The sequence below is a fragment of the Achromobacter sp. UBA2119 genome (assembly GCF_002331005.1).
Classification (GTDB): Bacteria; Pseudomonadota; Gammaproteobacteria; order Burkholderiales; family Burkholderiaceae_B; genus Achromobacter; species Achromobacter animicus.
Genome location: NZ_DCYD01000023.1, coordinates 167,925 through 217,865, shown reverse-complemented (window position 1 = coordinate 217,865; position 49,941 = coordinate 167,925). Strand labels below are relative to the sequence as shown.

Here is a 49,941-nt window from a genome sequence, read left to right as displayed (position 1 = left end):
GGCAGGGAAGCTGCTTGCGCGGCTCGATGAGCGATACGACGAAGTGGCGCGCGCCAGTTGGGAGAAAGCGTTCGAAGCGCACAAGGCGCGGTTGCAGACGCAAGTGGACAGGCTGGCCGAACTCTACGCAGACCAGATCCTCAACAACCCGACGTTCCGCTCGGCGGAGCAGTATGACTACGATGCGCAAAATGCGTACTCAGTATTGGGTTACATCCGCACGATGGAGCTGTGCCTGAGCGGCGGCATCACCGAAGCAACGCCTAAACCAGATTCCGAGGGCAACATTCAACCCGTCACCGGACTGTCGGCGCGCGCGTGGGAAGCCTGGGTCAAGGATGGTCAGAGCATCGTCTTCAAGACCCTGCTGGCGCTCGACAAAAGCCTGATGCAAAGTCTGGTGCCCACGTTCGGCAATCAGGGCGAACTGGATTGGAACGACTTCGGGAAGCTCTACGCCCCGGTCACCAAGATCATTAACAGTAGCGACCTGGGCGACAAACTCATCTGGCCTAACTTCCAGGACGCGATCGCCAGTGTGCTGGCCGCTTACAACGGTGCGGTGAGCCGACTGGAACTGAAGGTTGATGCCGGCGTGCGCAACGTCGCCACGCGTGTGAACAGCGCATCGCTCTTGCTGTACTCGCGCACATACATGACCCAGGTCGCCGTTCAGATGAAGGTGGGTGAGTTTTACACATTGATGTGCAAGCAGATTGGGGAAGACCAAAACAGGCTTGCGACGGCCATTGAGAAAGCGACCGGAAAGGCGCACAAGCAGGTGCGGTCGGTGCTGACTGCTGGTGTCCTCAGCCTGGCCCTGAGCGATCCGAAACTCGCGGAACAGATGGTTGACGTGGTGTTGTGGGTCGAAGGAAACGCGAATGACTTGCGAAAGCGCTTTGGCGACGTCGTCAAGGATGCCACCCAGCAAACAGGGGAGGTTATCGGAGACGCTACGAGCCGGGCTGGCGAAGCGCTAAGCGAACTCAAGGTGCTCGCCGGCAGGCTGGAGCCGGGGGCGCGCAAGGCCTTGGCCGGTCTTCAGCTAAACGTGGCGCGGGCCGCCGACCTCGCGCAGACCGGATTGAGGGGCGCGCGCAGTGCTGCCGCGATTGCCCGCGGCACGGTCGGAAGCGCTGAACTGCTCCTTGCTGTTGGCTCCACGTACCTGTTATCGCAGGGCTTGCGTAAATCGGTTGAAGCCGTGGATGCCACCTTTGGAGCTAAACACGTGGAAGCCGTGCTGGCGGTGTATTCGGCGTCGATCGGAGTTTTGGGGGGAAGTTTTGAGGTAGTGGGACTGGCGTTGAAGGGCAGTGCCGAACAGGCGCGGAAGGTCCTGCGCGCGCCTGCGACCGGGAGCGGTGCAATCAGCCGGATCGCGAATGCTGGTAAAGCTCTGGCGCGATTTGGAGCTTTACTGAGTGCGGTATCTGGTTTCGTCGATGCAATCGCGTCATTCAAATCTGCAATAAATGCTCGCGATTTGGGAGGCCGACCGGAGGTTGGATATTACACAGCGGCCGCGTTTTATGGAGCGAGCGCAGCTGCGTCGGGGTACGCAATTTACGCAAGCTCCACAGCCATTCTAAGCTCGACATGGGTGCTTGGACCCGTCGGTTGGGCAATTCTTTTCGGCTTGGTCGCATATATAGCCGAGAGAATTGGAGAGGAAGCAGAATCTTCGCCATTGGAGCGGTGGGCCTTCTGCAGCTATTTTGGTAAATCCGATGCTGGAAAATTTACCGACGCCAGTACTGCGGTTGCTGCATTGAATGCAGCTGTTCTGGGAATCGATGCACATGTGATTTTTGATTCTGAGATCCGCTTAGTGCATTACGAAGGATTGGCTGCGGCCATGGGAGGCATGGAGGCTGGCCCCGCAGTTATCCCGCGCTTGAAATATCAAATAGTTCTTCCGCGATACGACTCGGCCAGGGCCGCGTACTCATGGAAACTTCAAGTCAACCGCTATCGGGGGGACGAAGTGCTCGCGTCGGGCAATTACCCTCACGATGGTGCAAAAAAGGAAGAAGTGATCCTTCCATGCAATCGGTGGGATTACCGCCCGGATAGCACCATTCCGACAGTAAGAGAGAAACTGCTGACCCTCGCTGATGAGAGTAAGTCGAGTTTCCTTGTCATCGAGGGAAATATCGAACTTTCGGTAGGGCACGATATTGATGTGGCAGCCATCAGCGTCGAGTACCTCCCCAATGTTATCGATCCCGAGATGATTGCCAAAGTGAAGTGTATAGAAGCAAAGTAATGATGAAAAAAAATGCACGTTTGGATAATCCAACAAAGGGGTGGCGAGCCGACCTGCCTCTGCCGAATACATTGCCTGGTGCGCCACTACCTCTATCAGGCCGCTGCCCAAACTTCGCGGACGATATCTATCTGGAACTTAGCGGTTCCCGGAATTTGAATCGCACAGTCATATTCATTTTTGCTTTTTTGATGTTCCTAATAACAGTATTTATCGTAAAGATATTTTTCTTCGATCTTGGCGGCGCCGCATTTTCGAGCCACCCGTTTCTGTTCATGCTAACGACGGCCTTGTCAATTGGGACAATGTTTGCCGGTATAGGAATGTTCCGCTCTGGTGCTGCCCCCCCTCGCGATGAGCCGATCCGCTTTAATCGCAAGCGTCGCAAGGTCTACGTTTATCGATTTCACAAGGGCAACCTAGTAAGCGGCAAAGGTACGGGCGTATGCCCCGTCATTTTTAACTGGGAAGATCTGCGCGCCGAAGCCTGGAGCCGAATGAGCCCAAGCCCGAGCGGCGTCCCGATTTTTGCTTGGGGCGTCGACATTGCAGTGGTTGCGCAAGGCTCCAATCACGTTATTGACCGCTTCCAATTGGCCGGGAGCAATGCAGATGGCGAACATATGTGGGCCATGGCGCGCGCGTTCATGAACCAGGGACCCGGGTCGTTGCCAAAGTATCCGAACCTACCGCGTGATTGGAACAATCACATCCCGGCATTTGATCCTGGGCTGCGACTGGCACCGAAAGTGCATTGGCCGGATGATATGGACGTCGAATCGCGTACGGGACCGTAACTCGCTTTTGGTCGGCGCCGAAGTCAAAGTGCCGACGATGTGCCGCTGGAGCTACACGTCTACTATCGCAGGGGTTTGGACGGGCAATACGGCGTCGACGTGTCGCCCGAGTTAGCCAACTCGGTGACCGATGAGGACACGGGTGAAGGCCTGGTGCAGCACAAGGCCGTCTATCTGGGGGTCTGACACCAACGCCAAACCAACAACCAATGCCTTAATTAGCCGCCCCAGCCGACCAGCCCTTAGACAACTCCACAGCCTGCCGCCACCGCTTCATCCGCGCATCTCGCACGGATTGGGGCCAGGAGGGCGTGAACGTGCGTTCAGCTTGCCACTTCGATGCGAATTCATCCTGGCTCGACCAGAAACCAACGGCCAAACCAGCCAAGCCTGCCGCGCCCAACGCTGTGGACTCCGGAACGCGCGGACGCACGACCGGAACGCCCAGAATGTCAGCCTGCATCTGCATCAGCAAATCGTTGCGTGCAGCGCCGCCGTCAACGCGCAATTCCGTCAACGCGATGCCGCTGTCCGCATTCATGCACGTCAGCAGTTCAGCGCTCTGCAGGGCAATGGATTCCAGCGTGGCGCGGGCGATGTGGGCGCGGGTGGTGCCGCGGGTCAGGCCGACCAGGGTGCCACGGGCATAAGGGTCCCAATGGGGCGCGCCAAGACCAGCAAACGCCGGGACCATGAAAACGTCGTCGGTGTCCGAGACGCTGGCGGCCAGGGATTCGATTTCTTCGGAGCGCTGGATGATGCCCAACCCGTCGCGCAGCCATTGAACCGCAGCGCCGGCCACGAAGACGCCGCCTTCCAGCATGTACGCCGGCTTCCATTTGTCCTGCCCCGCTTGAGGCAGTCCCCAGCCGACCGTGGACAGCAGGTTGTTGCGCGATTCCACGGGCTTGTCGCCCACGTTCATCAGCATGAAGCAGCCGGTGCCGTAGGTGTTCTTGGCCATGCCCGGCGTGAAGCAGGCCTGACCGAAGGTCGCGGCCTGCTGGTCACCCGCCACGCCCGCGATGGGCACGGAGCCGCCCAGCCATTCCGGCAGGGACTCGCCGACGATGGCGCTGCTGGGCGCGATCTGCGGCAAGACGCTGCGCGGGATGTTGAGCAGCGCCAGGATGTCGTCGTTCCAGTCCTGCGTGTGCAGGTCGAACAGCATCGTGCGCGAGGCATTGCTGGGGTCGGTGCTGTGTACCGCGCCGCCCGTCAGTTGCCAGATCAGCCAGGTGTCGATGGTGCCGAAGGCCAGTTCGCCGCGTTCGGCCAGGCGGCGGGCGCCGGGCACGTGGTCCAGCAGCCAGGCCAGTTTGGTGCCGGAAAAGTAGGCGTCGACGACCAGGCCCGTGCGCGCCTGCAGGAAGTCGCCGTGGCCGTCCTGGCGGAGCTGGTCGCACATCGGGGCTGTGCGGCGGTCCTGCCAGACGATGGCGCGGGCCAGCGGGCGGCCGGTCGAGCGTTCCCAGATGAGCGTGGTCTCGCGCTGGTTCGTGATGCCGATGGCGGCGATGTCAGCGGCAGCCGCGCCCGCGTTGCGCAAGGCTTCGCGGGCGACGTCGAGCTGGCTGTGCCAGATCTCGTTGGCGTCGTGCTCGACCCAGCCCGGACGGGGATAGTGCTGGCGGAATTCACGTTGGCCCACGCCGCGGACCACGCCGTCGCGGTCGAACACGATGGCCCGGGAGCTGGTCGTGCCCTGGTCCAGGGCTAGGACAAATTCATTCGTCGTCACTGTTTTTCGCGCCGTTCAGGTGTGCCCCGGCCAGCGGGTCGAGGCGTCTAAAGGAGAAAGTCGATGCCATGCACAGCAGGCCGATGACGATGAAGCCGGCAACCACGTCGCTGATGGCCAGCGTTTCGGCGCCGCGCAGCGATATGCTGATGTTCAACGTGACCGCGGCCACCCCGACGCCCAGCGTGATGCCCAGTTGCTGGGCCATGGCCGAAAAGCTGCTGGCGCGGCTCATCTTGGCGGGCGGGATGTCGGCATAGGTTAGCGTATTTACCCCCGTGAACTGCAACGACCGGAAGAAGCCGCCCACCAGCAGGATGGCGATCATCAGCCATACGGGCGTGGCCGGGTTGAAGGCGCCGCAGACGATGATGAAACCGCCCGTCAGTAGCGCGTTCAGGGTCAGCACGCGGCGAAAGCCGAAGCGTTGCACGATGGGCGTGGCCACGAACTTCATCAGCAGCGCGCCGGCGGCGCTGGCGAAAGTGATGAGGCCGGCCGAGAACGGCGAAAGGCCAAAGCCCACCTGCAGCAGCATGGCCAGCAGGAACGGCGTGGCGCCGACCGCGAAGCGGCACAGGTTGCCGCCCAGCGTGGAGATGGCGAAAGTGGGAATCCGCATCAGGGACAGATCGATGATGGGATGTTCGGTGCGCCGGGCGTGCACCCAGTACAGCAGTCCGCACACGATGCCCACGGCGATGAGGCCGAGCAGCATGGGCAGCGGCATCACGTCGCGGCCGATGGCCTCGAAGCCGGTGACCAGCGTGGCCAGGCAGCCGGCGCTCAGCAGAAAGCCGATCCAGTCGAGCCGCGGCGTGCCGGTTTCGCGGATTTCGGTGACGTACCGCAGCACCAGGAAGATGCCCAGGAACCCGATCGGGATGTTGATCAGGAAGATCCAGTGCCACGACATGTACGTGACCATGAAACCGCCCAGCGGCGGTCCGATCACCGGTCCCAGCAGTGCCGGGATCGACAGGAAGGACATGGCCTTGAGCAGATCCTGCTTGGGGACGGTGCGCAGGAGGATGATGCGGCCCACCGGCACCATCATCGCGCCGGCCATGCCCTGGACGATCCGGGCCAATACGAGTTGGGGGAGGTCCTGCGAGATGGCGCAGGCGACGGAACTGAGGGTGAACAGGCCGATCGCGGTAATGAATACGCGCCGGGCGCCGTAGCGGTCCGCCGCCCAGCCGCTGATGGGCACGAAGACGGCGACGGCCAACAGGTACGAGGTGATGGCCACATTGAGCCGCACCGGGGTGGATCCCAGGGCCCGTGCCATGGCGGGCAGGGCGGTCGCCACGACCGTCGCGTCCAACATTTGCATGAACAGCGCGCAGCCGACGATGAAGGGGATCATGCGCGCCGCGCGCACCGCATCCGGGGTTGACGGTGGAGCGGGATTGGCTGCGGCGGCGGATTCTGCGGACATGTCGGGCGGGCTGCGGTGGAAGCCTGACGATTGTAACGCCGGGGATATGGCCGCCGTGAAGTAAACTCGAGACATCTGCAACCTAATGAAATTGGCGTCATGGCGACCAACTACGAATCCGAGATCACCCAGTTCCTCAAGGACTTCAAGAAATCCCACCCTGGCACCGAAGAGCGCCAGCGCGAGGGACGCGCCCGCCTCTGGGACAAACCGCAGGATCAAGAGCTGCTCGAAGGCTTCCGCGCGGCACGCGTGGCGCAAAGGCCGTACGTGTATCAGGCCGACTGATACCGTTCTCGGCAAACATGGTTCAGAACCCCTCGGTGCCAGGCGATGCCCTGGCCAAGCTAGTGGAACCGTCCGTCGACAGCACGCCCGACACCATCGATAGCGTGGCGTTTGCGCGTCTGTACGGCGAGCCGCTGTTCCAGATGCCGACGGATCTGTACATCCCGCCCGATGCGCTGGAGGTTTTTCTCGAAGCCTTCGAAGGGCCGCTGGACCTGTTGCTTTACCTGATCCGCAAGCAGAACTTCAACGTTCTGGACATCCCCATGGCGGATGTCACGCGGCAGTATCTGTCGTATGTGGACCAGATCCGCATCACCAATCTCGAACTGGCCGCCGAATACCTCCTGATGGCGGCCATGCTCATCGAGATCAAGTCGCGCATGCTGCTGCCGGTCAAGAAGACCGACACCGGCGAAGAGCCCGAAGATCCCCGCGCCGAACTGGTCCGCCGCCTGCTCGAGTACGAGCAGATGAAGCTGGCCGCCCAGAAGCTCGACAAGATGCCGCAACTGGGGCGCGATTTCGTCAGCAGCCAGGCCGTGGCCGACCTCAGCGTCGAGCGCGCGCTGCCCGACGTCAGCGTGGACGACCTGCGCGCGGCCTGGGCCGACATCATGAAGCGGGCCAAGCTCAACCAGCATCACCACATCACGCGCGAGCAGCTGTCCGTGCGCGATCACATGACGCACATCCTGCGCCGCCTGAACGACGTGCGTTTCATGGAATTCGGCGACCTCTTCATGGAGCGCGTCCGCGAGGGCGCACCCGCCGCGGTCGTGGTCGTGCATTTCATCGCCATGCTCGAACTGGCGCGCGAATCGCTGCTGGAAATCACGCAGGCCGAGCCCTATGCGCCCATCTACGTCCGCCTGGCGTACACCAGCGTGGCAGCCGTCGCGGCCTGATCCTGACCGGGCTCCTGCCCACCCCGGAGATTCCCTTGAAAGTCGTACACACCATCCAGGAATTGCGCGATCACCTGCGCGGACAGAACCGCGTGTCGTTCGTGCCCACCATGGGCAACCTGCATGAAGGCCACCTGTCGCTGATGAAGCTGGCGCGCCAGCACGGCGATCCCGTCGTGGCCAGCATCTTCGTGAACCGCCTGCAGTTCGGTCCGAACGAGGACTTCGACCAGTATCCGCGCACCCTGGCCGCCGACATCGAAAAGCTTGAAGCGGCACGCGACGTCTACGTGCTGTTCGCGCCGAACGAGCGCGAGATGTATCCCGAGCCGCAGAATTTCCGCATCCAGCCGCCCGATGACCTGGGCGACATCCTGGAAGGCGAGTTCCGTCCCGGGTTTTTTGCCGGTGTCAGCACCGTCGTGCTGAAACTGTTTTCCTGCGTGCAGCCGCGCGTGGCGGTGTTCGGGAAGAAGGACTACCAACAGCTCATGGTGGTGCGCAACATGTGCCGCCAGTTCCAGTTGCCCGTCGAGGTGCTGGCGCACGAAACCGTGCGCGCGGACGACGGCCTGGCGCTGTCGTCGCGCAACCGCTACCTGACTGACGGCGAGCGCGCCGAGGCGCCGGCGTTGTACGCCGAGCTTCAGGAGATCGGCCGCCGCCTGGCCCAGGGCGAGCGCGATGCTGCTGCGTTGGAGAACGACGCGGCCCAGCGGCTGACGCAGCGCGGCTGGAAGGTCGACTACGTGGCCCTGCGCCGCCAGCGCGATTTGAAGCGCCCCGAGGCCGCCGACTTGCAGGCGGGCGAACCCGTCGTCGTGCTGGCCGCGGCCAAGCTGGGCGCCACGCGACTGATCGACAATCTGGAATTGGTCTACACGGCCTGAAGCGGCGGGGCGGTGACACATCCGGGCGCGCGATGCTGGGCGCTCGGTGCAAGGCGCCTGGTACAGGCGCTTGATTGGGGCGATTGAGGCGAGGCGTTTTCATCAGCCCCTAGCAGAATTGCCAGCTTACGGCGGCCCGGCCGGCGGGGCAGACTGTTTGCAATCCTACATTGCAAACGAGCTTCCATGCCCTTTCCTCACCCCGAACTCGACGCCGCCCTTTCAGCCCTGACCGCCCGCGAACGCCAGATTGTTGGCTACGTGGCGGCTGGGCGCGCCAATAAGGTCATCGCCATCGACCTGGGCATTTCCCTGCGCACGGTCGAAGCCCACCGCGCCCGCATCTTCGCCAAACTCGGCGCCCGCAACGCCATGCAACTTGCCTGCCGGCTGTGTGCTCACGGGCAGTCCGGCGCATCGCCCGTTCCGGGCGCGCACTGGCCGTCCCGCACTATGCCGCCTTTCGTCCGCCCTGGCGCGCCAGCCCAGGCATTGCACGAGCCCGCCAGCGAATACGGCGACTGCCCGGCAAAACCCGATGTTCCTCCCTGATGGCGATTTGGTGCCGGCGGTCTTGTGCGCACACTTAAGGCAAGCCGTGCTTCGCATCCAAAACCCTCCGCCATAGCGTGCAGCCGTGGGGGCCGCCGTATTCCGCCGCGCGTGCCCTTTCACCGGGCCCAATGGCTGCCGGCCAAAGAATTCGGGCCTGACGAACAAGGTGTTCGTCAGGCCCGGGTGGGGTGCGGCGGTGTTCGCCCTGCGGCGCTCACGCGCCGTGGGCGGACATCCCTTCGATCAAGGGCACTTGGGCGCTGCGGCGCTGGCCAGTTCGTCGATCGGGTCCAGATCCGGCTGGCGGGTCAGGTTGTAGTTCAGGTTGGGCGTCTGGCCGCCAATGGAGCGCACGCGCAGCACGTTGTTGGCCGCGACCACGAATTCCACGCGGACATTGCCTTGGCCGTCCATCAGGATGACGCGCGGCGGGCGTTCTTCGGTGGCGTCCCAGCAGCCTTGCTCGGAAACGGGCGGGCCCTTCTTGGGATCGTTGTCGAGGTAGGCGGTGCGGCCGCGCCAGCGGCCATTGGGTGCCAGCGTCAGCGTCACGCGCTGGGCCGTGCACTGCATGGCGGGCGAAAAACACGGCAGCGTGCCCATGTAGGTTTGCGGCTGCGGAACGAGGCTATGGGTGATGCCGTTGGCCGCAGGGGCGGGGGCCACGGGGGCGGGCGCCGAGCCGCCGGCGCCGCCGGAGCCACCGGCACCGCTTTCTGCGCCTTCGGGCACGGACTGGCCGTCTTCGGTGGTCTGGCCGGCAGCAACCGCCTGCTGATTCTGGTTCTGTTGACGGCGCGCGTCGGGCTTGAGCTCGATCTGCACTTGCGACGGGGCGCGGATGACGGTGCGGTAGCCGGCGCCGGAACCTTGGTACTGGGCGTCGGTCACGGTGCTTTCGGCCGGCAGGTCGTAATAGCCTTCAGCTTTCTGCTTGGCGCAGCCGGTTGCGGCGATCACGGTGCCCGCTAGCAGCAGCCCCATGACGCTGAGTTTGCGGGAGCGGGAAACGATTTCTACGCGCGCGGCCATGGCAGCTTATCCGTGAATTGAGTCTGTCTCCGATTTTACGCACTTATGCGAAGATTCGATACGTTCCCCTTAGCCGTTCCCGGGCATCCCGGCACTTTATGCACAAATTACGACACGGCCGCGCGCGGCTCCTCATTCCTTGCGCCATCGCCGGTTTGTCGGATGGGCAGGCGCGTCCGGACCGCAAGGGGCGATGACGCCGATGTGGCACGTCTTTGATCTACCCTTTGGCGTCTTCATCGGCGTGGCGGCGCTGGCGGGCCTGTTCGTGGGCAACTGGCTGACGGTGCTGACCCATCGGCTGCCGCGCATGATGGAGCGCGAATGGCAGGCGCAGTGCCTGGACGCCGCCGGCAAGCCGCGGCCCGCCGGACACTATGGCCTGCTGTCGCCCGCCTCGCAATGCCCGGCCTGCGAGGCGCCCATCGAAAGAATGGCCCGGATTCCCGTGCTCGGCTGGCTGCTGCTGCGCGGCCGGTGCGCGGCGTGCCACGCGCCCATCGGCTGGCGCTATCCCGTCATTGAACTCCTGACCTGCGCGCTGTTCGCCGCCTGCGCGCTGCGCTTTGGCGCAACGCCGATCGCGTTGGCGGCCATGGGCTTGTCGGCCATGCTGGTGGCGCTGGCATGGATCGACTTCGAAACGACGTTGCTGCCCGACGTTCTGACGCAGCCGCTGGTGTGGGCGGGCCTGCTGGTGAACCTGTTTGATGCGTTCACCAGTGTGCAGACGGCGGTGGTCGGCGCGGCAGCCGGGTATCTTTTCCTGTGGGTTATCTTTCATGTGTTCCGCCTGTTGACCGGGCGCGAAGGCATGGGGCAAGGCGACTTCAAGCTGCTGGCCGCGCTGGGCGCGTGGTTTGGTGTCGAGGCCTTGCCGATGTTGCTGCTCAGTGCGTCGCTGGTGGGCGTGCTGATCGGCGGAACGCTGACGCTCACCGGCCGCGCCAGCCGCGGCCAGCCCTTGCCCTTCGGGCCGTATCTGGCGCTGGCCGGCCTGGTCATGCTGCTGCTGGGCGGCGAACAAGGCATGTGGCAGTTCATGAATTAGGGACGGCCGGTCAGGACGATCGGCTAGCCGAGGGCCGCCGGCATCGACGGCCATGCAACGGCACTAAGCAAGAGACAAAGGAAAGGCAGTATGTTCAACATTGGTCTGACGGGCGGCATCGGCTCGGGCAAGTCCCGCGTGGCGGACATGCTGGCGGAATGGGGCGCGGCGTTGGTCGACACCGACGAGATCGCGCGATCGCTCACCGCCGCCGGCGGCGCTGCCATGCCCGCGATCGAACACGAATTCGGACCGCAGGCGCTGACGCCCGACGGCGCGCTGGACCGCTCGTGGATGCGCACGCAGGCGTTCGCCAATCCGCAGGTGCGGCGGCGGCTGGAGGCCGTGCTGCACCCGGCCATCGGCCGCGAAACGCAGCGGCAGGCGGCGGCCGCGCGCGGATCGTATCTGGTCTTTGTGGTGCCGCTATTGGTTGAGTCCCTGGACCGTTGGCGTGACCGCGTGGATCGTATCTGCGTGGTCGATTGCGATCCCGAAACGCAGGTCGCTCGCGTGCAGCAGCGCAGCGGGCTGACGGAGCAGGACATCAGGCGTATCATGGCGGCACAGGCTGCGCGGGCACGCCGGTTGGAGGTCGCGGACGACGTCATACTCAACGACGCAACGACAACACCGGAACAGTTGCGCGCGCGGGCGTTGACCCTGCATGACCGCTGGCTGGCGCTGGCGACCACCACGGGCCGGTAAGCCAGCGGCTGCCGGCACCCCTGAAAATTCTTGGCCCGCCGGCCAACCACTTGATAGGGCCTGTTAAAAAGCGTGATCGTTTACGAATATCCCTTCAACGAGCGCATCCGTGCTTATCTGCGGCTGGAATACCTGTTCGACAGGCTCTTCTTCTTTGCTCGCGAGGGTGACTCACGCCAGCATCAGGTTGCCGTCACCTCCCTTTTCGATCTGCTCGACGCGTGCGAACGCACCGACGTGAAAGGCGCGGTCCTGCAAGACCTCGAACGCCAGCGCTTGGCGCTGGTCGGGCTGCGCGATCATCCCGGCGTGGCGCAGGACGCGCTGGAAGGCATGCTGCGCGAAATGGAAAAGGTGGCCAGTGCCCTGGCTGCCCCTGGCAAGACCGGCCAGTCGCTGCGCGAGAACGAATGGCTGACCAGCCTGCGCGGACGCCTGTCGGTGCCCGGCAGCGCCACGCAGGTCGACATGCCTTCGTACTATGCCTGGCAGAACAAGCCCGAAGCCGCGCGCTGCGCGGACCTGCAGGCGTGGGTGTCCCCCTTCGTTCCCCTTTACGATGGCCTGACCCTGGCGCTGCGCCTGTTGCGCGAGTCCGGACGCAAAACCGACATCGTGGCCGAGCAGGGCGCCTATCAGCAGATGCTGGGCGGCAAGCAGTTCCAACTGCTGCGCGTCTGGGTGGACCCCACCCACGGCGTCTTCCCCGAGATCAGCGCCAATAAGTACATGATCTGGATACGTTTTTCCACCCAGGACGGGGAGTTCAAACCCCAGCAGGTGGCCCGTGATGTGTCATTCCAGATGACCCTCTGTAGCTCTTAGGCTGAAGTTACGCAGGGTTTCGCTGCCCGGATTCCTGTTGCGGGTAGTTTCAGCATGACGGTCATCAGGGCCGAAATCGGGACGGTCTAGTAGACAATACGGCTTTCCTTCCGAGTGTGCCGGAACCGTTTCCATGTCCGATAGCCGTCCTGTATCCCCACCCTCCCGCTGGAGCCGTCGCCGCGTGGTCGGCTTGGTCTTGCTGCTCCTCGTTGTGGCGGCGATTGCGTGGCTGGTGCTGCGGCCTTCGGCCAAGCAGGGCGGTCCGGGCGGACGGACCGGCGGCCGGCCTCCCATGGCGGCCATGGCCAACCTGCCGGTGCCGGTGCGGATCGCCACCGCCGCCCAGCAGGACATCGACATCTTCCTGCGCTCGCTGGGCACCGTCACCGCCTACAACACCGTCACCGTTCGAAGCCGCGTCAGCGGCGAACTCGTCGACGTCGCCTTCCAGGAAGGGCAGCAGGTCAAGGCAGGCGACCTGCTCGCGCAGGTGGACCCGCGTGCGTTCCAGGTGGCCTTGGACCAGGCGCGCGGCACGCAGATGCAGAACCTGGCCCAGCTGGAAAACGCCCGCCGCGACCTGCAGCGCTACCAGGCCCTCTTCAAGCAGGATTCCATTGCCCGCCAACAGGTCGACACGCAGGCCGCGCTGGTGCGCCAGTACGAAGGCACGGTCAAGAGCGATCAGGCCAATGTCGACAACGCCAAGCTGCAACTCGATTACGCGCGCATCACCGCGCCGATCAGCGGCCGTCTGGGTCTGCGCCAGGTGGACCGCGGCAATCTCGTGTCCAGCGCGGACACCAACGGTCTGGTCGTCATCACCCAGACTCAGCCGATTTCCGTCGTCTTCACCCTGCCTGAGACGCAGTTGCCCGAAGTGCGCGCGGAACTGGCCGCCGGCAAGACGTTGACGGTCGACGCCTACGACCGCGCCGACACCCGCCGCATCGCGACCGGCACGCTCGAAACGCTGGACAACCAGATCGACGTGACCACCGGCACGCTCAAGCTCAAGGCCCGCTTCGACAACGCCGACGATGCGCTTTTCCCCAACCAGTTCGTCAACGTGCGCCTGCACGTCCTGACCCGCAAGGACGTGACCGCCATTCCGACGGCGGCGGTCCAGCAGGGTTCGGCCGGCGCGTTCGTCTTCATGGTGCAGGACGACAACACGATCGCGGTGCGCCAGGTGAAGCTGGGCGCCATCAACAGCGGCATGGTCGCCGTGAACGAAGGCTTGAAGCCGGGTGACCGCGTCGTCACCGAAGGCACCGACCGCCTGCGCTCTGGCGCCAAGGTGGAAATCCTGGGCGGCGCCGAAGTCATTCCCGCCACCCGCGACAAGACGCTGGGCGCGGGGGCGCCGGCTGGCACCACGCCCGCGTCCAAGTAAGCCGAGAACGCCGTGAGCCCGTCGCGCCTTTTCATTCTGCGCCCCGTGGCCACCACCCTGTCGATGGTGGCCATCCTGATCGCGGGCCTCATCGCCTACCGTTTCCTGCCGGTTTCGGCGCTGCCCGAAGTCGACTATCCAACGATCCAGGTCGTGACGCTGTATCCCGGCGCCAGTCCCGACGTCATGACGTCGCTGGTCACGTCACCATTGGAGCGGCAGTTCGGCCAGATGCCCGGCCTGAACCAGATGTCGTCCACCAGTTCGGGCGGCGCCTCGGTCATCACCCTGCAATTCAACCTGACGCTGCCGCTGGACGTGGCCGAACAGCAGGTGCAGGCGGCCATCAACGCCGCGTCGAACCTGCTGCCGTCCGACCTTCCGGTGCCGCCCACCTACAACAAGGTCAATCCGGCCGACGCGGCGGTGCTGACGCTGGCGATCACGTCGCCCACCATGCCGCTGCCGCAGGTGCGCGATCTGGTCGACACGCGCGTGGCGCAGCGGCTGTCGCAGATTCCGGGCGTGGGTCTGGTCAGCGTGGCGGGCGGGCAGCGCCCGGCCGTGCGGGTCCAGGTGAATCCGCAGGCGCTGGCAGCCAATGGCCTGTCGCTGGCCGACCTGCGCACCGCCATCGTCGGCGCCAACGTCAACCAGCCCAAGGGCAACCTGGACGGTCCGCAGCGCTCCACCACCATCAACGCCAACGACCAGCTCAAGTCGCCCACCGACTACAACAGCCTGATCATCGCGTACAAGAACGGTGCGCCGTTGCGGCTGGCCGACGTGGCGCGCGCGGTGGAAGGCGCCGAAGACACCCGCCAGGCCGCGTGGGCCGGCGACAAACCCGCCATCCTGTTGAACATCCAGCGCCAGCCCGGCGCCAACGTAATCGACGTGGTCGACCGTATCCAGGCGCTGATGCCGCAGTTGCGCGCCGCGCTGCCCGCCACGCTGGACGTGACGGTGGTGTCGGACCGCACGCAGACCATCCGCGACTCGGTCGCCGACGTGCAGTTTGAAATGCTGCTGGCTGTCGGGCTGGTGGTCATGGTCACGTTCATCTTCCTTCGCAGCCTGACGGCCACGCTGATTCCCAGCGTCGTCGTGCCGCTGTCGCTGGTGGGCACGTTCGGGATCATGTATCTGTCCGGATTCTCCATCAACAACCTGACGCTGATGGCGCTGACCATTGCCACCGGCTTCGTGGTGGACGACGCCATCGTCATGATCGAGAACATCGCCCGCCACATCGAAGAAGGCGAAAAGCCGATGCAGGCCGCGCTGAAAGGCGCGTCGCAGATCGGCTTCACGCTGATCTCGCTGACCCTGTCGCTGATCGCCGTGCTGATTCCGCTGCTGTTCATGACGGAGGTCGTGGGCCGGCTGTTCCGCGAGTTCGCGATCACGCTGGCGGTGGCCATCCTGATTTCGCTGGTGGTGTCGCTGACGCTGACCCCGATGATGTGCGCGCGCCTACTGCGCGCCGAATCCGAAACGAAGCACGGGCGTTTTCATCAGGCCACGGGCGCCTTCATCGACCGCATCATCGCCGGCTATGACCGCATGCTGCAGGTCGTGCTGCGCCATCAAACGCTGACGCTGATCGTGGCGGTGGCCACCTTTGCGCTGACCGTGCTGCTTTACTTGGTGGTGCCCAAAGGCTTCTTCCCGCAGCAGGACACCGGCCTCATCCAGGCCATCACGCAGGCGCCGCAGTCCATTTCGTTCACCGCCATGTCCCAGCGCCAGCAGGCGGCCGCCCGCCTGGTGCTGGACGATCCCGACGTGCAGGCCGTGTCGTCCTTCATCGGGGTGGACGGCAGCAACGCCACGCTCAGCGCCGGCCGCATGCAGATTTCGCTCAAGCCCCAGGCCGAGCGCAACGGCGACCTGCGCACCGTCATGGCCCGCCTGCAGGAAAGCCTGAACAAGCAGGACGGCCTGACCGTCTACATGCAGCCGGTGCAGGACCTGACCATCGAAGACCGCGTCAGCCGCACGCAGTACCAGATGACGCTGTCCAACCCCGACCTGAAGGTGCTGAGCGAATGGACGCCCAAGCTGGTCGAGCGTCTGCGCGCCGTGCCGGGCCTGATGGACGTGGCCGACGACCTGCAGGACGACGGCCTGCAGACGTGGGTGGAGATCGACCGCGACGCGGCCTCGCGGCTGGGCATCACCGCCGCCGTCATCGACGAGACGCTGTACAACGCCTTCGGCCAGCGGCTGATCTCCACGATCTTCACGCAGTCCAACCAGTACCGCGTGGTGCTCGAAGTCCTGCCGCAGTTCCAGATGTCGCCCAGCGCGCTGGGGCAGATCCACGTGCCCACGTCCACGGGCGCGCAGGTGCCGCTGTCGTCGGTCGCGCACATCAGCGAAGGCCGGACGGTGCTGGCCGTGAACCGGCTCGACCAGTTCCCGATGGTGACCGTGTCGTTCAACCTGGCGCCCGGCGCCTCGTTGTCCGACGCTGTGGAAAACATCAAGGCGGCCGAAGCCGAAATCGGCATGCCGTCCAGTGTCGAAACCCGCTTCCAGGGCGCGGCGCTGGCGTTCCAGAATTCGCTGTCCAGCACGCTGTGGCTGATTCTGGCGGCCGTGGTCACGATGTACATCGTGCTGGGCGTGCTCTATGAAAGCTACATCCACCCCATCACCATCCTGTCCACGCTGCCGTCTGCGGGCGTGGGGGCGTTGCTGGCGCTGCTGATCAGCGGCACGGAACTGGACATGATCGGCATCATCGGGATCATCCTGCTGATCGGCATCGTCAAGAAGAACGCGATCATGATGATCGACTTCGCGCTGGACGCCGAACGCAAGCGGGGACTCGCGCCGCGCGAGGCCATCCACGAGGCCGCGCTGCTGCGCTTCCGGCCCATCCTGATGACCACGCTGGCCGCGCTGTTCGGCGCCTTGCCGCTGATGCTGTCCACCGGCACCGGCGCTGAACTGCGCCAGCCCCTGGGCCTGGTGATGGTCGGCGGCCTGCTGTTGTCGCAGGTGCTGACGCTGTTCACCACGCCGGTCATCTACCTGATGTTCGATCGCATGTCCCGCCGTTGGCGCGGCGCGGGCGCGCCGTCCGCCGGAGACGCGCGATGATTCTGTCGGCCCCCTTCATCGTCCGGCCGGTGGCGACCACGCTGCTGAGCCTGGCGGTCGTAATGGCCGGCATGCTTGCGTTCTTTCTGTTGCCCGTGGCGCCGCTGCCGCAGGTGGACATCCCCACTATTTCCGTGTCGGCCAGCCTGCCGGGCGCCAGTCCCGAGACCATGGCCTCCAGCGTCGCCACGCCGCTGGAACGCTCGCTGGGCAGCATTGCGGGCGTCACGGAAATGACCTCGCGCAGCTCGCAGGGCTCCACGCGCATCACGCTGCAGTTCGACCTGTCGCGCGACATCAATGGCGCGGCGCGCGACGTGCAGGCCGCGATCAACGCGGCGCGTTCGCTTTTGCCGACCGGCCTGCGCAGCAATCCCACCTATAACAAGTCCAATCCGTCGGACGCGCCGATCTTGACGCTGGCGCTGACGTCCGACACGCTCAGCCAGGGCCAGCTGTACGACCTGGCCTCCACCATCGTGGCGCAGAAGCTGTCGCAGGTGGACGGGGTGGGCGAGGTCACGGTGGGCGGCAGCTCGCTGCCGGCGGTGCGCGTGACGGTGCTGCCTGGGGCGCTGGCCAACCAGGGCGTGTCGCTGGACGAACTGCGCGCCACGCTGGCCAACGCCAATGCCAACCGCCCCAAGGGCGTGCTTGAAAACGACCGCTACCACTGGCAGATCATGGTCAGCGACCAGCTCAGCCGGGCCGAGGAATACCGGCCGCTGATCGTCGCCTGGCGCGACGGCCGGCCGGTGCGCGTGTCCGATGTGGCCAAGGTGGAAGACTCGGTCGAAGACCTGTATCAGACCGGCTTCTTCAACGACCGCAACGCGATCCTGATGGTCGTGCGGCGGCAGGCCGACGCCAACATCATCGAAGCCGTGGACGCCGTGCGCGCGCAGTTGCCCGTGCTGCAGGCGCTGATGCCCGCCGACGTCAACATGACGGTCGCGCAGGACCGCACACCCAGCATCCGCGCGTCGCTGCACGAGGCCGAGCTGACGCTCATCATCGCCGTCGGGCTGGTGGTGCTGGTGGTGCTGCTGTTCCTGCGGCGCTGGCGCGCGGCCATCATTCCCAGCGTCGCGGTGCCGGTGTCGCTGATCGGCACGTTCTGCATCATGTACCTGTGCGGCTACACGCTGAACACCATCTCGCTGATGGCGCTGATCGTCGCCACGGGTTTCGTGGTGGACGACGCGATCGTGGTGCTTGAAAACATCATGCGCCATGTCGAGAACGGCATGTCGCCGATGCGCGCCGCCTTGCGCGGCTCGCGCGAGGTCGGTTTCACGGTGCTGTCGATGAGCCTGTCGCTGGTGGCGGTGTTCATCCCCATCCTGCTGATGGGCGGGGTGGTGGGGCGTCTGTTCCGCGAGTTTGCCGTCACCTTGTCCGCCGCCATCCTGGTGTCGCTGGTGGTGTCGCTGACGCTCACGCCCATGATGTGCGCGCGCCTGCTGCGGCCCGAACCCAAGGACCCCAAGCCGCCGGGCCGGCTGGCGCGCTGGACCGAGCGCGGCTTTCAGTCCATGCAGGACGGCTATCGCCGCTCGCTGGGTTGGGCGCTGGCGCACGGCCGCCTGATGATGCTGACGCTGGCGATCGCCGTGGGCCTGAACGTCTATCTGTACACCGTGGTGCCCAAGGGCTTTTTCCCGCAGCAGGACACGGGTCAGCTGCTGGGCTTTTTCCGTGTCGACCAGGGCACGTCGTTCCAGGCCACGCTGCCCAAGCTTGAAGCGCTGCGCAAGGTGGTGCTGGACGATCCGGCCGTGCAAAGCATGACCGGATACGCGGGCGGGCGCGGCGGCAGCAACAGCAGCTTCATGCAGATCCAGCTCAAGCCGCTGGGCGAGCGCAAGGTTTCGGCCGACGTCGTCATCAATCGCCTGCGCGCCAAGCTGCAGAACATGCCCGGCGCGCGCCTGTTCCTCGTGTCGCAGCAGGACATCCGCATCGGTGGCCGCCAAAGCCAGGGTTCGTACGACTACACGCTGATGTCGGGCGATCTGCAACTGCTGCGCACGTGGATGCCCAAGGTGCAGCAGGCGATGGCCAAGATTCCGGAGATCACCGACGTGGACGCCGACGTCGAGGACCGCGGCCGCGAGATCAACCTGGTCATCGACCGCGAAGCCGCGACGCGGCTGGGCATCAGTATGGCCACCATTTCCACGGTGCTGAACAACTCGTTCAGCCAGCGCCAGGTGTCGGTCATGTACGGGCCGCTCAACCAGTATCACGTGGTGCTGGGCGTGGACCCGAAGTTCGCGCAGGACATCGAATCGCTGCGCCAGGTCGAGGTCATCACCGCGGACGGCGCCCGCGTGCCGCTGTCGGCGTTCACCAAGCTTGAAAACGCGAACGCGCCGCTCAGCGTGAGTCACCAGGGCCTGTTCGTGGCCGACACCATCTCGTTCAGCCTGGCACCCGGCGTGTCGCTGGGGCAGGCGACCACCGCGATCGACAATGCCGTGGCGCGCCTGGGCTTGCCATCTGACCAGATCCAGGCGGGCTTTCAGGGCACCGCCGCCGCGTTGCAGCAGACGCTGGCGCAGCAACCCTGGCTGATCCTGGCCGCGCTGGTCACCATGTACATCGTGCTGGGCATTCTGTACGAAAGCTTCATCCACCCGCTCACCATCCTGTCCACGCTGCCGTCGGCTGGCCTGGGCGCGCTGCTGGCCCTGCTGCTGGTGCGATACGACTTCACGCTGATTGCGCTGATCGGCGTGTTCCTCTTGATCGGCATCGTCAAGAAGAACGCGATCATGATGGTGGATTTTGCGCTGGACGCCCAACGCCACCACGGCATGACGCCGCGTGACGCGATCTTTCAGGCGTGCCTCACGCGGTTCCGTCCCATCATGATGACGACGATGGCGGCCATCTTCGGTGCGCTGCCGCTGGTGCTGGCCACCGGCGCCGGCGTCGAGATGCGCCAGCCGCTTGGCATTACCATCGTGGGCGGCCTGGTGCTGAGCCAGATCCTCACGCTGTACACCACGCCCGTGGTCTATCTTTATCTGGACCGCTTCCGCCTGTGGGCCGCGCGCCGGCGCGCCTCGCGGGGCGGGAATTCCGCTTCCATAGAACACACATGATCCGTACCAAGCCGTATTCCTTCGCCACTCTTGCCCGCACCGCGGCCACGCTCGCGCTTTGCGCGCTGCTGGGCGCCTGCGCGGTCGGGCCCGACTATCAGCGCCCGGCGCTGGACGTGGGCGCGGCCTACAAGGAAGGCCAGGTCGAGGTGCCCGGCTGGAAGCCGGCCCAGCCGCGCGCCGACGCCGACCGCGGCGCGTGGTGGAAGGTCTATGACGACCCCACGCTCAATGGCTTGGTGGACCGGCTGAACACGTCCAACCAGACCATCGCGCAGGCCGAGGCGAACTACCGTCAGGCGCTGGGTCTGGTGCGCGGCGCGCGTTCGGGCTTCTACCCCACCGTGGGCGCGGGGGCGGGCATGACCCGAGGCGGCAACGGCGGGCAGAGCGGTTCGTCGACGGGTTCCGGCAGCAACGTGTCCAACCAGTATTCGCTGACCGGCAGCGTCAGCTGGGAACTGGACGTCTGGGGCCGGGTGCGCCGCAGCGTCGAGTCCTCTGAAGCCAGCGCCGCCGCCAGCCTGGCCGACCTGGGCGCGACCCGCCTGAGCGCGCAGGCCGCGCTGGTGCAAACCTATCTGCAACTGCGCGTGCTGGACGAACAGAAGCGCCTGCTCGACGCCACCGTGGCCGCGTACGAAAAGTCATTGCAGCTCACGCAGAACCGCTACGAAGTCGGCGTCGCGGGACAGGCCGACGTGGCCGTCGCGCGCACGCAGCTTGAAAGCACCCGCGCGCAGTCCATCGACCTGGATTGGCAGCGCGGTCAGTACGAGCACGCGATCGCGGTGCTGATGGGGCAGGCGCCCTCGCAGTTCAGCCTGCCGCCTGCGGTGTTCACGTTGCGGCTTCCGCAGATTCCGGTTGGCCTGCCCTCCGAGCTGCTCGAGCGCCGTCCCGACGTGGCCGCCGCCGAACGCCGCGCCGCGGCCGCCAACGCGCAGATCGGCGTGGCGCAGGCCGCGTGGTTCCCCAGCCTGACGCTGTCGGCCGACGGCGGTTTTCGCAATGGCGAGTTCGCTGAGTTGCTGACGGCGCCCGCCCGTTTCTGGTCGCTGGGGCCGGCCCTGGCGCTGACGATCTTCGACGGCGGCGCGCGCGACGCCCAGGTCGAGCAGGCCCGCGCCTCGTACGACTCGCAGGCTGCGGCTTATCGCCAGGCGGCGTTGACCGGTCTGCGCGAGGTCGAGGACTACCTGATCCAGCTTCGCGTGATGGAGCAGGAGCAGATCGTGCAGCGCCGCGCGCTGGAATCGGCGCGCGAATCGTTGCGCCTGATCCAGAACCAGTACAAGGCGGGCTTGGTCGACTACCTGAGCGTGGCCGTGGTGGACGCCACGGCGCTCAGCAGCGAGCGCAATGCGCTGAGCCTGTTGGGCAACCGGCTGGTGGCCAGCGTCAATCTGATCGTTGCGCTGGGTGGCGGTTGGGAAGGACTGCCGGTCGAGACGGCGCGTGCTGGCGGCGCCGGGCCGGCCGTGACGCAGACGTCCGCCGCGCAAACACCTGCCGCGCAAACGCCGGCGCAGTAACCACGCGCGGGGCCGGCGCCCCTGCGCCAGGCCGTGGCCTTACAAGCCAACCGCCTTCAGATCCGGCCGCTGGCGGTGCCATTCGGTGACCGCCTGGAATGCGATGCCGATCTTGCCCAGCACGCCTTCCGCGTTGGGCTTGCCCAGCAACTGCACGCCTAGCGGCAAGCCGTCGCTGGTGAAGCCCGCGGGCAGCGCCAACCCGGATGCATTCATGTAATTGCCCGGGCGGGTGAACGCCGCAAGCGGAGTGGCCGCTTCGTCCACCTCGGTCAGAGGACGCGCGCCGAACGGGGCGGCTGGCGTGAGCACGGCGTCGAACTCCTGCATCCAGTCCACCCAGTCGCGGCGCGCCTGCGCGTGCGCCTGCAACGCCGCGATGTAGTCGGCGGCCGAGATCCCCTTGCCCGACAGCACGCGCGCGCGCACATACTGGCCGATGGGCTTGGCAGGGTCCTCGATGTAGCCGCGATGCAACGCGTAGGCTTCGGCCGAGATGATCTGGCCGTTGCGCTGCATCATCTCGCGAAAGTCGAAGGGAAGGGGCGTCTCTGCCACATCCGCACCCAGCGCGGCCAGCACGCGGCGCGCGTCGTCCAGCGCCGACAGCGCGTCGGCGTCCACGGCGATGGGATGCTGTGCCGTCGGCATCACCGCGATGCGTACGCCGCGCAGAGGCTGCGCGCCGCCGGCCGGCTCCCGGTAGTCGAACGCGGGGATGCCGAACGTCAACGGGTCCTGAGTGTCGTGGCCGGCCATCAGTGCGGTCAGCAGCATCGCGTCGCGGGCGTCGCGGGTCAGCGGGCCCAAGGTGTCCAGCGTGGTCGACAGCGCCACCGCGCCGTGCAGGCTGATGAGACCGCGCGTGGTCTTCAGGCCTGTGATGCCGTTCAGGGCGGCCGGGATCCGGACCGATCCACCGGTGTCCGATCCCAGGGCCGCAGGCGCCAGGCCGGCCGCCACGGCGACGCCGGATCCGCTGGATGAGCCGCCGGGCACGCGCGCACGCTCCAGGTCCCAGGGATTGCGCGGCGTGCCCATGACAGGATTCGTGCCCCAGCCGCCGAAGGCGAATTCCACCATATGGGTCTTGCCCAGCATCACCATCCCCGCGTCCAGCAGCCGCGTGACTGCGGTGGCGGTGACGCCGCTGCGGCGTTCGCGCCAGGCCTCGGACCCCGCCGTGGTGATGTGGCCCTGGATGTCGCACAAATCCTTGACCGCCACCGGCACGCCGTCCAGCGGGCTGAGCAGCCCGTAGCCCGCGCGCCGCCGCGCGTCGGAGGCTTCGGCCAGCCGCAGTGCACCCGCGTTGTCCACGCTGATGAAAGCGCCCAGTGTGGGATTTGCCCGGTCGATGCGGTCCAGGAAGTGGCGCGTCAATTCCACTGAGCTGTAGCGGCCTTGCGCCAGGCCATCCGCCAGATCGGCCAGGGTGGCAAATGCGATGTCAGACATGGATTCCCTCGATGCGATGCCATGCGTCTGTCCGCCAGGCGCATGCAACCCCGTCCGCGTGATGGCGGCCGGTCTCGGCATGTAGGGTGCATCGGCGCGGGGGTTTGGTCTATGCGCGCTTTCCCGCGCGAGTCAAAAACAAAACGGCCCATGCGGGGCATGGGCCGTCGGACGGCCAGGCGAAGTGCGATGCGCGTCAGAGCACGCCGCGGATCCCGGCGATGCCGTGCGCGCCGTGGCGCAAGGCTTGCGAGACGGTCTGGGTGGATTGGCCTCCCAGCGCGAACACCGGTATGCCGGCATCCCGGTTGCCTTCCACAAACCCTTCCCAGCCCAGCGTCGGCGCGCCGGGATGGCTGGGCGTTTCCAGCACGGGGCCCAGCACGGCGAAGTCCGCGCCCAGTTCGCGGGCGTGGACGACCTGGGCGTTGTCATGCGCGGAGACGCCGACCAGCGCATTGCGGGGCAATTCCGGACGGGCGGTCAGGCGCAGCGCGTCTGCCGTGCGCAGGTGCACGCCGTCGGCTTCTTTCCACCATGCAACGGGATGGATGCTGTTGACCAGCACGCGCGCGCCAGCGGCGCGGCAGCGCTTGATGACCTGTTGCAGCACTTCGTGCAGCGAACTGGCGCCCACGCCGTCCGGCCATTGTGGTTCACGGAACTGCACCAGCTTCGCGCCACGCGCCAGCGCGGCGTCCAGGCGGCCGAGGAACGGCGCGATGCCCGCGCGCGAGCCAATGGCGCTGATGCCGTAGGTGGTGGGCAATTGCAGCCAGCGCAGCGGAGGCAGGGTGGCGGGCAGCAGGTCGCCCACCGAGGCCGCATTGGCCGGATCCACCCATTCGAGCCGCTGATTTTCCAGGCTTTGCGGCTCGCCTTCCCAGCCGGTGACGTGGCAGAAGGCCAGGCGCACCGTAGTGTGCGGGTAGGCATGCACGTACGTGACCCACGGGCGCGACTGCGTGACGCGGATGCCGATTTCTTCTTGAAGCTCGCGGGCCAGCGCCTGCAGCACGGTCTCGCCGGGTTCGAGCTTGCCGCCCGGCAGTTCCCACCAGCCGGACCAGGGCTTGCCTTCGGGCCGCTGGCCCAGCAGAAGCTTGCCGTCCGGGCGCAGGATCAGGCCGGCGGCGACGTCGACGATCTTTTCAGACATGGCGGGCCGCCCAGTCGCGTGCGAACTGATAGGCCACGCGGCCCGAACGCGAGCCGCGCTCGATGGTCCATTGCAGCGCCTCGGTGCGCGAGGGTTCGATGTGCTGCTCAGGGCAGCCCAGCTCGCGCAGCCAGTGATACACGATGTCCAGGTAGTCGTCCTGCTTGAACGGGTAGAACGACAGCCACAGACCGAAGCGCTCGGACAGCGAGATCTTTTCCTCGACGGTTTCGCCGGGGTGGATCTCGCCGTCGGGCTGGTGCTTGGCCTGCAGGTTTTCGCTCATGTATTCCGGCATCAGATGGCGCCGGTTGGACGTGGCGTAGATGAGGACGTTGTCGCCCGAGGCCGACACCGATCCGTCCAGCACCGATTTGAGCGCCTTGTAGCCGGCCTCGCCTTCTTCAAAGGACAGGTCGTCGCAGAACACGATGAAGCGCTCGGGCCGCGCCGCCACCAGTTCGACGATGTCGGCCAGGTCGCCGAGGTCGGACTTGTCAACTTCGATCAGGCGCAGGCCGCGGTCGCCGTAGGCGGCCAGCATGGCTTTGACCAGCGAGCTCTTGCCGGTGCCGCGGGCGCCGGTCATGAGCACGTTGTTGGCGGGCTTCTTTTCAAGGAACTGCAGCGTGTTGCGGTCGATGGTGGCCTTCTGGCGCTCGATGTGCTGCAGGTCCTGCATGTCGATGCGCGCCACGTGGCGCACGGCGTCCAGCCAGCCGCGCGCGCCGCGCTTGCGCCAGCGGAACGCGTGGGCGGTCCAGTCGATATCGGGCGGGGCGGGAGGCAGGAAGGCCTCCAGCTGCGCCAGCACGCGTTCGGCGCGCTGGATCAGCGTGGTGAACTCGGTAGCCGTCATGGTCGATCAGGAACGGTAGTCGGCGTTGATCGACACGTACTCGTGCGAGAAGTCGCAGGTGTAGACCGTGTCGCTGACCTGGCCGCGGCCCAGCGCGATGCGCACCGAGATCTCGGCCTGCTTCATCACGCGCTGGCCGTCGGCTTCCTGGTAGTCGGGGTTGCGGCCGCCGTTCTTGGCAACCAGCACGTCGTCCAGCCACAGGCGGATGTTGGACACGTCCAGGTCGTCGATGCCGGCGTAGCCGACCGCGGCCAGGATGCGGCCCAGGTTGGGGTCGGATGCGAAGAACGCGGTCTTGACCAGCGGCGAGTGCGCCACGGCATACGCGACCTTCAGGGCTTCTTCGGTGCTGCCGGCTTCTTCGACGCGGATCGTCATGAACTTGGTGGCGCCTTCGGCGTCGCGCACGATCTTGGTGGCCAGTTCCAGCGCGGCGGCGGTCAGGGCCTCGCGCACGGCGGCGTAGGCGGCGTCGGATTCGCTGTTGACGTTGACGCCCGACTTGCCGGTGGCGGCGATGATGAAGGAGTCATTGGTGGAGGTGTCGCCGTCGACCGTGATGCGGTTGAACGAGGCATCGGCGATTTCCACGGCCAGCTTGCGCAGGAGCGGCTGGGCAATGCCGGCATCGGTGGCCAGGAAGCTGAGCATGGTGGCCATGTTGGGACGGATCATGCCCGCGCCCTTGCTGATGCCGGTGAAGGTGACCGTCTTGCCATCGATCTGCACCTTGGCGGACGAAATCTTGGGCAGCGTGTCGGTGGTCATGATGCCGTGGGCGGCGCTGGACCAGTGGTCGGCGGCCAGGTCGGCGATGGCGGCGGGCAGGCCGGCGACCAGGCGGTCGAGCGGCAGGGGTTCCAGGATGACGCCGGTGGAGAACGGCAGGATCTGGGAGGCAGGCACGCCCAGCAGCTTGCCCAGCGCGTCGCACGTGTCCTTGGCTTTTTTCAGGCCTTCTTCGCCGGTGCCGGCGTTGGCGTTGCCCGTGTTGATGACCAGCGCGCTGATCGGGCCGCCGGCGGCCAGGTGGGCCTGGCAGACCTGCACCGGGGCGGCGCAGAAGCGGTTGCGCGTGAAAACGCCCGCCACGCTGGTGCCTTCGGCCAAACGGAACACCGTCAGGTCGCGCCGGTTGGCCTTGCGGATGCCGGCCTCGGTGACGCCGATTTCTACGCCGGCAACAGGAAAAATTTCGGACTCGGAGGGGATCTGCAGATTAACGGCCATGACTTCGTCTCTTGGTGTGAGCGGGACGGAACCGCCGCCAGGCACGGCGGCGCGCGGGAAAGGTTCGTATTATCCCACCGGATCCGGTGGGGGTGGCCGGCCCCCTCGGCAACCCGAGGGGTGTGCCGGCCTCAGGGAGCCATGCGCATGGCGGCCACGTCCAGCACGCCGGCTTCGCGGTTGCTCAGCACGCTGCGCACCGTGCCGTCGGGCGCCTGCAGCACCGACTTGCCGGCCGGAACGTCTTCGCCGCCGGCCCGGCGCGCCGAGCGCCCGCGGGACGGCGAGAACAGCAGATCGCCGGGCTGCGCGCCCTGCAGGCGCGGGTTGGCGGCCAGAACGCGCGTGCCCGGCGGGTAGGTCATTTCGCCCAGGACGGTGTCGCGCGCCGCCAGACCCTCGAAGCCCAGCATCCGGCGCTGCGCGTCCAGTTGCAGGTCGACCTTCAGCAAGGGAATCCCGGCGACGGTCAGAGCGTCGCTGCCTTCGGTGCGCAGCAGCCAGCGGGGCGCCGTGCCGGTCTTGTCCAGCGGCGTGCCGCGCGCGGCGGGGTCGACCTTCAGCCAGGCACCCGCAGGCACCGGTTGCTGGTCCAGCGTATTGCCGATGGCAAGGTGGCAGCTGGAAAACTGCGGATGCCCGCCTTGCACCACGAATTCGATGCGATGACCGTGCGCGCAGAGCCAGCCTTCCAGCGCCTGGTCCCGCGCGATCTCGGCGGACAGGGTTTCGGGCTGCTTGGGCGTGGCGGGGTAACGGAACAGGCGCGTCGCGGCGACGCCGTTAATGTCTGCCGGGTGGGTTTCGGGAAAGACGGCCCGGTCGAACGATGCCAGTTCACCGGGCGTGGCAAGCCGAAGCGTGGTGCCGGTGGGCATCTGGACGCCGGCCAGTTGCGTGGGTTGTGACAGCACGGTCTTGCGCGCGTCGTCGGCCTGCGCTTCGCGCTGGACCGAGAACCACTGGCTGAACTGCTGATACGGGAAGATGGCGCCGATGACGGCCAGCACGGCCATCAGGACGGTGCCGGCGCGCCGGTGGCCGGACAGCCAGTCTCGCGCGCCGGGCGAGGTGGCCAGGGCGGCCAGCCAGGTGAACAGCGTGGCGAGGCAGGCGAGCGAAGCCGCCATCAGCACATAGAAATTACCGCCAGGAAGAGAAACCGGAATCATGGCGGCAATTATGCGCCAATCCGGCAGGCCGGACCGTCGCGAAAAAGTCCTGGTCCGCCCTCAGTCGCGGGCCGCCGCCGAGCGCGTGGCCACCACCTGCAGCTTCAGTTCGCCCAGCGCCTGGAACAGGGCGTTGCGGCTGGCCTCGGGCAGTTCGGCAAACATGGACTTGACCCAGTTTTCGTGGGCGCGGGCCATGCGCGCAAAGCTCTTCTTGCCTTGCGGCGTCAGCTTGATGAGCGAGCTGCGGCGGTCGGACTCGACCTTGGTCCGCACCACCAGGCCTTCTTTTTCGAGCTGGTCGGTGATCCCGGTGATATTGCCGTTGGTGACCATCATGTGGCGCGACAGCTCGCCCATCTTCATGCCCTTGGGCGCGCGCTGCAACTGCGCCATCAGGTCGAAACGCGGCAGGGTGGTGTCGAAGTCGTTGCGCAGGCGGCTGCGGATCTCGCCTTCGATGAGGTTGGCGCAGGTCAGCATGCGCAGCCACAGGCGCAGCGCGTGATGGTCGTCGGGCGCGGCGCGGGATTCCAGGTCGGGGGTATCGGTCATGGCTCGGAAGATTACCGGGAATGCGGGGGTGAAGAGGGCGCCAGACCCATCTGTTCGAAGATGGCTTGGGTCAGCGGGCTGTTCGGATCGTTGAGCGTCAGGACAATATCAAAATGATTGGTCCCCGGCATTGGTACATACCTACCGGGAAAACCGCGCGCCCGCCATGCGGCCAGATAATCATCGCTCTGGCGCTTGAATTCGTCGGTTTCGGATTCTCCGTAGCTGACCACCAGCGGGCAGCCCGCCTGCGGCAAATGCAAGGCGGGGCTGTTGCGGATGGCATCGGCTTCGCTCATGCGCATCCATTCGTTGATGTGGGTGTGCACCAGCGGGCGCAGGTCGAACAGGCCCGACAGGGGCGCGGCGCCTCTGACCACGCCGGGCGGCACGTCATAACCGGCATGCCAGCCGCCGGCGAGCAGCGCGCCGACCAGATGGCCGCCCGCCGAGCTGCCGCAGATGTGGATGCGCGACGGGTCGCCGCCGTACTCGGCGATGTGGTGGTGAATCCAGGCCAGCGCGCGCCGGTTCTGGTCCACGATACGGTCCAGCGTGACGGCGGGGGCCAGCGAATAATTCACCGACACCACCACCGCGCCCGCCCGCGTGAACGCGGGCGCCATGTTGCTGGATTCGTTTTTGGACAAGAGTCGCCAGTAGCCGCCGTGGATGAACACGAAGACGGGCGCGCCGGACTTGCCGGCCGCGGCTGGAAATATGTCCAGCAGTTCATCCGGATGATCGCCAAAAGGCACGTCCAGCGCGCATTCCAGCGTGCTGCGCGCCGTGGCGCTGTCCTCGGCGTATTTCTTGAGTATCGGTTGGATGTCGGGTACTGTCGCGCGAGCGTTGTACTGGAGGTCCAGTTCGGCGCGATCGTAGTTGCGGTAGAGGGTGACCATGGCGGCAGGTGGTAAAAACCCTAGACTTGTTTTGCCGATTACTTTAAACCTAAACTATGAACCACGCCAGTTTTCCCTGTGCTGCATGAGGGAATTGGGGCGTTGCAGAGCAATCCGTTCTGCAGGCTTGGACCTGACGGTGACGACATTGGCGCCAACGGCCCGGGCATAGAAGTCTTTCGCATCGCACTTTCAAAAAGAACACCCTCTGCGCGGGCTCGCGCACGGAGCACACCACCATGCGTTTGATCACTTCCTTCCTGGCTGCCGCCGCCCTGATTCCGGCCCTGGCACAGGCCGACACCGTCAAGGTCGGCATCGCCAACGACATCTCGGGCCCGTTCTCGGCGCTGGGCGCCGAAGCCCGCGACGGCTTCAACCTGGCCATCAAGCAACTGGGCAGCAAGCTGGGCGGCCAGCCCGCGGAATTCCTGCAAACCGACATGGGCGGCAATCCGGACCAGGCCCGCCAGCTCGTCACGCGCTACATCCAGCGCGAAAAGGTCGACTTCTTCACGGGGCCCATCGGCTCGAACGTGGCGCTGGCCGTCGGCCCCGCGCTGTTCGCCGCGAAGGTGCCCTACCTGTCCAACAACCCCGGCCCCAGCCAGTTCGCCGGCGCCCAGTGCAACAACTATTGGTTCGGCACGTCGTACCAGAACGACGCCTTCCACGAAGCGGCCGGCAAGGTCGCGGCCGACCGCGGCTTCAAGAAGATGTTCATCATGGCCCCGGACTACCCGGCCGGCAAGGATGCGCTGACCGGCTTCAAGCGCGGCTACAAGACCGCCCCGGGCGACGAGGTCTACACCAAGCTCGGCCAGATCGACTACGCCGCCGAGATCGCGCAGATCCGCGCCGCCAAGCCGGACGCCGTCTACATCTTCCTGCCGGGCGGCATGGGCATCAACTTCGTCAAGCAGTTCGTGTCCGCCGGCCTGTCGCAGAACGTCAAGCTGATCGGCCCGGGCTTCTCGGCCGACGAGGACGTGATACAGGCCGTGGGCGACCCCATGCTGGGCATGTACAACACGGCGCAATGGGCGCATGACCTGGACGTGCCGCAGAACAAGGCCTTCGTCGAGGCTTTCCGCAAGGAATACAACGGCCGTTACCCGTCGGTGTACGCCGCCCAGGCGTACGACGTGATCATGGCCATGGACGCCGCCGTCAAGCAGGCCGGCGGCAAGGCCACCGACCGTGAAGCCATCGTGAAGGCGCTGGAAAAGGCCGACTATCCCTCGGTGCGCGGCAGCTTCACCTACGGCAAGAACCACTACCCGATCCAGGCCTACTACCTGCGCGTCGTCGAGAAAGACGGCAGCGGCCGCATCACCAACAAGCTGGTGGGCAAGGTGTTCGACAAGTACCAGGACGTGTACGTAGGCGACTGCAAGCTCTGATCCCCCCGAAGCGCTGCGCGCTTCCCCCCAGGGGGCGTCGCAGCGGACCGGCGAAGCCGGATCCGCGCGACCCCGATTGGGGGCGGCGGCTTGGGCGCGGGGATGCGTCGCTGATGCAGGTGGGATAGCTTTGGTGAATTGATCGCGGGGCCCATCGGCGGCGCGCGGCAAGGGGGAAGTTTTCATGACGTTTACGCTGATCGTCGAGCAATTGCTGAACGGTCTGCAGTTTGGGTTGATGTTGTTTCTGATTGCGGCCGGGCTGACCCTGGTGTTCGGGATCATGGACATCATGAATCTGGCTCACGGCTCGCTCTATATGGCTGGCGCCTATGTCGCCGCCGAAACCATGCAACGCACCGGCTCGTTCACCGCCGCGGTTCTTGTGGCGGCGGTTGCCACCGGCATCGTCGGCATCGTGCTGGAGCTCTCGCTCATCCGCCGCCTGGCGCTGCGCGACCACCTGGCCCAGGTGCTGGGCACCTACGCCGTCATCCTTATCGCCAATGACCTGGTCAAGATGATCTGGGGTCCGGCGCCGGTCATGCTGAACATGCCCGCGATGCTGTCCGGTCCCGTGCGCCTGTTGCCCGACCTGATGTATCCCGCCTACCGCCTGATGATCATCGTCTTCGGCGTGGCCGCGGCCGCGGGCCTGTACTGGTTCGTGACGCGGACCCGTGCCGGCGTGCTGGTGCGCGCCGGGGCGTCGAACCGCCAGATGGCCACGCTGATGGGCGTGCGCGTGCCGCTGCTGTTCCTGGGCGTGTTCGTGCTGGGCGCCATGCTGGCCGCAGTGGCGGGTGCGCTGCTGGGGCCGATCACCTCGGTGCAGGTGGGCATGGGCGAAGAAATCCTGATCCTGGTGCTGGTGTGCATCGTCATCGGCGGCATCGGCTCGATCCGGGGCGCCTTCGTGGGCGCGCTTCTGGTCGGCATGGTCGACACCGCCGGCCGGGCGTTCCTGCCGATGCTGCTGCGCCAGGTGTTTTCGCCGGCCGTGGCCTCCAGCGTCGGTCCGACGCTCGCGGCCATCGCCATCTACGTGTTGATGGCGGCAGTGCTGGTGTTCCGGCCCTCTGGCCTCTTTCCGGCGCGGGGCTGACCATGAAAACCAAGATCTGGACCGTGGTCCTGCTGGCCGCGCTGGCGGTGTTCCCGCTGGTCGCGCCCATGCTGGGCCTGGACTTCTACATTTCCTTCGTGCGGCGCGTGCTGATCTACGCGCTGGCGGCAACCAGCCTGAACCTCATCCTGGGGTATGGCGGCATGGTGGCCTTGGGTCACGCGGCGTTCTTCGGCGCGGGCGCCTATGCGGTGGGCATCCTGTCCATGTCGGGCGTCACGTCCGCGCTGGTGTCCTGGCCGGTGGCCATGCTGCTGGCGGGCGTGCTGGCCTGCATCACGGGCGCGATCTCGCTGCGCACACGAGGCGTGTACTTCATCATGATCACGCTGGCGTTCGCGCAGATGCTGTTCTACATCTTCATCTCGCTGCGCCAGTACGGCGGTGAGGATGGCCTGAATCTGCCGGGATATTCCACCCTGCCGGGCATCGACCTGGCCCACGATGTCAGCTTCTATTACCTGGTGCTGGCCCTGTTCGCGCTGCTGATGTGGGCCTTCGGTCACGTCGTCGCCTCGCGCTTCGGCATGGCGCTGCAGGGCATCCGCGAGAACGAATCGCGTATGGAGTCCATGGGCTATCCCGTGTACCGCATCAAGCTGATGGCGTTCACGCTGAGCGGCGCGGCGGCCGGGCTGGCCGGCGCGCTGCTGGCCAACCACAATCTCTTCATTTCGCCCAGCCTGATGCATTGGACCCAGTCGGCCAATCTGCTGATCATGGTGCTGGTGGGCGGCATCGGCCTGCGCTATGGCGGCGTGGCCGGTGCGGTCGTGATGCTGACGCTGGAAGAAGTGCTGCGCCTGTGGACCGAATACTGGCACCTGCCTTTGGGCGTGCTGCTGCTCTGCGTGGTGTTTGGCGCGCCGCGCGGCCTGGTCGGCCTGTTCGGGCCGCTGTTCAGCGGGCGCACGGCGCCGCAATCTGGCAAGGTGGGCTCATGAGCAATCCGATGAATGCCACGACTGGAGCCACGACTGGCCTCACCGCAGGCGGGACACACGCCATGCAGGCGCGCGGATTGGTCCGGCGCTTTGGTGCGCTGGTGGCCACCGACAACGTATCGCTGTCGCTGGCGCCGGGCGAGATCCATGCCCTGATCGGCCCCAACGGCGCGGGCAAGTCCACGTTGATCCACCTGCTGTCGGGCACGCTGTCCGCCGACGCCGGCACGCTGGAAGTCGACGGCCGCGACGTCACCGCAATGAACGCGCACCAGCGCGTGGCCGCGGGCCTGTCGCGGTCCTATCAGATCACCAACATCTTCAAGCAGTCCAGCGTGCTGGATAACCTGGTGCTTGCCGTGCAGGCCCACGCCGGCAGCAGCTTCCGCTTCTGGAAGCCGCGCGCCGCGGAATCCGCCCTGTACGAACAGGCGCGCGAACTGGCGCGCGAATGCGCCATCGATGCCAGCCTGCTGGACCGCGCCGCGGGCACGCTGCCGCACGGCGAGCAGCGCAAGGTGGAATTCGCGCTGGCGCTTGCCGCCCGGCCCAAGGTGCTGCTGTTGGACGAACCCATGGCAGGCATGGGGCCCGACGAGACCGTCCGCCTGACCGAACTGATCGAATCCTTGCGGGGACGCGCCGCCATGCTGCTGGTTGAACACGACATGCAGGCGGTGTTCCGTCTGGCCGACCGCCTGTCCGTGCTGGTGTACGGGCGGGTGATTGCCTCGGGCACGCCGGATGAAATCCGCGCCAACCCCGAAGTGCGCCAGGCCTACCTGGGCGACGAGGAGACCGCATGATGCTGACCATCGAATCAGCCAAGAGCGGCTACGGCGCCAGCCAGGTGCTGTTTGGCGTGGACCTGGAGATCGGCGCGGGGCAGGTCGTGACGCTGCTGGGCCGCAACGGCATGGGCAAGACGACGCTGCTGCGCACGCTGTTCGGCCAGTTGCCGCTGCGCGGCGGCAAGATCCATTTCGCGGGGCAGGACATCAGCGGATGGAGTCCGGACCGCATCGCGCGGGCCGGCGTCGCCATCGTCCCGGAAGGGCGTCAGTGCTTTCCCAATCTGACGGTGCGCGAACACCTGACGGCCTTCGTGGCTGGGCGCAACCCGGAGATCGGCGAACCGTGGACGCCCGATCGCGTCTTCGAACTCTTCCCCCGGCTGGCTGAACGCGCCCGAAACATGGGCAACCAGTTGTCGGGCGGTGAGCAGCAGATGCTGGCCATTGGCCGCGCGCTGGTGACCAACCCCCGGCTGCTGATTCTGGACGAAGCCACCGAAGGGCTCGCACCGAAAATCCGGGAAGAGATCTGGAACTGCCTGGCGCGTCTGCGTCGGGCCGGCCAGACCATCCTGGTGATCGACAAATATGTCGAAAGGTTACTTAGCCTGGCCGATCGCCATGTCATCCTGGAACGCGGCAAAGTGGTGTGGACCGGCAACTCGCAAGCCCTGGACGCCGACCGCAGCCTCTGGGAACGCTATCTGGGCGTCTAGCCAACGTGTAGTAATAAAGCTGCAAATCGGACCTGCCAGACGTAACAGCCGCTGATATAAAACGCAATAAATCACGATATATATTGCTGCGGTGAAACTTAAGGTGTCTCGAACGCATCCAGACGTTTGCACCTGTATCAATAAACCCCCCTGGCATCTACACTAGCCGCGCCGGTTGCCCGCACGGGGCGCCGGCGTTCAGGCTCATGGCTCAAAAGGCGGGGCGAAGCAACGGGTACGGCGCCTCGTAAGGTCAGCGCGTCCTATCTGCGTCCCCTTTTTCGCGCGTGGCATCGCATCAAGTTGTCAGGAAGACTTTGCATGGCGAAATGGGGATTGCGCAGGAAATCACTGATGGCGCTGCTGTTGGCGTGCCTGGTCGCCTTGGCGCCGGCCGCGCTGATTGGCTGGCAGGTGCTGGACGGCGTCCGCGAGCACTTTGGCCGCGCCTTTTCCGACAACTTCACGCAACTGAACCGCCAGCGCATCCTGGCGCCGGTGTCGCGCGAACTGGCGCTGTCGCAGCGCCTGGCCGACAGCGAAGTCACGCGCCGCTGGCTCCGCAATGAAAACGATCCCGCCGCGCGCGAGCTGTTCTTCCGCGAGGCCGACGGCTACCGGCGCGATCTGCTCGGCGGCGCGTACTTCATCGCCAGCGCCAGTTCCGGCAACTACTACTTCAACGACGACAAGCCGCTGTCGGAGACGCCGCGCTACACGCTCAGCCCCAGCGCGGCCGACGACGGCTGGTTCTACGCCACGATCAAGTCGCCCGCCCGCTACAACATCAACGTCAACCCGGACCTGAAGCTCAAGACCACAAAGGTCTGGATCAACGTACAGATCCGCGACGGCGAGACGGTCATGGGCCTGACGGGGGCCGGTCTGGACGTGGGCGGGTTCCTGAAGGAATTCGTGAACAGCGGCCAGCCCGGGGTCACGCCCATCATCGTGGACGAGGAAGGCGCGATCCAGGTGCACATGAACCCCGCGCTGATCGCCTACAACTCGGGCGCGGGCGGGGCGGGCGGCAAGGGCATGGTCTTCAGCCTGCTGGATCAGGGCGAAGGCCGCGCCGAGCTGCTGTCGGCCATGCATGCCGCGCAGGCGGATCCGCAGTCGGTGCAGTCGGCCTGGGTCAAGATGGACGGCGTGCGCCAGCTGGTGTCGGTGGCGTACATGCCGGAGCTGCACTGGCACGTCCTGACCGTGGTCGACCTGGGCGCGGCCCGGGTGCTGGACACCGGCTGGCTGTGGCCGGCGGCCATCGGCCTGGTGCTGCTGTTTGCCGCGATGCTGCTGTGCTTCGGCTACGCCATCGAGCGCCTGATGCTGCGCCCCTTGCGCCGCCTGCAGCAGTCCGCGCGGGCAATCGCCGACGGCAGCTACGACGTGCGCCTGCCGCCGGGCGGCCAGGACGAGATCGGCGACCTGAGCCGCGCGTTCGGCGTGATGGCCGACAAGGTCCGCAAGCACACGGCCGAGCTGGAAACCAAGGTGCGCGAACGCACCTCGGAACTGGAAGACGCCAACCGCGCCATGGCCGCGGCGCACAAGAAGATCGGCGACTCCATCGACTACGCCAGCCTGATCCAGCGCGCGATCCTGCCGGACCGCCAGCTGACGCAGTCGCTGGGCGCCCACCATTTCGTGCTGTGGAAGCCGCGTGATGTGGTTGGCGGCGATTTCTACGTGTTCCGCGAGGACGGCGCCAACTGCCTGCTGGGCATCATGGACTGCGCGGGCCACGGCGTGCCCGGCGCGCTGATGACGATGCTGGCGCGTGCGGCAATCGATCTGGCGATCACCGAGGTTGGACCCGGCGATCCCGCGGGCATTCTGACGCGTACCGACAACGCCATCCGGGCCATGCTGGCCGACGCGCAACTGCCCCGGGCCCTGGCGACCAATACCGATGCGGGGCTGGTATATATTGACCGGCAAGCCGGCAGGCTGCTGTACGCAGGCGCGAAGATCAGCCTGTACGCAAGTGACGGCGAAAACCTGCACGAGGTTCCCGGCGGCCGGCGTGCGCTGGGCGACAAGCGTATGGGGGTTTACGAGAACAACACGTTGCAGATGGAGCCGGGCTGGACGTATTACCTGGCGACCGACGGCTTTCTGGATCAGGCGGGCGGCGAGCACGGGTTCGGCTTTGGCAATACGCGCTTTGCGGACATGCTCAAGACGCACGCCCGCCGGCCGTTAACCGAACAGGCGGCCGCGTTCAGCCAGGCGCTCGCCGAGTACCAAGGTGGCCGGCCCCAGCGCGACGACATCACCTTGCTGTCTTTCCGTTTCGAATAATCGTTATCAAGGCGGTACCCTCCATGAATGCCTCCGATCTTTACGCGTTGGGCGCGCGATTCGACCAGAACCGCACGTTGCTGTGTTTCAACGGGCCGATCTCGCGCAGCCTGATCGAGGAAATCGGCAATGCGCTGAAGAACTACCTGAACGCCGAGCACGTCCGGCCCGCTGAAGCCATGGACGTGTTTTCGGTCTACATCGAGATGATCCAGAACATCCGCCAGTACGCCGCGCAGAACGGCGACGCGGACGCCTCCGCCACGGTGGTGATCGGCCGCCGCGACGAAAGCCGCTATGTGGTGTCGGCGGGCAATCTGGTCAGCGCGGAAGACGGCCACAGCCTGGTCGCCCGCATCCAGGAACTGGCCGCGCTGGACAAGCCGGCCCTGAAAGCCGAATACAAGGCCCAACTGCACAAGCCGCGTACGCAGGGCGTCGCGTCGGGCGCGGGCCTGGGCCTCATTGACATCGCGCGCCGCGCCGGCGCGCCGCTGGAAGCCAGCCTGACCCCCGCTGCACAGCCGGGCAAGGCCTTCTTCAGCCTGAGCGTGGTGGTCTGAGGACGCGCGCTCAACAGGATTATTTTCGGAGTATTTGATGAAAGACCTGAACATTCCCGGGACCCAGTCCACGCCCGCCATCACCGCCGACGCTGCCGTCGGCGTGCTGGCGATGCGCGGCGACTCCTATCCCGAGAATTCCTTCGAACTGTTCGGCCCGGTCATTGAATGGGTCGAGACGTACCTGCAGGACCGCGACGCGCCGCTCAAGCTTGAGCTGGAACTGCTGTACCTGAACACCAGCAGCATCAAGTCCGTGATGGACATCTTCGATGTGCTCGAGGCCGCGCACCGCAAGGGCCGCGAGGTCGGCGTGACCTGGTTCTACGACATGCGCAACGAGCGCGTGGGCGAACTGGCCGAAGAGTTCAAGGAAGACTGCACGTTCCCGTTCTCGGTGGTTGGCCGCCAATGAAACCGGGCGCCGCCGAACTGGATCAGCGTATCGCCGAGCTGCTGGCGGATCCGGCGCATGCCGGCCATCCGCTGCGCGACGCGCTGGAAGCGCTCTGGCGGCACACCGAGGAACAGATGGCGCGCATTCAGCGCGTCACGCAGCTTTCGGACGCCTATCAAAGCATGGCGCACGAACGTGAACTGGGCCTGTGCGACCAGTTCGACCGCCAACTGCGCCGCCTGACCCGCATCGCGCGGATTTCGGATCACTACCAGAACATGATGCGCGACCTGAACCGCGCGCTCGAGGAAACGTCCAGCCGCGACCCCCTGACGGGCCTGTTGAACCGCCGCGCGCTGATGGAAATGATCAAGCAGGAAGTCCAGCGCGCCGCGCGCAGCGGCGACAGCTTTGTCGTCGCGATGCTGGACGTGGATCACTTCAAGGCCGTGAACGACCGATTCGGTCACGAGACGGGCGACCGCGCCCTGGTCGAACTGGCGGGCGTGCTGGGCGAAAGCCTGCGCGAATACGATCTGTGCGGCCGCTGGGGCGGCGAGGAATTCCTCGTGCTGCTGCCCCACACGGACCCGGACGCGGCGCAGGCGGTCATGGACCGCCTGGTCAGCGACGTGCGGGGGCTGGCGATGCCGGCCGGCGACGAAGTCCTGCGGCTGACGGTCAGTATCGGCATGGCGTATCACCAGTTGGGCGAAACGTTTTCGGAGACGCTCAGCCGGGCGGATCAGGCGTTGTATCTGGCCAAGCAGGACGGACGCGATCGCGTCGCCCTTGGTTTTCCGAGGCGCTGAATGAAACCGGAACAGCTGTTATCCGGGTTGGAGCCCCTTATGCTTGATTCTCATCTTGGCGGTTCGCAGTCGAACCCCCAAGGCGCCGCGTGGCATGTGGGCAATTATCTGACGTCGATGGACCGTGCTTTGCTGCTGTTCGATTTCGACGCGGCCGGCTCCTTGTTGAACGGCAATACCAATTTCCTGGCCGCGGTGGGTTACACCCGCGAAGAGGCGCTGACCCTGCGCCACGAGCTGCTGTGCGACAGCATGGACGAAGGCAAGGGTACGCGCAGCGGCGAACAGGTTTGGGACCGGCTGCGCCGCGGCCAGCACTTTTCGGGCACCTGCCGCTACCGCAAGAAGGATGGCTGCTCGCTGTGGATCGAGGCGACCTACCTGCCGCTGCTGAACGACGCGGGCGAGGTGGGCCGCGTGACGGTGATTTCGCGCAAGTCGATCGCGGACGCGGAACGCCAGGAAGAAATCCGCCTGCTGATGCTGGGCATCAACGAAACGGGCAACGCGGTGGCGGTGTCGGGTTCCGATGGCCGCATCGTCTACGTGAACGACGGCTTTCAGCGGATGCTCGGCTTTTCCCGTAGCGATGCGCTGGACCAGGATCTGGGCGAACTGCTCTCCGGCGGCCGCGCGGACGGCGGCACGCGCGAGGAACTGCACCGCCGCGTGGCCTGTCGCGAGGGCTACCACAAGGACGTGCTGGTCTATGACCGCGGCGGCAAGCCGCTGTGGGTGTCGGTGATGGCCAACTCGGTGTTCGACGAGCGCGGGACGCTGGTCAACATCGTGGACGTGCTGACGGACATTACGCCAACGAAGGTGCACGAGGTGCTGCAGCGCCGGGTGCTGCAAGCGATGGTGAACGAGGCCTCGGTGGTCGAGGTCATGAACATGGTGTGCCGCGAGGTGGAACGCCTGGCGCCGGAAGTGGCGGCGTCGGTGGTTCGCGTGGACGACGCGGGCCTGTTGCGCCCGCTGGCGGCGCCGAGCCTGCCGCAGGGCTATTCGGACGCGCTGGAAGGCGTGCCGATCGGCCCGCAGGTGGGCGCCTGCGGCACGGCGGCGTTTCTGGGTCGTCCGGTGATCGTGCCGGACATTGCAACAGACCCGCTGTGGGACGATTACCGCCATCTGCCGCTGCCGGAAGAGTACAAGGCGTGCTGGTCGTCGCCGATCAAGTCGAGCGATGGCCGGGTGATCGGGACGTTCGGTTTCTATTTCCGGGAACGCCGGCTGCCTGATGATTTCCATCACCGTCTGGTGGACGTGTGTGTATACCTGTGCGCGCTGGCGCTGGAACGCGAGGAAGCGCGCGCGCGCATCCGGCAATTGGCGTTTTATGACGAACTGACGGGACTGCCGAACCGCAATCTGTTGCTGGCGCAGGCGGAACAGGCGATCGCGCGGGCGGAGCCGGAGCGCAAGCGGGTGGCGGTGCTGTTCCTGGATCTGGACCGCTTCAAGCAGGTGAACGATACGCTGGGCCACCCGATCGGGGACGCGCTGCTGCGGGATGTGGCGCAGCGTCTGCGCCGGTTGGCGCGGGCGACGGATATCGTGGGCCGCCTTTCCGGCGACGAGTTCGTGATGCTGATGCCGGAGTTCGAACATGGTCGCCTGACTGCGGCGGCGGAACACATCCTGGTGGCGCTGGCGCAGCCGTTCTCGGTGGGCGGCATTACGCTGAATCCGTCGGTGAGCATCGGCATCAGCGTGTTCCCGGAGAACGGCCGGGATATGGATACGTTGCTGCGCCATGCGGACATGGCGATGTACCAGGCGAAGACAGCAGGGCGCAATCGCATTTCGTTCTTTAGCGCGGAGATGAATCGTCAGGCGCAGGAGCGGTTGGCGCTGGAAGCGGCGCTGCGGGATGCGTTGGAAGCGAAGGCGTTGCGTTTGCATTACCAGCCGCAGGTTGGCTTGAAGAACGGCAGCCTGTATGGGGTGGAGGCGCTTGCACGTTGGCGCCATCCGACGCTGGGGGATATTTCGCCGGCGCGCTTCGTGCCGCTGGCGGAAGAGTGTGGGCTGATCGGAGATCTGGGCGACTGGGCGTTGCGCGAGGCCTGCTCGCAATTGGCGATCTGGCGCAATAACGGTCTGCGAGTGCCTTCGGTGTCGGTGAACCTGTCGGCGACGAATTTCCACAATCTGAACCTGCCGCGGATGATTGCGGCGACGTTGGCTGAGTTCGGGTTGGCGCCTGCGGATTTGATGCTGGAGATTACCGAGGGCGTGGTTCTGGATGCCACGGCTGGGACGTTGCGCACGATTGCTGAACTGCATCGGTTGGGCGTACGGCTGTCGATGGATGACTTCGGGACTGGTTATTCCAGCCTGGGGCATTTGCGGCGCCTGATCGTTGACGAACTGAAGCTGGATCGCAGTTTCGTGCAAGGGTTGGAGAGCGATGATGCGGCTCGGGCGTTGACCAGTGCTGTGATCCGGATCGGGGAGAGCTTGAGTCTGCCGGTTGTGGCTGAGGGCGTTGAGAACGAAGAGCAGCGGCGGTTTCTGATCGAGCAAGGGTGTGCTGCGGGGCAGGGGTTTCTGTTTTCGCCGCCGTTGCCTGCGGGGGATCTTGAGGAGTGGTTGCGGGCTCGGGGGTGATTGGTTCGCTTCGTTTGCCGGGTTGAGTTCTTGAGGCGTCCGGCACGGTGGCGTCCCGGGGCGCGCGGGGCCACGATTGCGGTCCGGAGCCTTCGCTCCGGACTTCCCCGTCGTCATCTTCGTCCGCCTTCGGCTCCCTTCAGATTCCCTCGGGCTTATCGACGCCCCGCGCACCCCGGGACGCCACCGCACCGGACTCTGGCAATTCGAGTTTTCAGGCAGCGGGGGCGGTCGGCGTGCTTGGCATTTTTGCGCAGTTCCTTTCGGGCTCGGAGCATCTTGCGGTGCCCGTCTCCGTTCGGCCGCGCGGGCGGCCTCCGGAGACTTACGCGGCGTCTTGCGGCGTGGTGATGACGCTTCGCGAGTAGGTAGCGTTTGGGTGTCAGACACCAGTGGACTCGTAAGACTAAATCGGGTGTCAGACACCATGAAGCACTCCGGCCGCCATTCATCGTCACTTGAACTCACGTGCCCGATGGGCGGCGCGAACCGGTCGGCAGGCTGTGGCGAACCGTCGCCGCGCCGCCCATCACGGCCCTCCCCACGGTGATGCTGGAGCTTTAGAACCCCACTCCCCGCAAGCGCGCAAGCGTCTACCTCCACGACGACCCACAACGCGTATGCCGATCGTGGCCGCCCGCGCGGCCGCGACTCGGCGGGCCCCGCAAGACTCGTCCCTGACCACGGCTCTAGCAGCGCCCCGAATCATGCACACCGCAGCTCCTCGGTGCGGGCATCAGGGGGCCGAGCGCCGTCGATGCGCCCGAGGGAATCTGAAGGGAGCCGAAGGCGGACGAAGATGACGACGGGGGAGTCCGGAGCGAAGGCTCCGGACCGCAATCGTGGGCGCTCGGCCCCCTGATGCCCGTGCCGAGGGGCGGGAGAAGAACGCAGAAACCGCCCAACCAAAGCCACAGCCAACCAGAGCCACAGTCAATGCCGCCTCGACGCCACGCGCCTCACACCTAGTCGCACACAGCCATTCACGCCCAACCCCGCCCCAACACACGCACTCCAATCGTCCCCATTTCCCCGTCCCCCTCCAGCATCACTAAATACTTTCCCTCATTTGCACACCCACCACTTCCGATATATATTTCAAGCCTAAACTATCCAGACCTAAATATCTGCGGCTTCCGCTCCAGCACCACAGAGCGACTGTCGCGTACTTGGAGCGTATACGGCAATGAAGATAGTCTGCATCGGCGGCGGTCCCGCCGGCCTGTATTTCGGTCTGCTCATGAAACTGCAGAACCCCGCCAACGAAGTCACCGTCATCGAACGCAACCGTCCGTATGACACTTTTGGCTGGGGCGTGGTCTTCTCCGACGCCACCATGCAGAATTTGCGTGAGGCCGATCCCGTCTCGGCGCAAACCATTGGCGATGCGTTCAACCATTGGGATGACATCGACATCCATTTCAAGGGACGCAGCATCCGCAGCAGCGGCCACGGCTTCATCGGCATTGGGCGCAAGAAGCTCCTGAACATCCTGCAGGCGCGTTGCGAAGACGTGGGCGTGAAGCTCGTGTTCGAGAACTTCGTCCAGGACGACCAGGCCATCGCCCGCGAGTACGACGCCGATCTGGTCATTGCCTCGGACGGCATCAACAGCCAGATCCGCACCCGGTACGCCGATACGTTCCATCCCGACATCGACCAGCGCCGCTGCCGCTTCGTGTGGCTGGGCACCAAGAAGGTGTTCGATGCCTTCACCTTTGCGTTCGTGCAGACCGAGCACGGCTGGTTCCAGGCGCATGCTTACCGGTACGAGGACGGCATGTCGACGTTTATCGTCGAGACGCCGGAGGAAACCTGGCAGGCTGCCGGCATCGAGCAGATGAGCCAGGAAGAGGGCATCGCCTATTGCGAGAAGTTGTTTGCGTCCTGGCTGGACGGCAATCCGCTGATCAGCAATGCGTCGCACCTGCGTGGTTCGGCGATCTGGATCCGTTTCCCGCGCGTCATCTGCAATACGTGGGTCCACTGGAACAAGCTGGACACCGCCCGTGGCGAGCGCCGCGTGCCGGTCGTGCTGATGGGCGATGCCGCGCACACCGCGCACTTCTCCATCGGATCGGGCACCAAGCTGGCGCTGGAAGACGCGATCGAGCTGGCGCGTTGCCTGAGCGGCGCGGAAGGCAGCGTCGAGGCCGGGCTGCATCATTACGAGGAAGTGCGTAGCGTCGAGGTGCTGAAGATCCAGAACGCCGCCCGCAACTCCACCGAATGGTTTGAGAACGTCGAGCGCTACGCCGACCTGGAGCCCGAGCAGTTCGCGTATTCGTTGCTGACCCGTTCGCAGCGCATTTCGCACGAGAACCTGCGCCTGCGCGATCCGGCCTGGCTGGAAGGCTTTGAGCGCTGGATCGCGGAACGCGCTGGCGCGGCCACGCCCGAGGGCCGGCGTCCGGCGATTCCGATGCTGACGCCTTATCAGGTGCGCGGCGTGCGGCTGAAGAATCGCATCCTGGTGTCGCCGATGGCCATGTATTCGTGCACGGACGGCGTGCCGGGAGATTTCCATCTGGTTCACCTGGGCGCGCGCGCCATGGGTGGCGCCGGCTTGGTGATGGTGGAAATGACCTGCGTGTCGCCCGATGGCCGCATCACGCCGGGGTGCCCGGGGCTGTGGAACGACGAGCAGCAGCAGGCGTTTGCCCGCATCGTGAACTTTGTGCACGGCAACAGCGATGCGCGCATCGGCATGCAGTTGGGTCATGCGGGCCGCAAGGGGTCGACGCAGCTCGGCTGGCAGAAGATCGATCATCCGCTGGCAGAGGGCAATTGGCCGCTGGTGTCGGCATCGGCCCTGCCGTACATCGAAGGCGTGTCGCAGACGCCGCGCGCCATGACGCGCGCGGATATGGACGAAGTGCGCGACAACTTCGTGGCGGCGGCGCGCCGCGCGGCGGCTGCGGGCTTCGACTGGCTGGAGCTGCACTGCGCGCACGGCTATCTGTTGTCCAGCTTTATTTCGCCGCTGACCAATCGGCGTGAGGATGAATACGGCGGCAGCCTGGAGAACCGGCTGCGCTTCCCGCTGGAGGTGTTCCATGCGGTGCGCGCCGTGTGGCCCGAAGACAAGCCCATGTCGGTGCGGATCTCGGCCAGCGATTGGGTGGAGGGCGGCATCACCGCGGACGATGCGGTCGAGATCGCGCGTCACTTCAAGGCGGCGGGCGCCGACATGATCGATTGCTCGTCCGGTCAGGTCAGCAAGGAAGAAAAGCCGGTGTACGGCCGCATGTTCCAGACGCCGTTTGCCGACCGCGTCCGCAACGAAGCCGGCATCCCGACGATTGCGGTGGGCGCCATCTTCGAGGCGGATCACGCCAACGGCATCATCGCGTCGGGCCGTGCAGACCTGTGCGCGCTGGCACGTCCCCATTTGGCTGACGCCTCCTGGACGCTGCGCGAAGCGGCGCGCGTGGGCTATGTTGATGTGTCGTGGCCGAGCCAGTATTTCGCCGGCAAACGCCAGCTTGAGACCAACTTCGAACGCGCCGCCGCGATGGCGCAACTGGATATCAAATGAACGCACAACCGCTACCGCTCGCCGGGCGTCACGCCCTGGTGACGGGCGGCGCCCGCGGCATCGGCCTGGCCGCCGCCCGGTCGCTGATGCAGCGCGGCGCCCGCGTCACGCTGCTGGGCCGCGATGGTGGCGCGCTGGAGGCCGCGACCGACGAGCTGGCCCGATTGGGTCAGGTGCAGGCGGTCAGCGCGGACATTGCCGACGAAGCCTCGGTGCGCGCGGCCTTCGCGCAGGCCGAAGCCGAGTTCGGCCCGGTGCTGATCCTGGTGAACAACGCGGGGCAGGCGGTCAGCCAGCGTTTTGACCGCACGGACGCCGCGCTGTGGAACCAGATGCTGGCCGTCAACCTGACGGGCACCTTCCATTGCATCCAGGCGGCGTTGCCGGGAATGCTGCAGGAAAAGTGGGGCCGGGTGATCAACGTGGCCAGCACCGCAGGGCTGATCGGTTATGGGTATGTAAGCGCCTACTGCGCTGCAAAGCACGGTGTTATCGGGCTGACCCGGTCGCTGGCGCTGGAAACGGCGCAGAAGGGCGTGACGGTCAACGCGGTCTGCCCGGGCTATACCGAGACCGACATCGTGCGCGGCGCCGTCGCCAACATTGTCGAGAAGACCGGCATGACGCCGGAAGCCGCCCGCCTGAAACTGGCGGAGCGCAACCCGCAGGGCCGCCTGGTGCAGCCCGAGGAAGTGGCCGAGACGGTCGCGTGGCTGGCGCTGCCGGCCTCCGCTTCGATCAACGGCCAGGCGATCGCCGTCGACGGCGGCGAAGTGATGACCGGCTGAGGCCGGCGTTCCATCCACCCAGCATTCATGAACGGAGACACCATGAGCACCCAGCCCGAAGAGCACACCATGAAGCATCACAAGCGTCCCATCGCCGGCTACCAGGCGAAGACGTTCCTGTGGCAGGTGTCGGACGACGGCAAGGTCGGCACCATTACGCTGAACCGTCCCGAGCGCAAGAATCCGCTGACGTTTGATTCGTACGCGGAACTGCGCGATTTCTTCCGGTCGCTGGTGTATGCCACCGACATCAAGGTGGTGGTGGTGACGGGCGCAGGCGGCAATTTCTGCTCGGGCGGCGACGTGCACGAGATCATCGGCCCGCTCACGAAGATGAGCATGCCGGAACTGCTGGATTTCACGCGCATGACGGGTGATCTGGTCAAGGCCATGCGCGCCTGCCCGCAACCCATCGTGGCGGCCGTGGACGGCGTGTGCGCGGGCGCGGGGGCGATGGTGGCGCTGGCGTCGGATATGCGCTTGGGCACGCCGGCCGCGCGGACCGCGTTCCTCTTTACCCGCGTGGGGCTGGCGGGGGCCGACATGGGCGCGTGCACGTTGCTGCCGCGCATGATCGGTCAGGGCCGTGCTTCCGAGCTACTGTACACCGGCCGCGCGATGACGGCCGACGAGGGCGCGAGCTGGGGGTTTTTCAATGCGCTGCACGAGTCCGGCAAGCTGCTGGAAGCGGCGCAGACGCTGGCGGCGCAACTGGCCGCAGGTCCGACCTTCGCACACGGCGTGACCAAGAAGCTGCTGCACCAGGAATGGAACATGGGTGTGGACGAAGCCATCGAGGCCGAAGCCGAAGCCCAGGCCATCTGCATGCAGACGCGCGACTTCCGCCGCGCCTACGAGGCCTTCGTGGCCAAGCAGAAGCCTGTCTTCGAGGGGAATTGATGATGCGCGACGCAAGCTGGCTGGACTGGCCCTTTTTCGACGACGCGCATCGCAAGCTGGCGCATGACGTGGACGCCTGGTGCGAGCAGTCGCTGGGCGACGTGGACCATCACGACGCAGATGCGGCATGCAAGAAGCTGGTCAAGGCCATGGGCCAGGCCGGATGGCTGCGCTACGCGGTGGCGGGTGGCCCGGGCGGGGCGTGGGGCGGCGCGCTGCCGGAGGTCGACTCCCGCGCGGTGTGCATTCTGCGCGAGACGTTTGCCCGGCATGAAGGATTGGCGGACTTTGCGTTTGCGATGCAGGGCCTGGGCAGCGGCGCGATTTCGCTGATGGGCTCGGATGCGCTGCGCCAGCATTACCTGCCGCGCGTGGCGCGCGGCGAGGCGATTGCGGCCTTTGCGTTGTCGGAGCCTGATGCGGGGTCGGACGTTGCCGCGCTGGCCTGCGAGGCGAAGCTGGACGGCGATCACTATGTGCTGAATGGCGCCAAGACGTGGATTTCGAACGGCGGCATTGCGGACTTCTATGTGGTGTTCGCGCGCACAGGCGAAGCTCCCGGTGCGCGGGGCATCAGCGCGTTCGTGGTGGATGCAGACACGCCGGGATTCGAGGTGGCCGAGCGTATCGACCTGATCGCGCCGCATCCGCTGGCGACCATCACGTTCGACAACTGCCGCATCCCGGTGACGCACCGGTTGGGCGACGCGGGGCAAGGTTTCAAGCTGGCCATGATGACGCTGGACATCTTCCGCGCGTCGGTGGCGGCGGCGGCGCTGGGGTTTGCGCGCCGGGCGCTGGATGAAGGATTGGCGCGCGCCAAGTCGCGCCGCATGTTCGGCCAGACGCTGGCCGACCTGCAACTGACGCAAGCCGCGCTGGGCGACATGGCAACCGCCATCGACGCCTCGGCGCTGCTGACGTACCGCGCCGCGTGGATGCGCGACGTGCAGAAGCTACGCACCACGCGCGAAGCGGCGATGGCCAAGATGACGGCGACGGAGTCGGCGCAGACGGTGATCGACCGGGCGTTGCAGATGTTCGGCGGCGCTGGCGTGGTGTCGGGGATGCCGGTGGAGAAGCTTTACAGGGAAATCAGAGCGCTGCGTATCTACGAAGGCGCCACGGAAGTGCAGAAGTTGATCATCGCCCGTGAATTGCTGAAGGCATAAAGGGCCATCGAGCGCCTGCTTTTTGCAACGTAAACCGCATCGCACAGCCAAGGGGAATTTTCATGGAAGTATCCGCCCACATCGACACCTTTGCCCGGGACAACCTGCCCCCGGGCGAACAATGGCCTGAGTTCCTGCTGGACGGCCCCGACGTGGCCTATCCAAAGCGTTTCAATTGCGCGGTGGAATTGGTTGACGCGATGGTCGGCCGAGGCCACGGCGATCGCGTGGCGCTGCGCTGGCGCCAGGACGGCAAGCCGGCAACGATGACCTACGGCGAACTGGCCGCGCTGACGAACCGCATCGCGCGCGTGCTGACCGAGGACATGAAGCTGGTGCCGGGTAACCGCCTGCTGCTGCGCGGCCCGAACAATCCGATGATGGCGGCCTCGTGGCTGGCGGCGATCAAGGCGGGGCTGGTGACGGTGCCGACGATGCCGCTGCTGCGTTCGAAGGAACTGAAGCAGATCATCGAGAAGGCGCAGATCCAGGCGGTGCTGTGCGACGTGCGCCTGAAGGACGAGGCGCAGTTCTGCGCGCAGCCGGATCACGAGAACCACTGCCCGGGTCTGGCGCAGGTGATGTACTTCAACGATTCGGCGGCCGATGCCCTGGACGCGCTGGCGGCCGGCAAGCCTGACACGTTCGAGGCGTGCGATACGGCGGCGGACGATGTGTGCCTGATCGCGTTCACCAGCGGCACGACGGGCTCGCCGAAGGGCTGCATGCACTTTCATCGCGATGTGCTGGCGATGTGCGACCTGTTCCCGAAGCATGTGATCAAGCCGGGGCCGGACGACATTTTCTGCGGCACGCCGCCGCTGGCGTTTACATTCGGGCTGGGCGGGTTGTTGTGCTTTCCGCTGCGAGTGGGCGCGAGCACGGTGCTGGCCGAGAAGCTGTCGCCGGAAAGCCTCTTGGAACTGATCCAGGAGTTCCGCGCGACGATCGTGTTCACGGCCCCGACCTTCTACCGCCAGATGGCGGCGCTGGTGGGCAAGTTCGATCTGTCGTCGCTGAAGAAGAGCGTGTCGGCGGGCGAAGCGCTGCCGGATGCGACGCGTCAGCTCTGGAAGGACGCAACGGGGATCGAGATGATCGACGGCATCGGCGGCACGGAGATGATCCACGTGTTCGTGTCGAGCCCGCCGGAGTCGGTGCGCCGCGGTGCGATTGGCCGCGTGGTGCCGGGGTATGTGGCGCAGATCGTTGACGATGAGATGAAGCCGGTGCCGAACGGGACGGTGGGCCGGTTGGCGATCAAGGGGCCGACGGGCTGCCGCTATCTGGCGGACGAGCGCCAGCGCCGGTTCGTGCAAGACGGCTGGAATCTGCCGGGCGATACGTTCGTGCAGGATGACGACGGCTATCTGTTCTACCAGGCGCGCAACGACGACATGATCGTGTCGGCGGGCTACAACATCGCGGGTCCGGAAGTCGAGGACGCGCTGCTGCGCCATGAGGCGGTGGCGGAGTGCGGGGTGGTGGGCGCGATGGACGACGAGCGCGGTCAGGTGGTGAAGGCGTTTGTGGTGCTGAAGCCGGGGTTTGCGCCAAGCGCAGAGCTGGTGACGGCGATGCAGACGTTCGTGAAGGCGAATATTGCGCCCTACAAATATCCGCGCGCGATCGAGTTCGTGGATACGTTGCCGCGGACCGAGACGGGCAAGTTGCAGCGGTTTGCGCTGCGCAAGATGGCATAGGCATCGCAAGCATCAAGGAAACATCATGGCAGCACCCATCACGACGGCTCCTTTCGTGAGCCAGGTAGAAGTCCGATTCCGCCATTGCGATCCGGCGGGGATCGTGTTCTATCCGCGCTATTTCGAGATGATCAATGATTTCGTCGAGGAGTGGTTCGACAAGGGAATGGGGCTGCCGTTTCATGCGCTGCATGTGGAGCGGCACATCGGTACGCCGATGGCGTCGGTGACGTGCGATTTCAGCGCGCCGAGCCGGTGGCACGAGAAGCTGCGGCAGACGCTTTCTGTACAGCGCATTGGTGGCGCGTCGTTCAAGGCGCTGGTGCGGTTTGAAGGGCCGGACGGCCAGTTGCGGTTGTCGGCGACGCTGACGATCGTGACGGTGGATCTGCGGACGATGAAGTCGATGCCGCTGCCTGCGGATCTGCGGGAACGCATGCAGCATTTTCTGGCAACCGCGGCATAAGCGGGCGCCACCCTGTGGTTTGTTTATTTGATCAATAGGATGAGACGTTATGAAGATTCTGCAACCGCCGGATTGGATGGCGCCCCGGGGCTATTCGAATGGTGTGCTGACCGAGATGCAGGTGGGCAGCAAGATTGTGTTCGTGGGCGGACAGGTGGGATGGAACGGGCAGCAGCAGTTCGAGTCCGATGACTTCGCGGACCAGGTGCGTCAGGCGCTGTTGAACATCGTGCAGATTCTTGCCGAGGGCGGGGCGAAGCCTGAGCATATCGTTCGGATGACTTGGTATGTGACGGATAGGAAGGAATACGTTGCGGCGTATCCGGGTATCGGTAAGCACTACCGGGAGTTGATCGGCCGGCATTTTCCGGCGATGACGGCGGTGGAAGTGGCCGCGCTTGTGGAGGATCGCGCGAAGGTGGAGATCGAGGTGACCGCCGTGGTGCCTGCGCAGTAGTTTTTATGGTTTGACGGTGTATCGAAGGTTCGCCGCTTTTGCTTCCCGGCCGGCACCGGGGGGTGAGGGCGGCGGGCCTTCGGTGCTTATGGGTGGGGTTTTTCTCGGGATGTCGATGACTTCAGGTGTCTGACACCCGTATGAGAAAGTCGTCATTGCGCGGCGGCCTTCGCCGGGTGTCTGACACCGTGCGCGGTGCGTAGGACTGGTTCGGGTGTCTGACACCGTGCGCCGT

The 49,941-nt window shown here is 65.7% G+C and carries 39 protein-coding genes and 1 pseudogene; 30 read left to right on the top strand and 10 right to left on the bottom strand.

Going from position 1 to position 49,941, the window contains the following annotated elements; all coding sequences use genetic code 11:
- Both B3098_RS28690 and B3098_RS28685 read left to right on the top strand, forming a co-directional pair.
- Positions 1-2,272 (top strand): hypothetical protein (locus B3098_RS28690; protein ID WP_414631321.1); only part of this gene is annotated, 2,272 nt, incomplete at its 5' end.
- On the top strand, positions 2,272-3,069 hold the full coding sequence (locus tag B3098_RS28685) for a DUF6708 domain-containing protein (RefSeq protein WP_286900786.1): 798 nt from the start codon (positions 2,272-2,274) through the stop codon (positions 3,067-3,069). The genes B3098_RS28690 and B3098_RS28685, both read left to right, overlap by 1 nt.
- A 214-nt stretch (positions 3,070-3,283) precedes the next feature.
- Here the strand turns inward: B3098_RS28685 and glpK are convergent, their stop codons facing one another.
- Both glpK and B3098_RS28675 read right to left on the bottom strand, forming a co-directional pair.
- Complete coding sequence (glpK, locus tag B3098_RS28680; RefSeq protein WP_286900785.1) at positions 3,284-4,810, bottom strand: glycerol kinase GlpK; 1,527 nt, start codon at positions 4,808-4,810, stop codon at positions 3,284-3,286.
- A complete protein-coding gene (locus tag B3098_RS28675) occupies positions 4,797-6,251 on the bottom strand; it encodes a DHA2 family efflux MFS transporter permease subunit (protein ID WP_286900784.1) in 1,455 nt (484 codons plus the stop codon). The genes glpK and B3098_RS28675 overlap by 14 nt, the downstream gene beginning before the upstream one ends.
- 99 nt (positions 6,252-6,350) lie before the next feature.
- On the opposite strand from B3098_RS28675, the gene B3098_RS28670 reads away from it, so the two are divergent.
- The 4 genes from B3098_RS28670 to B3098_RS28655 all read left to right on the top strand — a co-directional run bounded on the left by B3098_RS28670 (position 6,351) and on the right by B3098_RS28655 (position 8,889).
- A complete protein-coding gene (locus B3098_RS28670; protein WP_056564661.1) occupies positions 6,351-6,539 on the top strand; it encodes a DUF3460 family protein in 189 nt (62 codons plus the stop codon).
- 17 nt (positions 6,540-6,556) lie between these two features.
- Positions 6,557-7,447, top strand: coding sequence for a segregation and condensation protein A (locus B3098_RS28665; RefSeq protein WP_063956906.1), 891 nt, complete (start codon positions 6,557-6,559; stop codon positions 7,445-7,447).
- A gap of 35 nt (positions 7,448-7,482) precedes the next feature.
- Positions 7,483-8,337, top strand: a complete 855-nt coding sequence (gene panC, locus B3098_RS28660; protein ID WP_175125960.1) for a pantoate--beta-alanine ligase — start codon at positions 7,483-7,485, stop codon at positions 8,335-8,337.
- Positions 8,338-8,523: 186 nt separating this feature from the next.
- The gene (locus B3098_RS28655; RefSeq protein ID WP_286900780.1) at positions 8,524-8,889 is read left to right on the top strand and encodes a response regulator transcription factor; all 366 of its coding nucleotides are present in this window, start codon (positions 8,524-8,526) and stop codon (positions 8,887-8,889) included.
- 246 nt (positions 8,890-9,135) lie between these two features.
- Here B3098_RS28655 and B3098_RS28650 read toward each other — a convergent pair whose 3' ends face one another.
- Positions 9,136-9,924, bottom strand: a complete 789-nt coding sequence (locus tag B3098_RS28650; RefSeq protein ID WP_175139033.1) for a copper resistance protein NlpE N-terminal domain-containing protein — start codon at positions 9,922-9,924, stop codon at positions 9,136-9,138.
- A gap of 202 nt (positions 9,925-10,126) precedes the next feature.
- On the opposite strand from B3098_RS28650, the gene B3098_RS28645 reads away from it, so the two are divergent.
- The 7 genes and pseudogenes from B3098_RS28645 (at position 10,127) to B3098_RS28615 (ending at position 21,663) form a co-directional block, all read left to right on the top strand.
- A complete protein-coding gene (locus B3098_RS28645; protein ID WP_279975134.1) occupies positions 10,127-10,975 on the top strand; it encodes a prepilin peptidase in 849 nt (282 codons plus the stop codon).
- Positions 10,976-11,065: 90 nt separating this feature from the next.
- Positions 11,066-11,750: pseudogene (gene coaE, locus B3098_RS28640) on the top strand (dephospho-CoA kinase).
- 5 nt (positions 11,751-11,755) lie between these two features.
- The gene (zapD, locus tag B3098_RS28635; RefSeq protein WP_286900776.1) at positions 11,756-12,508 is read left to right on the top strand and encodes a cell division protein ZapD; all 753 of its coding nucleotides are present in this window, start codon (positions 11,756-11,758) and stop codon (positions 12,506-12,508) included.
- Positions 12,509-12,641: 133 nt separating this feature from the next.
- A complete protein-coding gene (locus tag B3098_RS28630) occupies positions 12,642-13,907 on the top strand; it encodes an MdtA/MuxA family multidrug efflux RND transporter periplasmic adaptor subunit (RefSeq protein ID WP_286900774.1) in 1,266 nt (421 codons plus the stop codon).
- 12 nt (positions 13,908-13,919) lie between these two features.
- Positions 13,920-17,018 carry an MdtB/MuxB family multidrug efflux RND transporter permease subunit gene (locus tag B3098_RS28625; RefSeq protein ID WP_286900772.1) on the top strand — a complete coding sequence of 1,033 codons (3,099 nt, stop codon included), beginning with the start codon at positions 13,920-13,922 and terminating at the stop codon, positions 17,016-17,018.
- A complete protein-coding gene (locus tag B3098_RS28620) occupies positions 17,015-20,128 on the top strand; it encodes a multidrug efflux RND transporter permease subunit (RefSeq protein WP_218342218.1) in 3,114 nt (1,037 codons plus the stop codon). The genes B3098_RS28625 and B3098_RS28620 overlap by 4 nt, the downstream gene beginning before the upstream one ends.
- Positions 20,125-21,663, top strand: coding sequence for an efflux transporter outer membrane subunit (locus B3098_RS28615; RefSeq protein WP_286900770.1), 1,539 nt, complete (start codon positions 20,125-20,127; stop codon positions 21,661-21,663). Before B3098_RS28620 ends, B3098_RS28615 begins: the two co-directional genes overlap by 4 nt.
- A gap of 39 nt (positions 21,664-21,702) precedes the next feature.
- On the opposite strand, the gene B3098_RS28610 is transcribed toward B3098_RS28615, so the two are convergent.
- From B3098_RS28610 to B3098_RS28580, 7 genes are all read right to left on the bottom strand, one after another.
- Positions 21,703-23,121, bottom strand: a complete 1,419-nt coding sequence (locus B3098_RS28610; protein WP_286900769.1) for an amidase — start codon at positions 23,119-23,121, stop codon at positions 21,703-21,705.
- A 196-nt stretch (positions 23,122-23,317) separates the two neighbouring features.
- The gene (locus tag B3098_RS28605) at positions 23,318-24,280 is read right to left on the bottom strand and encodes a Nudix family hydrolase (protein WP_286900767.1); all 963 of its coding nucleotides are present in this window, start codon (positions 24,278-24,280) and stop codon (positions 23,318-23,320) included.
- A complete protein-coding gene (locus tag B3098_RS28600) occupies positions 24,273-25,139 on the bottom strand; it encodes an ATP-binding protein (RefSeq protein WP_175186021.1) in 867 nt (288 codons plus the stop codon). The genes B3098_RS28605 and B3098_RS28600 overlap by 8 nt, the downstream gene beginning before the upstream one ends.
- Before the next feature lie 6 nt (positions 25,140-25,145).
- Complete coding sequence (gene argJ, locus B3098_RS28595; RefSeq protein ID WP_286900764.1) at positions 25,146-26,372, bottom strand: bifunctional glutamate N-acetyltransferase/amino-acid acetyltransferase ArgJ; 1,227 nt, start codon at positions 26,370-26,372, stop codon at positions 25,146-25,148.
- 131 nt (positions 26,373-26,503) lie between these two features.
- A complete protein-coding gene (locus B3098_RS28590; protein WP_286900762.1) occupies positions 26,504-27,544 on the bottom strand; it encodes a hypothetical protein in 1,041 nt (346 codons plus the stop codon).
- Between the two features lie 60 nt (positions 27,545-27,604).
- Positions 27,605-28,099 (bottom strand): MarR family winged helix-turn-helix transcriptional regulator, encoded by a 495-nt coding sequence (locus B3098_RS28585; protein ID WP_056564603.1) that lies wholly within the window; start codon positions 28,097-28,099, stop codon positions 27,605-27,607.
- 11 nt (positions 28,100-28,110) lie between these two features.
- Positions 28,111-29,004, bottom strand: a complete 894-nt coding sequence (locus B3098_RS28580) for an alpha/beta hydrolase (RefSeq protein WP_286900759.1) — start codon at positions 29,002-29,004, stop codon at positions 28,111-28,113.
- Between the two features lie 239 nt (positions 29,005-29,243).
- Here B3098_RS28580 and B3098_RS28575 point away from each other — a divergent pair, with 239 nt between their 5' ends.
- The 17 genes from B3098_RS28575 to B3098_RS28495 all read left to right on the top strand — a co-directional run bounded on the left by B3098_RS28575 (position 29,244) and on the right by B3098_RS28495 (position 49,706).
- Positions 29,244-30,407 carry an ABC transporter substrate-binding protein gene (locus tag B3098_RS28575; RefSeq protein ID WP_286900757.1) on the top strand — a complete coding sequence of 388 codons (1,164 nt, stop codon included), beginning with the start codon at positions 29,244-29,246 and terminating at the stop codon, positions 30,405-30,407.
- A 184-nt stretch (positions 30,408-30,591) separates the two neighbouring features.
- Positions 30,592-31,512, top strand: a complete 921-nt coding sequence (locus B3098_RS28570) for a branched-chain amino acid ABC transporter permease (protein ID WP_063953921.1) — start codon at positions 30,592-30,594, stop codon at positions 31,510-31,512.
- Between the two features lie 2 nt (positions 31,513-31,514).
- A complete protein-coding gene (locus tag B3098_RS28565; protein WP_191579458.1) occupies positions 31,515-32,477 on the top strand; it encodes a branched-chain amino acid ABC transporter permease in 963 nt (320 codons plus the stop codon).
- Positions 32,478-32,485: 8 nt separating this feature from the next.
- Complete coding sequence (locus tag B3098_RS28560) at positions 32,486-33,283, top strand: ABC transporter ATP-binding protein (protein WP_286900877.1); 798 nt, start codon at positions 32,486-32,488, stop codon at positions 33,281-33,283.
- Entirely contained in the window at positions 33,283-33,987 is a 705-nt protein-coding gene (locus tag B3098_RS28555) for an ABC transporter ATP-binding protein (protein WP_286900875.1), read from the top strand. The genes B3098_RS28560 and B3098_RS28555 overlap by 1 nt, the downstream gene beginning before the upstream one ends.
- A gap of 321 nt (positions 33,988-34,308) precedes the next feature.
- Entirely contained in the window at positions 34,309-36,294 is a 1,986-nt protein-coding gene (siaA, locus tag B3098_RS28550; protein ID WP_286900754.1) for a biofilm regulation protein phosphatase SiaA, read from the top strand.
- A 23-nt stretch (positions 36,295-36,317) separates the two neighbouring features.
- Positions 36,318-36,857 carry a biofilm regulation protein kinase SiaB gene (gene siaB, locus B3098_RS28545; RefSeq protein ID WP_056564586.1) on the top strand — a complete coding sequence of 180 codons (540 nt, stop codon included), beginning with the start codon at positions 36,318-36,320 and terminating at the stop codon, positions 36,855-36,857.
- Positions 36,858-36,894: 37 nt separating this feature from the next.
- The gene (gene siaC, locus B3098_RS28540; RefSeq protein ID WP_286900751.1) at positions 36,895-37,272 is read left to right on the top strand and encodes a biofilm regulation phosphoprotein SiaC; all 378 of its coding nucleotides are present in this window, start codon (positions 36,895-36,897) and stop codon (positions 37,270-37,272) included.
- Positions 37,269-38,066 (top strand): biofilm regulation diguanylate cyclase SiaD, encoded by a 798-nt coding sequence (gene siaD / locus B3098_RS28535; protein ID WP_175125940.1) that lies wholly within the window; start codon positions 37,269-37,271, stop codon positions 38,064-38,066. The genes siaC and siaD overlap by 4 nt, the downstream gene beginning before the upstream one ends.
- A gap of 39 nt (positions 38,067-38,105) precedes the next feature.
- On the top strand, positions 38,106-40,682 hold the full coding sequence (locus tag B3098_RS28530) for a sensor domain-containing protein (protein ID WP_286900748.1): 2,577 nt from the start codon (positions 38,106-38,108) through the stop codon (positions 40,680-40,682).
- 1,186 nt (positions 40,683-41,868) lie between these two features.
- Positions 41,869-44,220: a bifunctional salicylyl-CoA 5-hydroxylase/oxidoreductase gene (locus tag B3098_RS28525; RefSeq protein ID WP_286900746.1), complete on the top strand. Its 2,352-nt coding sequence runs from the start codon at positions 41,869-41,871 to the stop codon at positions 44,218-44,220.
- Positions 44,217-45,008, top strand: a complete 792-nt coding sequence (locus tag B3098_RS28520; protein WP_286900744.1) for an SDR family NAD(P)-dependent oxidoreductase — start codon at positions 44,217-44,219, stop codon at positions 45,006-45,008. Before B3098_RS28525 ends, B3098_RS28520 begins: the two co-directional genes overlap by 4 nt.
- A gap of 42 nt (positions 45,009-45,050) precedes the next feature.
- Complete coding sequence (locus B3098_RS28515; protein ID WP_286900743.1) at positions 45,051-45,908, top strand: enoyl-CoA hydratase family protein; 858 nt, start codon at positions 45,051-45,053, stop codon at positions 45,906-45,908.
- A 2-nt stretch (positions 45,909-45,910) separates the two neighbouring features.
- Entirely contained in the window at positions 45,911-47,080 is a 1,170-nt protein-coding gene (locus B3098_RS28510) for an acyl-CoA dehydrogenase family protein (protein WP_191578247.1), read from the top strand.
- A 62-nt stretch (positions 47,081-47,142) separates the two neighbouring features.
- Positions 47,143-48,783 carry an AMP-binding protein gene (locus tag B3098_RS28505; protein WP_279975160.1) on the top strand — a complete coding sequence of 547 codons (1,641 nt, stop codon included), beginning with the start codon at positions 47,143-47,145 and terminating at the stop codon, positions 48,781-48,783.
- A 25-nt stretch (positions 48,784-48,808) separates the two neighbouring features.
- Positions 48,809-49,249, top strand: a complete 441-nt coding sequence (locus tag B3098_RS28500) for an acyl-CoA thioesterase (protein WP_191578240.1) — start codon at positions 48,809-48,811, stop codon at positions 49,247-49,249.
- Between the two features lie 49 nt (positions 49,250-49,298).
- Entirely contained in the window at positions 49,299-49,706 is a 408-nt protein-coding gene (locus tag B3098_RS28495) for a RidA family protein (RefSeq protein ID WP_175125933.1), read from the top strand.
- Positions 49,707-49,941: the final 235 nt, after the last annotated feature.

What these genes read in the sequence shown, in the direction of transcription:
- B3098_RS28525 (WP_286900746.1), top strand. Translation starts at nt 41,869, where the DNA reads ATGAAGATAGTCTGCATCGGCGGCGGTCCCGCCGGCCTGTATTTCGGT.
- siaD (WP_175125940.1), top strand. Translation starts at nt 37,269, where the DNA reads ATGAAACCGGGCGCCGCCGAACTGGATCAGCGTATCGCCGAGCTGCTG.
- B3098_RS28520 (WP_286900744.1), top strand. Translation starts at nt 44,217, where the DNA reads ATGAACGCACAACCGCTACCGCTCGCCGGGCGTCACGCCCTGGTGACG.
- B3098_RS28585 (WP_056564603.1), bottom strand. Translation starts at nt 28,099, where the DNA reads ATGACCGATACCCCCGACCTGGAATCCCGCGCCGCGCCCGACGACCAT.
- B3098_RS28590 (WP_286900762.1), bottom strand. Translation starts at nt 27,544, where the DNA reads ATGATTCCGGTTTCTCTTCCTGGCGGTAATTTCTATGTGCTGATGGCG.
- siaC (WP_286900751.1), top strand. Translation starts at nt 36,895, where the DNA reads ATGAAAGACCTGAACATTCCCGGGACCCAGTCCACGCCCGCCATCACC.
- B3098_RS28505 (WP_279975160.1), top strand. Translation starts at nt 47,143, where the DNA reads ATGGAAGTATCCGCCCACATCGACACCTTTGCCCGGGACAACCTGCCC.
- B3098_RS28650 (WP_175139033.1), bottom strand. Translation starts at nt 9,924, where the DNA reads ATGGCCGCGCGCGTAGAAATCGTTTCCCGCTCCCGCAAACTCAGCGTC.
- B3098_RS28605 (WP_286900767.1), bottom strand. Translation starts at nt 24,280, where the DNA reads ATGTCTGAAAAGATCGTCGACGTCGCCGCCGGCCTGATCCTGCGCCCG.
- B3098_RS28555 (WP_286900875.1), top strand. Translation starts at nt 33,283, where the DNA reads ATGCTGACCATCGAATCAGCCAAGAGCGGCTACGGCGCCAGCCAGGTG.
- B3098_RS28515 (WP_286900743.1), top strand. Translation starts at nt 45,051, where the DNA reads ATGAGCACCCAGCCCGAAGAGCACACCATGAAGCATCACAAGCGTCCC.
- B3098_RS28495 (WP_175125933.1), top strand. Translation starts at nt 49,299, where the DNA reads ATGAAGATTCTGCAACCGCCGGATTGGATGGCGCCCCGGGGCTATTCG.
- B3098_RS28570 (WP_063953921.1), top strand. Translation starts at nt 30,592, where the DNA reads ATGACGTTTACGCTGATCGTCGAGCAATTGCTGAACGGTCTGCAGTTT.
- B3098_RS28610 (WP_286900769.1), bottom strand. Translation starts at nt 23,121, where the DNA reads ATGTCTGACATCGCATTTGCCACCCTGGCCGATCTGGCGGATGGCCTG.
- B3098_RS28665 (WP_063956906.1), top strand. Translation starts at nt 6,557, where the DNA reads ATGGTTCAGAACCCCTCGGTGCCAGGCGATGCCCTGGCCAAGCTAGTG.
- argJ (WP_286900764.1), bottom strand. Translation starts at nt 26,372, where the DNA reads ATGGCCGTTAATCTGCAGATCCCCTCCGAGTCCGAAATTTTTCCTGTT.
- B3098_RS28655 (WP_286900780.1), top strand. Translation starts at nt 8,524, where the DNA reads ATGCCCTTTCCTCACCCCGAACTCGACGCCGCCCTTTCAGCCCTGACC.
- B3098_RS28685 (WP_286900786.1), top strand. Translation starts at nt 2,272, where the DNA reads ATGATGAAAAAAAATGCACGTTTGGATAATCCAACAAAGGGGTGGCGA.
- B3098_RS28670 (WP_056564661.1), top strand. Translation starts at nt 6,351, where the DNA reads ATGGCGACCAACTACGAATCCGAGATCACCCAGTTCCTCAAGGACTTC.
- B3098_RS28510 (WP_191578247.1), top strand. Translation starts at nt 45,911, where the DNA reads ATGCGCGACGCAAGCTGGCTGGACTGGCCCTTTTTCGACGACGCGCAT.
- siaB (WP_056564586.1), top strand. Translation starts at nt 36,318, where the DNA reads ATGAATGCCTCCGATCTTTACGCGTTGGGCGCGCGATTCGACCAGAAC.
- B3098_RS28500 (WP_191578240.1), top strand. Translation starts at nt 48,809, where the DNA reads ATGGCAGCACCCATCACGACGGCTCCTTTCGTGAGCCAGGTAGAAGTC.
- B3098_RS28620 (WP_218342218.1), top strand. Translation starts at nt 17,015, where the DNA reads ATGATTCTGTCGGCCCCCTTCATCGTCCGGCCGGTGGCGACCACGCTG.
- B3098_RS28575 (WP_286900757.1), top strand. Translation starts at nt 29,244, where the DNA reads ATGCGTTTGATCACTTCCTTCCTGGCTGCCGCCGCCCTGATTCCGGCC.
- B3098_RS28530 (WP_286900748.1), top strand. Translation starts at nt 38,106, where the DNA reads ATGCTTGATTCTCATCTTGGCGGTTCGCAGTCGAACCCCCAAGGCGCC.
- B3098_RS28580 (WP_286900759.1), bottom strand. Translation starts at nt 29,004, where the DNA reads ATGGTCACCCTCTACCGCAACTACGATCGCGCCGAACTGGACCTCCAG.
- B3098_RS28560 (WP_286900877.1), top strand. Translation starts at nt 32,486, where the DNA reads ATGAATGCCACGACTGGAGCCACGACTGGCCTCACCGCAGGCGGGACA.
- B3098_RS28675 (WP_286900784.1), bottom strand. Translation starts at nt 6,251, where the DNA reads ATGTCCGCAGAATCCGCCGCCGCAGCCAATCCCGCTCCACCGTCAACC.
- B3098_RS28600 (WP_175186021.1), bottom strand. Translation starts at nt 25,139, where the DNA reads ATGACGGCTACCGAGTTCACCACGCTGATCCAGCGCGCCGAACGCGTG.
- siaA (WP_286900754.1), top strand. Translation starts at nt 34,309, where the DNA reads ATGGCGAAATGGGGATTGCGCAGGAAATCACTGATGGCGCTGCTGTTG.
- B3098_RS28565 (WP_191579458.1), top strand. Translation starts at nt 31,515, where the DNA reads ATGAAAACCAAGATCTGGACCGTGGTCCTGCTGGCCGCGCTGGCGGTG.
- B3098_RS28630 (WP_286900774.1), top strand. Translation starts at nt 12,642, where the DNA reads ATGTCCGATAGCCGTCCTGTATCCCCACCCTCCCGCTGGAGCCGTCGC.
- B3098_RS28615 (WP_286900770.1), top strand. Translation starts at nt 20,125, where the DNA reads ATGATCCGTACCAAGCCGTATTCCTTCGCCACTCTTGCCCGCACCGCG.
- B3098_RS28645 (WP_279975134.1), top strand. Translation starts at nt 10,127, where the DNA reads ATGTGGCACGTCTTTGATCTACCCTTTGGCGTCTTCATCGGCGTGGCG.